Source organism: Actinoplanes sp. NBRC 103695, assembly GCF_030269485.1.
GTDB lineage: Bacteria > Actinomycetota > Actinomycetes > Mycobacteriales > Micromonosporaceae > Actinoplanes.
Window position 1 is genome coordinate 112,004 of record NZ_BSTL01000021.1, and the last position, 55,849, is coordinate 167,852.

A 55,849-nucleotide genomic window follows, 5' to 3' on the forward strand; every position below is an offset into this window, starting at 1 on the left:
CCGAATCGCAGGTAGACCCGGCCGGCCTGGCTGGCGGAGATCGGCCAGCCGATGGTGAGCGCGCCCAGGGCGAGACCGGCCACCAGCGGGCCGGTGCCTAGCGCTTCCTGGGCGTACACGGGAATGTAGGAACTGAGGCCGAGCAAGATCGCGCCGACGCCCACCGCCAGGAAGCCGCTGCTGACCAGGAGCCGGCGCCGGAAGATCCACAGCGGGAGCACCGGGTCGGGCGCGGAGCGCTCGACGAGGCCGAACGTCACCAGCAACGCCACGCCGACGCCGAGGACCGCGATGCTGATCGGCGAATCCCACGCCCACGCCTGGCCGCCCTCCAGCACGCCCAGGATGACCAGGGTGAGACCGGCCGTGAGCAGGGCGGCGCCGCGGTAGTCGACGGCCGGGCGCCGGCGTTCCACCCGCTCCTGGAAGCGGCGCAGGATCATCGTGCCGGCCAGCAGGCAGATCGGGATGTTGACGAAGAAGATCCACCGCCACGACACGTACTCGGAGAACACCCCGCCGAGCGTCGGGCCGACCACCGAGGCGACGCCCCACACGCTGGCCACGTACCCCTGGACCTTGGCCCGCTCGCGGACCGAGTAGAGGTCGCCGATGATCGTGATCGTGGTCGGCATGATCGCGCCGGCGCCGAGGCCCTGCAGCACCCGGAACACGATCAGCGGCACGATGCTCCAGGCCACCCCGCACAGGATCGAGCTGAGCAGGAACAAACCGATGCCCCAGAGGATCACCGGTTTGCGGCCGAACAGGTCGTTGAGCTTGCCGTAGATCGGCACCGACACGGCCTGGGCCAGCAGGTAGACGGAGAACAGCCAGGGGAACTCGGTGAAGCCACCGATGTCGGCGACGATCGACGGCACCGCGGTCGCGATGATCGTCGAGTCGATGGCGATGAGGCCGGTGGAGAGCATCACCGCGAGCAGGACCGGCCCGCGTTCGGAGCGCAGGCCGACATTGTTCTCCGTCACCATGAAGGCCTACCCCACCGGAGGGCCCGGCACGCGGCTCGCGGGGTGAGAAGAGTGCGAGATCACGTCGGTATTAGGGTCGGCGGGATGAGCAGCGCGTTGTCACATCTGGAGTGCGGGCGGTGTGGCACGCGGTACGACGCGGACGTACCACAGAATCTGTGCACGTGCGGGCGGCCGCTCCTGGCCCGCTACGACCTGGGGCGGGTGACCGTGACGCCGGCCGAGGTCGCCGCCCGGCCGCCGGATCTCTGGCGTTACCGGGAACTGCTTCCGGTGCGCGACCCGGGCAACGTCGTCACTCTCGGCGAGGGGATGACGCCGCTGGTGCCTGTGCCCCGGTTCGGCGTCCGGGCCGGCGTACTGGATCTGCTCGTGAAGGACGAAGCGCTCCTGCCCACCGGCAGCTTCAAGGCACGCGGCGCCGCGGTCGGGGTGTCCCGGGCGCATGAGCTCGGCATCACGCGGATCACCATGCCCACCAACGGCAACGCCGGCGCCGCCTGGGCGACCTACGCCGCCCGCGCCGGAATGGAGGCGCTCGTGGTGGCGCCCGCACTGGCACCGGCGTTCACCCGGGCCGAGGCGGTGCTCGCCGGCGCCCGCGTGCACGTGGTGGACGGGCTGATCGCCGACGCGGGACGGCTGGCCGCCCAGGCGGTCGAGCGGGGCTGGTTCAGCACGGCCACGCTGCGGGAGCCGTACCGGGTCGAGGGCAAGAAGACGATGGGCATCGAGATCGCCGAGCAGCTCGGCTGGCGGCTGCCCGACGTGATCGTCTACCCGACCGGCGGCGGGGTGGGCCTGATCGGCATCCGCAAGGCGCTGGACGAGCTACGCGAACTCGGCTGGATCAGCGGTCCGCTGCCCCGGCTGGTGGCGGTGCAGGCGACCGGGTGCGCGCCGATCGTGCGGGCCTTCGAGTCCGGGGCGGAGACCGCCGACCCGTGGCCGGCCGACCAGGCGCGAACCGCCGCGTTCGGCATCAACGTGGCCGGCACGCTCGGCGACTTCCTGGTGCTCGACGCGGTCCGCGACAGCGGCGGCACCGCGGTGGCCGTGCCGGACGACGAGATCATGGCCGCCCAGGCGGAGTGCGCGGCCAGCGACGGCATGCTGATGTGCCCCGAGGGCGCCGCGACCCTGGCCGCCGTCCGCCGCCTCCGGTCCGGCGGCTGGCTCTCCGGCGACGAGCGGGTGGTCGTGCTGAACACCGGCGCCGCCGCCAACTACGCCGACACGCTCCCGATGCCCCCGCCGGCGCTGCTCTCCCCGGACGCGGTGCTGCCCGGGTAGCCGCCGCTTCTCACGGCGACATCTCCGCACGTGGGGTTGGGCTATCCTGCCCGTCGTCAGTTCCGGCAACGAGCAGTAAGAAAAGGTCGAGCGTAGATAAGCGGCGCCGGCCCTGGGAAAGGTACGGTGCGCGTTCGTGAAGGCGGTCGTCGTCGCGGCAGTCGTGGCGTTTGTGCTCACCTTGTTCGGAACCCCGCTCATCATCAAGATGATGGTCCGCCTCAAGGTGGCTCAACCCATCAGGGACGAGCTTGGTCTGGCCTCCAACAAGACCAAGCGCGGAACCCCGACGATGGGCGGATTGGGATTCATCGTGGCCACGCCGGTCGCGTACGTGGCCGGGCACATAGCCTTGGTCACTCTGCCGGAGGCACAGATCGGGCAGGTCAGTCCCACCATTACGGCGCTTGTTCTGCTGGGCATCTTCTTCGCCTGCGGCGCAGTCGGTTTCATCGACGACTACCTCAAGGTGGTGGTCCGGAGCACCGCCGGGCTGAGCGCCAAGGGAAAGCTGTTCGGTCAGCTTCTGGGCGGCACCACCTTCGGGTTGATCGCGATGTACTTCCCCTCGACCAACGGGAAGACCGTCGGCTCCACCCACCTCTCGTTCGTCAAGGACATCTCTTGGCTGAATATCACCAAGGTCGGCGCCGTCGCCGTATTCGTGCTCATGGTGCTGTTCATGAGCAATGCGGTCAACATCACCGACGGCATGGACGGGCTGGCGACCGGAACGTCGGTTCTGGTGTTCGGCGCGTACGCGGTCATCGGCTATTGGCAGTACAAGCATTGGTGCGGTGACACCGCCGGCTATGCGGCCGATCCCAACGCCTACTGTTACGCCGTCCGCGATCCACTCGAAGTCGCGATCATAGCCGCCGGAGTGGCCGGGGCGTGCCTCGGCTTTCTCTGGTCGAACACCTCGCCGGCGCGAATCTTCATGGGCGATGCCGGGTCATTGGGACTCGGGGGTCTGCTGGTCGCCCTGGCAATGGCAACCCACACCATTCTGCTGCTGCCCATCATCGGATTCTTGTATGTGATGGACACCATGTCGGTCGTCATCCAGGTGATCTCGTATCGCACCACCGGAAAGCGAATCTTCCGATTGTCGCCGATCCATCACCACTTCGAGCTCGCCGGTTGGAGCGAGGTCACTGTCGTCACGCGGTTCTGGATCATCGCGCTGCTGTGCGCCGGAATCGGCCTGTGCTTCTTCTATGGCGACTTCCTCCAGAACACCACCTAGGCTGTTGCGCTTGACTGTGGGAGCCGGTCGTCGGCGCGGTCGAGGCGGGCCTGCTCGCGCTCGTCGGCCCGGATCCAGCGGCGGATCAGCAGGAGCAGGACGACCGCGCCGGGGAGTTCGCCGAAAGCCCAGGCCAGCCCGGCGCCCAGGTGCTGGTCGGCGAGCAGGTCGCCGGCCCAGGGCGGGTGCACGGCCGGGTACCAGTCGGCGCCGATCACCGTCGTGGACTGCAGCAACACGAAGCCGAAGAACGCGTGCGCCGCCATCGCCAGGAAGTGCACGCCCAGCAGCAGCGGCACCGGGACGCGGCGGCGGCCGGGGTCGACGCCGATCAGCACCCAGAACAGCAGGTAGCCGGAGAGCACGAAGTGCAGCAGCATCGCCAGGTGGCCGAGGTGGTAGCGCATCAGGGTGCCGAGCAGGTCACCGAAGTACAGGCCGTACAGGCTGACCACGTAGACGGCCAGGGCGACCAGCGGATTGCCGAGGAACCGCAGCACCCGGCTGTGCAGGACGACCAGCAGCCACTCGCGCGCGCCGCGGACCTCCGGGTCGGCGGGGCGGCGGAGAGCGCGCAGGGCCAGCGTGACCGGCGCGCCGCCGACCAGCAGGATCGGCACCACCATCGACAGCACCATGTGCTGCACCATGTGGACGCTGAACAGCACGTACGCGTACTTGGCCACGCCCAGGCAGGTGATCGCGGCGAGCAGCAGCATGCCGGCCACCCACGACACCGTCCGGCCGATCGGCCAGCCGTGGCCCACGCGGCGCACCCCGACCAGGTAGGCGGCGATCCCGGCCGCGGCCAGGGTCAGGAAGAACAGGTCCGGCAGCAGGTCGCCGATCATCCGGGCCGCGGTCGGCGGGCCGGGCGGCGTGAAGCCCAGCAGCTCCACCAGCGGATCCGGCCGGGTCAGCACCTCTTCCTCAGGCGTCGGGCTGCGCGACAACGCCACCGCCAGCCCGATGGTCGCGCCGAGCACGATCAGCTCGCCGGCCGCCAGGCGCACGAAGGCCCTCGGCGCACCGGCCTCCAGCGCGGGCAGCGTGCGACCGCGGTGCGCCGCCCCGATCACTCCGACGATCAAGAGCGCAAAGACCTTGATGAGTACGAGTACGCCGTACCGCGACGTCCACAGTGCCGGCCACTCCCCCAGCCGCACCGCCGCGTTGACCACCCCGCTGAACGCCGCCGCCACGAAACACGCCAGCGCGAGGCGGCTGTACCGGGCGGCCGTGGCGGCGAAACGCCGGTGCCGGCGTACCGTCAGCAGACCGGCGAGACCACCCACCCAGAGCGACGCCGCCAGCACATGCAGAGCCAGACTCGTGACCGCGACCTGGTGGTCGCCGGCCGAGGCCGCATGGCCGGTGAAGGCCGGCGGCAGCAGTCCCGCCATCGCCGCGACGGCGGCGGCCGCTGCCACAGCGCGCGACACCCCGGCACGGGACAACACGGCCACCAGCAGGGCGAGTCCCGCCCGCACCAGCAGCGACTGCCCCTGCCCGATGGACGCCGCGAAGCTCACCACCGACGCCGGGCCCAGGTCGGCGACCGGCACGCCGAGGACGTCCGACACCGTAAGCACGACCGACAGCAGCGCCGCCACCGCCCAGACCAGCGCCGCCCAGGTGGCCCGGCGCAGCAGCAGCCAGCCGTGCGCCGCCACGCTGCGACCGTCCCCGGGCAGCAGGAACGCCGCGGTCACGGTCGCGCCGACGGTCAGCACTCCGGCGGCGTTGCCCAGGAACGTGACCGCGGGCAGCGCCCACTCGGTCAGCGGTCCCGGGCTGGGTATGCCCGGGAGCACGGTGCCGTCGACCGCTCCCCCACCGATCAGGGCGGCGATCAGGGCGGCCACGGACACCGCGGCGGTCGTGCCCACCAGGGCGGGTGTTCTCAGTTCGGGGCGCACCGAGCATCAGTCGGTACCCGCCCCGCCCTGGTTCCCGGCGTGATGAAGGCGTGATGGATCGCCGGGGCGGCCGGTCCGGCAACGACCGGCCGGCCCGGCGGCACAGGTGTAGTCGTTCGAAGATGCCGTTCGGTTCCCGTCAGGCGACGGCCCGCGGCGACGGCAACGTCTTGGCGGCCGAGTCCGACTCGGTTCTGATCCGCTCGAACCAGGCGGCGAAATGCCGGACACGCTCGGCGCTCGCCTCGCCGGCCGTCGACGAGATCACCTCGACGCCGCTCTGCGGGGCGGAGAAGGACAGGTTCTGCGGCAGGCAGGGCGAGAAGTAGAGGCAGTCGTCGTCGAGCAGAAGCGCATGCCAGGTAGGGCGGTGGTCGTAGAGGTAGGCGCTCAGGCTCCGGCCGTGGCTCGCCATGCGCGGCGCCTGCGAGTCGAGGAAGCGGGCCATCCGCACCACCGTGGCCCTCAGCTGATCAGGCACCGGACCGTCCGGAACCCGGCACACGTCACCCTCGGGATCGAGCATCGCGAGCTCCACGCTCAGCGTCCCGCCCGCGCTGCCCTTCCCGTTCAGGCCGTCCAGGATCAGGTTCTGGGTGAACGGCCAGACTGCCTCCAGGGTCACGCCGATCCATCGCATCCGGACGGTCCGCCCTTCCCTCAGGCGTCGCTCGATGTCGGACCGGATGGCCGGCGACGCCTCGGAGAAGCTCGGATACCAGACGGAGGCCGAGGCCCCCGCCACCCGGGAGTCGATGGTGAACAGCACGTTCAGGATCAGAGCGAGCATGGCGACCGTCGCGGCGAGTTGGAGCTTCCGATTGTCCACACTGCCCGCCACGGTGATCAGTCCCAACAGCACGAATGCGACGTACTTCCGCTGAGCCAGATAGATCACGCGAAGTCTCTCCAGAACCGTTCCCATCGCGCCCCTCCGCCGCCGGAATACGCCAACCGTGAATATTCTGTCTCCACGGCTGACGTTCCGCCATGCCAGGAATTTCGGCGCGGATTCGATCTAGCGCGAGCCCTCCCTTTCGGCCACTTCGGCGAGCAGCCGCAAGTTCGGATCTTCGTACCAATGAGGCGGCAGCTCCAAGGAAAGGAGATCGGCCGCGCTCGCGTCCGGCCCGCGCATGCCGAACCGGCCGATCGCCACCCGCTCGTTAAGCGCCAGCATCGCCGCCACGCGGACACGTTCGGACTTCTCCGCCACCTCGACCCTCATGCCCGCCAGGGCTCGCTGGTAGCACAGGAGTCCCTCCCTGGCATGCCCGGCCGCGAAGGCGATCAGCCCGGCCGTGGCATCCCGGGCGTATCCGCTCGCACTCATCCTGGCAAGGACGGACGCGGCCTGCCGCGGGTTACCGTCCATCGCCAGCGCATAGGCGGTGTTATTGAGAATCATGTTGCTCATCGGAAGTCGTTTCAATGCGAGCCCGCCGCGTTTGGCGGCCTCGGAATAGTTTCCCTTGAAGATGCTCAGGAGATAGATCGAGAGGGCCGTCGCGGTTTCGTCCATCGGTTTCGCCGCGGCATAGTCGGAGACAATCCGGAACTCCTCGTCGAGGTCGTACCGCCAATGCGCGATCCGCGCCCTGACCGGCATCAGATCCTCCGGTTCGTGCCATTCCTGAGCCTGCTCCACGAAGCCGGCGAACGAGAGTGCGTCGGACGCCCGGTCGGCGAGTGCGAGGTAGGCCGCGATGACGTTCAGGTTCCGTCCGGCAGTGAGTTCCGCCTGGGTCCTGATCTCGCGCAGCGTCTCGGCACGGGAGAGTTTGCCCCGCCGGAACCGCAGCATCGCGATGTTGGTCCTGATCTCGGCGCCGATCGGACCGTCCTTGCGGCGATGAGGGTCGGCAAACGCCGCCCGAAGGAGTTTGAGCGCCTTGTCGAACCGGTCCGCCTTCACCAGGACGCCGGCTCGCTCGAGGACCAGGTCGACGTCCCGGCCTCGGACGTTGTCGAGCCGATGCAGTTCCTTGAGCGCCTCGTCGAACTCCCTCAGGTTCACCAGATAGGCAACCAGATTGAGGCTCGCCAGCTTATCCATCGGACTGAGGAGCACCGCCTGCCGAGCCGCCTTGACCGCGCGTTTCGGCGAACCGAGGTTCGCATAGGCGTAGGCCATGTTGACCAGGGTTTCGGTGCTGGGCTCGCCGTCCCGGTGGATGAGGCGGAGCTCGTGAAGCGCCATGTCGGGTGATCCACGACGAAGGTAGAGCCACGCGGCGAGCGAGCGGGCAGACACCCTCTCGTCGTCACGGACCAGGTCGAGCGCCCGGTCCAGATCGTTACGCCGCACCGCCAACGCCGCCAGCAACAGTCGATGGCCGGCGTTCGCGGGCAGACGCACCAGCCATCGCTCGGCTACGTCCGGTTTCCCGATGGCGGCGAGGACCGCCGCGGCGGAATAGATCGCCGGTGGGTCAGGTGACGTCGCGGCGCTCTGATCGAGGCAGATTTGCAGTGCCCGCTCGGCTGCGTCCGATGCCACCTCGAGACGGCCGTCGTTGTGCGCCGCTTGAGCCAGCCGGGACCAGGCCGCGCTGGAACCGTCGTGGCTCAGCGCCAGGCGCCTGGCGCCCTCGAACGCTGCCGTCCGGAGTCCCCGCAGGTGCTTGGTCACCCGCCCGGACTCCGGACCGTCGTCCGCCACCTGCTTCGCGGAGCGGTACCGGTTGATCTCGGAAATCAGTCCGACCGATTCGAGAATCGGGGACGTGACCCGGAGAGCGCCGGGTTCGGCACTTAACGTCAGCGTCGGTGAAGAGATCACGACGGCGCTAGAGTCGCCGGCAGGAATCATGTCCCTTCCCCTCTCTTTCTCCTGGTACGCCGTTACTGAGATGCATGCTTGTTCATTTTCGCAAGAATGTCGACGCGACGGATGAGCCAATCCAGCCCGTCCTGCACGCGCACCGGGCGACCCACGATCTTCGGGAGGCGCCGAGCCGGATCCGGATCACACAGTTGGCGGACGAGTTGCGTCGCGTAGTTCGCAATACCCTGCGGCAACTCCGCCCGGAATTTATCGAAGGCGTCTTCATAGCGAAGGCGCAGATCGCTCGTCTGACTCTCGTACCGCGCCTTCCGCGCACGAGGCGGCAGGTTCTTCACCTCGGCGATCCTGTCCAGACCGCTGCCGAGCGCGATCGCCGTGATGCCCTGGCCGGTGGCCAGCTCGTAAAGAATGGAACCGAGGCCGTAGAGATCCGCCAGCTGCCAGACCACGGCTTTGTCGACGCCCTGCATCCAGAGAAGTTCGGGCGGAGCGAAACGATAGTCACCCTGACCGGCCAGGTATTCGATAGCTGATTGTCGTGCGGGAATCAGCAGATCCCTGGACCGTCCGAGATCGGACACCTTCGCCGTCGGCTGACGATCCACTCTCAGCACGAGACAGTTGCTCGATTTCAGGTCGCGATGGACGATCTTGTTGAGATGCATCTGATGCACACCCAGGACGACACCGCGGAAGAGTCTGAGCCGGGCGTCCCAGCTCAGGCGCTCCCGGTGCACGACCAACTCCTCCAGGCACCCCTCCGCCAGCTCCATGACGATGTAGGGCGCGCGGATGTCCACGGTTCGCTCGTGCGGCTGGGACACCAACGGCACGGTGCCCTCGCCATGAGCGATCCAGTCGACCACATGCGACTTCCTGCGCAACTTGTAGAGCAGTTCGTTCTCGTTGTCGAACTCGGCGAGGATCACCCGGTCGTGATTCAACTTGAGGAACTTCATGGCGACCGATATGCCGGTCCGGAAGTCGACCGCTTGGAAGACCAGCCCGAAATAACCCTCATTGAGGAACTCTTTGACGTCGTAATTACCGAATCGGCGGCGTAAGTACAGTAGCGCGTCGTCGGGGGGAACATCTGGATTCATGATCCCTCCAGGTTGCCGTATTCCTCCCGGAGCCTGTGGATGACCTCGGGATTATCGCGGAGGATCTGCACTACATCCTCTGGCACAATTCCTTGCTCGAGGCCCAGCAGGTCCTCGTCGATCTCGTAATAGCGCGCCGCCTTGCCGACGACCTCCGGTGACGGCAACTTCTCGCCGCGCTCGAGGCGGGAAAGGTGGCCGGGGGTGATGCCTAATTTATCTGCTGCCGTAACCAACGTGGCACCTCTGCGCCGGCGAATCTCGCGCAGCAGGCGTACGGCATCGTCCCCCTTGGCCATGGGACCAATCTAGGACACTTTGTCCAGCCAGACAAAGTGATCTAGGAAATTCGGCGAAGTGTCATCCCGGAGGGTGTACGGAGCGGTTCGTCCGCCAAAATCTTGATGATCGGATGCGCCGCGTTCGACGACCTCAGGCCTCGACTGACCGGCGGCGCCGGCCGATGACGAACCCGCCGGGCGAGCGCCGGGGTGAGCACCTCAACCAGGCGCGCGTCCGCGAGCGCTCAGCCGCGCGGCGCGGGGGCGGGGGCGGGCTCGCTCGGCGGGCGGCGCAGCACTGCCTGCTCGAGGGCGGACCACGCCGCCGAGGTCACCAGGTAGAGGCCGGCCGCCAGGGGCAGGATGAGCATCGTGGGGACGCCGAGGTAGGGCAGCCACGTCATCCACCGCGGCGTCTCCGGGTTGAGCCGGCGCATTCGCCGCGACGACCACCAGGCCAGCGCGGCCGACAGCGCAATCAACGCGGCGAAGACGGGGACGGCCGCGGCCACGTGCGCGGTGAGCGGGAAGCCGAGGAGGGTTCCGGCGATCAGCCCGTCGTTGCTGACCCGGAACATCAGCATCAGGAACGGCGCCTGGGCGAGGGCGGGCAGCAGGGCGCCGAACGGGCTGATCCCGTGCTCGCGCTGCAGCTCGACGGTGGCGGTGGCCAGCGCCATCGGGTCGTTCTTGTGCCTGGTCCGCAGGGCGGCCATCTGCGGGGCGAGGGCGGCCTGGCGTTTCACGCCGCGGATCTGCCAGTAGGTGAGCGGGCTGATCAGCAGCCGGACGGCGACGGTGAACAGGACGATTGCCAGCGCGGGCGTGGAGACGGCGGCCAGGGCGTTGATGATCGAATGGGCGAAGTGCACGAAAAAGGACATGGGTGTACCCCTGCGTTCCAGAGACGAGACGTGGAAGCGGAGGCGGCGAGGATTACGCCGCCGGGCACACCGACGGGGCTCGGGAGCGCGGGCGACCGGCGGCGTCGGGGTCGCTGAGGCGCGGACGCACGGTGATGCGCGAGCGGGCTCGCGAGACCCCGGCCGGGGGCCGGGAGACAGGCAGCGCGATGGCGGCGGCCGCGACGACGATCAGCAGGGCGGCGGCCGCGACGGCCAGGCCGAGCACGAGCTCGGCGGCCGTGCCGCCTCCGCCCGGCAGCACAGGGCTCAGCAGCAGCCAGAGCGCCTGGAGCATCATGCCCAGCAATCTATCCCTCGCCCGCAAGACCACCACTGTGGTAGACCGTCATCAATGCAACACGTCTGAAACATGATCGACCCGGAGGTCTCCGCGTGGCCATGCCCATCAGTCGTCGCACCGTTCTGGCCGTGGGCGCCGGCGCCGCCGCGGGCCTGTCCCTGCCGGCCGCCGCCCAGGCCGGCGCCGCCCACACCGGCGAGCGGAAGGGCAGCACGAGAAGCGTCACGTTCCGGTTGGACGCGACCACTCTCGACGGTGGCGAGCAGGTCACCTCGCTCACCCTGGACACGTCCCGGTTCGGGCCGATCGACCGGTCGAGCCTGACGACCGGCACGTTCAGCGTGCACGCCAAGGCCACCAGTCCCCTCCCGATCGCCCCGGGCGACGCCATCTACAGCGAGTACGACCTGGACCGCCCGGTGACCGCGGCACGCGTCGACCGGCACGGCGACATCGTGCTCGAGCTCAGCCATGCGGAGGGGCAACTCGGCGGCGGCACGCTCGGCTACATCGCGAGCAAAGGCCGCAACGTGCGGCTCGTCCTCACGTACACGATCACCCAGAATGTGCCCTTGATCCTCCGCACCGGGCGCCAGGTGACGATCGGCGCCTTCGAGCAGGGCCGGCTGGCCAACCCGGAGGTGGACGCGTTCAGCTACCACGAGTCCCGCTCGGGCCTGAAGTACCGGCTCTACTCCCCCGCGCCCACCCCGGGGCGACGGCCGCTGATCGTCTGGCTGCACGGCGGCGGCGAGGGCGCGTCGCTGCCGGACAACTACTACGACAACGAGACGACGTTGCGGGCCAACCGGGGCGCGCTGGGCTTCGCCACACCGCAGGCCCAGCGGATCTTCGACGGCGCCTACGTGGTCGCGCCGCAGAGCACGTCGTTCTGGCTGGAGGACGGCCCCCGGTTCGCGCCGCTGATCCGCGAGATCGTCCGGGCGGTCTCGCGCCGGCACCCGATCGATCCGGGCCGGATCCACGTCGTCGGGTGCAGCAACGGCGGCTACATGAGCCTGAAGATGACGACGACCTACCCGGACCTGTTCGCCTCGTCCGTGCCGATCTGCGGCGTCGTCCAGTCGTTGCAGCCGGGCGGCCCGACGATGATCACCGACGCCGAGCTGCTGTCCATCGACACCCCGACCTGGCTGGTCGCCTCGAAGGACGACACGACGGTGCCGCCGACGCCGAACACGGTGCACGCCCACGACCTGATCCGGGGCTCCCGGATGAGCCTCTACGACACGGTCACCTGGAACGGCCACCGGTTCCCGGGTCACTGGTCATGGATCTATGTGGCGCGCAACGATCCGAGCGTCAACGGCACGCACGTCTGGCAGTGGATGTCCCGGCGCCGCCGCTGAACGGCCTACAGGAACTCGCGGCGGTACATGTCGATGAGCTCGCCGTAGTCCGGTCCCATGTTGGCGATGTACACCTCGTCGAACCCGGCCTTCTCGTACGCCCGCAGCTGCTCGGCGTGCCCGGCCGGGTCCGGCCCGCAGACCACCGCGTCCTTGGTCATGTCCTCGGTGACCAGCTGCGAGGCCTGCTCGAAGTGCCGCGGTGACGGCAGGACCTGGGACAGTTCGCCGGGCACACTGGCGTTGGCCCAGAGCCGGTGCGCCGTGCGTACGCCCGCCTGCTCCGAAGGAGCCCAGCAGCCCTTGAACCCGCCCTGCACGGGCTTGTCGCCCCCACCCAGATCGCGGAATCTCCGCACCAGGTCGCCGTCGGGCATCGTCGAGACGTAGCCGTCGCCGATCCGCGCGGCCACCTCGACCGCCTTGGGGCCGAACGCCGAGATGTAGACCTTCGGCGGTTCGGCCGGGAGGGTGTAGATGCGTGCCTGGTCGACCTGGTAGTGCCGGCCACGATGGGTGACGAACTCGCCCTTCCAAAGCTCGCGCATCACCTCGACCGCCTCCTCGAGCATCTCCAGCCGCTCGCGGGCGTTCGGCCACCGATCGCCGAGGATGTGCTCGTTGAGAGCCTCGCCGGTGCCGACGCCGAGCACGAAGCGGCCGTCGTGCAGCACCGCGCTGGTGGCCGCGGCCTGCGCCGTGACGGCCGGGTGGATCCGGATGATCGGGCAGGTCACCGCCGTGGTGATCGGGATCGTGACGACCTGGCTGAGAGCGCCGATGATCGACCATACGAACGGGCTGTGGCCCTGCTCGTCGTTCCACGGGTGGAAGTGGTCGGAGATCCACAGGCTCTGGAAGCCGGCGTCCTGGGCCAGCCGCGCCTGCTCGATCAGCTGGGCGGGCGTGTACTCCTCGCATGACAGAAAGTAACCAATGCGCATGGCCACCGGATACCCCGTCGCCGCCGAAGCATGCTCACCGGCCGCCACGGGTGACCAGGGTGGTGCGGTGCACCGAGCGTTTCGGCGGCCCGTCGGCGCCGGTCATCCGGGCGAAGAGCAGCTCGGCGGCGTGCGCGCCGAAGGCCGTGGCGTCGTAGGTGACCAGGGTGATCGGGTACGGCAGCAGGTCGGCGAACTCGACGTCGTCGAAGGCCGCGACGCCGACCTTCGTCTCCCGGACGGCGTGCAGCACCCCCACGCACATGCGGTTGTTGTCGGCGAAGAAGGCGTCCACCGCGGCCGTGCCGGCGAGCAGGTCGCAGGCGGCGACGCGGGCGTCGTCCACGGTGTGCGCGTTCAGCCGGACCAGCGCCGGGTCGTACGGCAGACCGGCCCGCCTGAGCGCCTGCTTGTACCCGGCCAGCCGGTGCTTGCCGGTGCTGACCGACGGGTCGCCGCCGACGTAGGCGATGCGCCGCCGGCCCTGCCCGAGCAGGCTCTCGACGGCCTTGCGGGCGCCGCCCTGGTTGTCCAGCACGATCGCGTCGGCGGGCACCCCGGCCGGGGTGCGGTCCAGGAAGACGATCGGCACCCAGCGGCCGAGTTCGGCGTGCAGGTCTCGCTGGGTGTGCGCGGTCGGTACGACCAGAACACCGTCGACGCGCCGCCGCAGCACGAGGTCGCGCAGCAGGTCGCGTTCCCGGTCGTAGCTCTGCCGGGTGCTGGCCACCACGAGCATGTGCTGGTGGCGGCGGGCCACCTCCTCCGCGCCGTCGGTGACCGCCGACCAGAACGGGTTGACCGCGTCCTCGATGACGAGCGCGACCGTGTCGGTGGTCTGCCCGGGGCGCAGGGACCGGGCCGCCTCGTTGCGCTCGAAGCCGAGCTCGGCGATGGCCCGCTCGACGGAGGCACGGGTCTCGTCCCGGATGTAGCGCTCGTTGTTGACCACCCGCGAGACGGTCGCGGGACTGACCCCTGCTGCCCTCGCGACGTCGTGCATCGTGGGCCGGCGCTGTGCCACGTCTGCTCCGAAGCTCGTCCGTCACAACTGTTGCGCTGCAAACGCTATCTGATTACGTTCTCAGAGAACGTTAACAGAGACGATACTCATTTGATCTTGCGCTGGTAAGCCACCCGATCGGGTCAATCGTGTGAGGAGTCCTGATGCGGCCGAAACTCGTCCTCGCCGCGCTGTCCGCTCTAGCCCTTACCGTGGCCGCGGCCGGCTGCGGTGGGTCGGACAGCGGCGCCGACGACAAGACCATCACCATCGCGTACCAGAAGTTCGGATCCTTCATCCAGCTGGACAAGCAACTCCAGGACGTGAAGAAGGAGTACGAGGCGGCGCACGCCGGCTACACCGTCAAGCTGCTGCCCATCGAGGCGTCCGAAAACGACTACTACACCAAGCTCTCGCTGATGAACCGGTCGCCGAAGACCGCCCCGGATGTCATGTACGAGGACACGTTCCTCATCAACACCGACATCCAGGCAGGCTTCCTCGCCCCGATCGACGAATACCTCAGCGGCTGGAAGGACTGGAGCCAGTTCACCGACGCCGCGAAGGCCGCCGGCAAGGCCCAGGACGGCAAGACGTACGGCGTGCCGATGGGCACCGACACCCGCGCCCTCTGGTACGACAAGGGCATCTTCCAGAAGGCCGGCCTCACCGTGCCGTGGGAGCCCAAGTCCTGGAACGACGTCCTCACCGCCGCACGCGCCATCAAGCAGAAGGTGCCCGGCGTGACGCCGCTCAACGTCTACTCCGGCAAGGGCGCCGGTGAGGGCGCGACCATGCAGGGCTTCGAGATGCTGCTGTACGGCACGAAGCACACGCTCTACGACGACGCCCAGAAGAAGTGGATCGTGCAGAGCCCCGGCTTCAACGACTCCCTGAACTTCATCAAGACGATCTTCGACGAGAAGCTCGCGCCCGCGCCGCAGGACGCCCTCGACCCCAACTGGGGCACCAAGGTCAACACCGAGCTGTTCCCCACCGGCAAGCTCGGCATCAGCCTCGACGGCTCCTGGGTCAGCAGCACCTGGCTGGAGAGCGGCAGCAAGCCGTGGCCCGAGTGGAACGACAAGCTCGGCTACACCGCGATGCCCACCCAGAACGGCGAGGCGCCCGGCAAGATCAGCATGTCCGGCGGCTGGCTGCTCTCGGTCGGCGCGAACGCCAAGGACAAGAAGGCCTCCTTCGACTTCGTGGCCACGATGCTGAACAAGGAGAACACCAAGAAGTACGACATCGCGGCCGGCCAGATCGCCGAACGCAAGGACGTCGCGGCCGACCCTGAATACCTGAAGTCGAACCCGTCGCTCAAGTTCTTCACCGACCTCGTCGAGGTCACCAAGTTCCGCCCGGCGTACCCGGACTATCCGAACGTCTCCAACGGCATCCAGGTCGCCATGGAGTCGGTGATGACCGGCCAGCAGTCGGTCGACCAGGCCGCGAAGACGTTCGCCGAGTCGACCACCGCGGCGGTCGGCGGACCCGACAAGGTGACCACCGCACAATGACGACCTCCACCGCCCCGCGGGCAGCCAGGATCGGGGCGTTCGCCCCGGCCCTGCTGCTGCTCGCGGTCTTCTTCGCCGGCCCGCTGATCTGGGCCGTCTACAGCGCCTTCACCGACGTCGCCCTCACCGGCTCGGCCGAGGTGAACTTCATCGGGGTGGACAACTTCACCACGATGTGGAACGACGCGCAGTTCTGGAACTCGCTCTGGCTGACGCTGATCTTCGTGGTCGGCTCGGCCGTGATCGGCCAGAACACGCTGGGCCTGCTCATCGCCCTGCTGCTGCGCGGCCGCAGCCAGTCCGCCCGCGGTCTGGTCAGCGGCCTGGTCATCGCCGCCTGGACGGTGCCCGAGGTGGTGGCCGGCTTCTGCTGGTACTCCTACCTGCACCGGGACGGGACGCTGAACGGCATCCTGGGCTGGGTCGGGCTCGACCAGAACTGGCTCTACACGACGCCGATGCTGGCGGTCATCCTGGCCAACGTGTGGCGCGGCACGGCGTTCTCGATGCTGGTCTACCAGGCCGCGCTCAACGACGTCCCGCCGGAGCTGCACGAGGCGGCGGCGGTGGACGGGGCGTCGGCCTGGCAGCGCCTCAGGAGGGTGACCCTGCCGCTGATCCGCCGGTCGATCGTCAGCAACCTGATGCTCATCACACTGCAGACCCTGGCCGCGTTCGGCCTCATCTACGTGATGACCAAGGGCGGGCCCGGCAACAAGAGCTCGACGACGCCGATCTACATGTACCAGGAGTCGTTCCAGTTCTACAAGCTCGGCTACGGCACGGCGATGGCGTTGGTGCTGCTGGTGATCGGGGCGATCTTCTCGCTCATCTACGTACGCCTGATCAAGGTGGACAACCTATGACCCAGACCCTCGCTCCTCCGCCGCCGGTCAAGGCGAAGTCCCGCCCGACGGCCGACCTCACGATGCCCGGCCGCGGCCCGATGCGGTTCGCCGTCTACCTGGTCCTGGTGATCGTCGCGATCGCCTTCTTCCTGCCGTTCCTGTGGCTGGTGGTGGCGTCGATCCAGCCCGGCGCGGCCCTCTCGGCGGACATCACCTGGCAGTTCTCGTTCAAGAACTTCGCCGACGTCCTCAACGTCGACACCATCTTCCGCCCGGTGCTCAACTCGCTGATCATCTCCGGCGGCACGGCACTGATCACGGTGTTCGCGGCGACGCTGGCGGCCTACCCGCTGTCGCGCTACCGCAGCCGCTTCGGAAGGCTGTTCCTGTACGGCATCCTGTTCTCCACGGGCCTGCCGATCACCGCGGTCATGGTGCCGGTCTACACCATGTACAGCCAGTTCGAACTCACCGACTCGGTGCCCGCCCTGATCCTGTTCATGGCCGCGTCATCCCTGCCGTTCGCCATCTGGATGATGAAGAATTTCATGGACTCGGTGCCGGTCGAGCTGGAGGAGGCGGCCTGGACGGACGGCGCCGGCTGGTTCCAGTCGCTGCGCCGGATCATCCTGCCGCTGATGATCCCCGGCCTGACGGTGGTCTTCGTCTTCACCTTCGTCACCCAGTGGGGCAACTTCTTCGTGCCGTTCATCCTGTTGCAGAGCCCCGAAAGCCAGCCCGCCTCGGTGACCATCTACACGTTCTTCTCGACCTACGGCCAGGTCGCCTACGGCCAGCTGGCCGCCTTCGCGATCCTCTACACCCTGCCGGTGGTCCTGCTCTACACGGCCATGTCCCGCGTCTTCGGCGGAGCCTTCAGCCTCACCGGCGCGGTCAAGGGCTAGATCAAAACCATTCGACGGTACGCGCGACGAAGTCCCCCAACCGCAACGGCCGAGTCCCGCCCTCTCCCGCGACGGAGGTGGTGGGCCGAGGCCGTTGGCGCGTTCCGGCGAAGGATTGTTTTCACGCTCGGTGCTGGACGGGCAGACGCCGCGCGACGGCGACAGTAGGTTCCCGGACATGAGATCCGAGAGTCCATATGAGACGGTGCTGCAGATGGTTTCGCCGGCACCGAGACGCTGGCCCTCCTGCACGGCGACAGCCCGGAGTCGTTGAAGGATTTCGCGATCGCCATGTCCGGCGGCGGGGTCTCGCCCGGCTCGCCCGGCATCCGGGCCTCGAGGGGATCGTGCTGGACCTGCCGCACGCCGGCCCGGGCGCCCGTGCCGCCGCCGCGGCCCGCGGTCTCGACGACCGGTTCACGGCGGAGCCCGGCGACTTCTTCTCCGAGATCCCGCGCGGCGACCTACTGCTGCTGAAGTACATCCTGCACGACTGGAAGGACGAGAACTGCCTGCGGATCCTGGCGAACTGCCGGGACGCCCTGCACCCGGGCGGCCGGGTGGTCATCACCGAGATCGTCATGGACGACCGGCCCACCGGCATCGGACCGCTGATGGATCTGGGGATGCTCACCGCCGCCGGCAGCCGGGAGCGCAGCCTGGCCCAGTTCGACACCTTGCTGAGCGGGGCCGGTCTGCGCCGGGTCGCCGCCACGCCGGTCCAGCCGCCGTACGTCGTGATCGAGGCCGTCCCGGTCTGAGGGCAGCGGCGCGTCCTGGCGGCGGACGATCAGGACCACGATCCACGCGTACGCCAGGAGGACGCCGAAGTCGACGACGGCGAGCTGCCACGGCATGTCCGCGGCGGTCTCGTCCATGCTGAGGTCGCCGTAGTAGGCGGCCAGGCCGGCGCCGATCACGTTGTTCATCACGTGCAGCGCGATCGCCGCCTCCAACCCGCCGGTGCGTACGGTCAGCCACCCGGCGACCAGGCCGAACACGACCAGGTCGGCAAAGCCCCACGGCGTTCCCCAGCCGTGCAGGGCGGCGAACACCACGGCCTGCACCCCGATCGGCACCCACGGCCGCCGGAACCACGTGCCGACGGCCTGCAGCAGCCAGCCGCGCGTCAGGTACTCCTCGGCGGCGGCCTGGAGTGGAACTACCAGCAGCAGGACGGCCATCGACGTCGCGATCGCGGCGAACGCGACCGGGGCGTCACCGAACCCGGCGTCCATTCCGGTGACCGCGCCCAGCGCGGTGCCGCCGGCCAGGACGACCACGACCGCGACGGCCGCGACAGGCAGGCAGCGCCGCAGCAGTCGCCACCGCAGCCGCCCGGTCACCGAGGAGAGGGTGCCGGCCGGGCGGCGCTGGATCCACCGCGCCGCCAGCAGGATCGGCGGCAGCAGCAGCGCGATCCCGAGGAACGCCAGGGCCAGGTCGGCGAGCGGGCCGAAGGTCGGCAACCCGTCGGCGTCCTCGGGGCTACCGAGGATCGAGGCGAGGATCGAGGCGCCCCCGTAGAGGCCGGTCATGCCGACGACGGCCGCGGCGAGGATGAAGGCGGTGCCGGCGACGGGTCGCCACCAGCGGTGCGCGCCGGTGCGGGCGAGGCGGTGATATTCGATGCTCGACATGCCGAGAATTCTGTCGATCCGGCGTGTCCGGCGAATCAGGCCGCAGCCGGATCCCGACCCCTGCCCCAGGGCATAGACGCCCCGCTACCCTGGGCGTCATCATGACTCCCCGGCGGATCTGGCTGCTGCCCGCGGCGCTGGCCGTGCTGCAGCTGGCGTTCTGGCCGGGCCTGCCGCTCGCCCGTGGTGAGGCGGTCGATCCGGCGACCGCGGCAGCGGTCGCGGCGATCACCGCCGGGCTGGCCGCCGCCCTGTCGTGGCGCCGCCGTGCGCCGGTCGCGGTCACCGCCGCCGCGGCCGTCGCGGTCAGCCTCGGCGCCTGGGTGGTGCCCGGCCAGGTGTTCCTCGCGCCGGGCGACGCGGTCACGATCAACACGCTCACCGACCTGGTGGCGCTGTTCAGCGTGGCCGTGCTGCGGTCGCTGCGGACGACCGCGCTGGTCGTCGCCGGCCTGCTGGTCTGGCAGGCGGGCCTGATCCCGGCCCTGAACGGCGTGACCGCCGACTACCCGGCCGATCTGGCGCTCGGCGCGATCGTCTACACGGTCGTCGCCTCGGCCGGCCGCGTCCGGCGCCGCTGGGTGGGTGACCGGGAGGCGGCGGCCCAGCGCCTCGCCGACGCCGAGCGGGCCCGGCACGAGGCGGCCGGCGCGGAACGACGCCGCCTCGCCCGCGAGCTGCACGACGTGACCGCGCACCACCTGACCTCGATCGTGGTGAACGCGTCGGCCGCCCAGTTCCTCGCCGACCAGCGCCCCGACCTGCGCGACGAGGCGCTGGCCTTCGCGTCCCGTACCGGCCGGCAGGCGATCGACGACCTGCACCGCCTGGTCGCCGTTCTGCCGACGGCCGAGGAGACCGCCGCCGCGCCCCCGGCCGTGGCCGATCTCGCCGACGACTTCCGCCGGCTCGGGCAGGTGGTCACGGTGGAGGCGGCCGACGACCCGCCACCGGCCGCGGCCGAGGTGCTGCACGCGATCGCCCGGGAGGCTTTGACCAACACCCTGCGTTATGCGCCGGGCGGTCACGTCACCCTGATCCAGAGGTACGGCCCGGACGGCGCTCACCTGGTGATCGAGGACGACGGCGCCGCCGGGACGTCCCCGGCGACCGGGCTGGGTGGCGGGCGTGGGCTGGCCGGGCTGCGCGAACGGGCCGCGGCGCTGGGCGGCACGGTCGAGGCCGGTCCGCGGGCCGAAGGCGGCTGGCGGGTAACCGCGACTCTCCCGCCCGTCCACGTTGCCCGTCCGCGCCGTGAACGTCCGGGCGGCGAAACGGTGCTGGACGCGGGCCTGATGCTGCTGACCCTGGCCGTGCCGCTGTCCTCGGTGGCCTTCCTCGCCGAGGAAGGCGCCGAGCCGGCCGCGGTGACCCTTCTGCTGCTGGCCGCGGTCGCGCACTCGGCCCCGCTGCTCTGGCGCCGCCGGCATCCCCGGGCGGTGTTCGCCGCGGTCGCGCTGACCACCTGGCTGTTGCCCATCCTGCAGCTCACCGGCGTGGTGCCGAACGCCGGCGAGCTCATCCTCTCCAGCCCCGGCGCCGACGTGGCCGCGATCTACACGGCGGCGGTCGCGGTCCGCCCCGCCCGCTCCTGGCTCGCCCCGGTCGTCTCGCTGGCGAGCACCGCACTCGCCGCCGCGCTCCTGCTGACCGTCGAGACCCCCGCCGAGGACCTCGGCGGCAGCCGTCTCGACGCCGCCCTGCTCTTCCTGCTCTCCACGGCGTTCGTGGCATTCCTGCTGGTCGTGCCGTACGGGGGTGCGTTGCTGGCCGGCTACCTGGTCCGGCGCCGCCGCGCTCAGCGGCACGACCGGGAGCACGGGCTGGTCGCCGTCGAGGGAATGCGGGCCGAGGCGCGCGCCCGAGCCGAACGCTCCCGCATCGCCGAGGGCCTGCGCGTGGCCGTCCTGGAACACGCCGCCCGGGTGCCGCGGGCCGCCGAGGAGGCCGATCTCCCCGCCGTGCTCGACGCCTCCAAACAGGCGCTTTCCGCGATGCGCGGCCTGCTCGACAATCTGGGACCGCGCCTCGACACCACCGACCGGGAGGTCTCGTCATCGCCGTCCGTGTGATCGTCGTCGACGACCAGGTGATGGTCCGTGCCGGGCTGTGCGCGATCATCGGCTCGCAGGACGACCTCGAGGTGGTCGGCGAGGCAGGTGACGGCGTGGCCGCGCTCGAGCTCGCCGCCCGGGCCGAGCCGGACGTCGTGGTGATGGACGTCCGGATGCCCGGCATGGACGGCCTGTCGGCGACCGCTCTGCTCACCGCGTCCGAGCGTCCGCCGCGGGTGCTGGTGCTGACCACGTTCCACGAGGACGCGTACGTCTTCGCCGCGCTGCGGGCGGGCGCGTCGGGTTTCATGCTCAAGGATTCCGATCCGGCCGACCTGGTGGCCGCGGTCCGTACCGTGGCGGCCGGCGAGGCGATGCTCAGCCCCGCGGTCACCCGCCGGCTGATCGACGCGTTCGCGACCGGGCAGGTGGCCTCCGCCCGTCCGGACGACCCCCGCCTGGCCATGCTCACCCCGCGCGAACGTGACGTGCTGGTCCACCTGGCCACCGGACTGTCCAATGCGGAGATCGGCGAGGTGCTGGGCATCGCCGCCGGCACGGTCAAGGCGCATGTCAACGCGCTGCTGCCCAAGCTGGGCGCGCGCGACCGGGTGCAGGCCACCATCGTCGCGTACGACCTGGGCCTGGCCCGCCCCGGTGGAGGTAACACCCCCACGCGATAGGCGTGCTGGCGTCACTGCGCTTCCCGGGCCGCTGCGACAGGCTCGAGCCGATCGGCTGCTCGGGGGCAGCCGCGGGGCCTGGGAGGAACCATGTCGGACTCGAGGGATCACATCGTCAGCCGGCGGGCCGTGCTCGGCGGCGCCGCCGCGGGCGTGGCGGGCGTGACCGGTGCCTGGCTGGCGCCGGGCGCACCGGCGCACGCCGACGGCGGTCTGCCGTCCGGGACGATCGACCGGGTGGTGTCCCGGTTGGACGGTGAGCTGATCGAGCTGCGCCGCGGCCTGCATCGGCACCCCGAGGTCGCCGGCCAGGAGGCGTGGACCGCCGCGACGGTGGCGCGGCGCCTGCGCGAGGCGGGACTCGACGTCACCACGGGCGTCGGCGGGCACGGGGTGGTGGGCCTGCTGACCGGCGCCCGTCGCGGCCGCACGGTCGCCTACCGCGCGGACATGGACGCGGTGCCGCCGGGTGAGCAGTCGGGCGGCGGCGCGGAGGTGGCGCACGTCTGCGGGCACGACATCCACACGACGGTGGGTGTCGGGGTGGCGCTGACGCTGGCACGGCTGCGCGAACGGCTCGCCGGCACGGTGATGTTCGTCTTCCAGCCCGCGGAGGAGACCCTCGCCGGTGCGGCCGCGATGCTCGCCGGCGGGGTGTTCGCCCGCGTACGCCCGGCCGAGATCCACGCCCTGCACTGCGGCCCGTTCCCGGTCGGCCAGATCCTCCCCGCGCCCGGGACCGGTCTCCCCGGCCTGGACGGCGGCCTCATCACGCTGGACAGCGCCGACGCCGCCCAGCATCTGGCCACCGAGATCACCGCGCTGAGCACCGTGTCCCGGCCCATGACGCCGGCCGACATCGAACGCCTGGTGGCCGACATCCAGACCCCGCACGGCCCGCTGTCCCGGTTCGTCTTCATGAACGCCCAGGCCATCGGCGCCCAGGTACGCGTGTCCTACCGCTGCTGGCCGGAGAACCGCTGGCCCGAGATCCGCCGCCGGATCCACCGCCTGGCCCGTTCCGCGGGCAACGCCACCGTCTCGTTCCCGAACGATCCGTTCCCCGCGATGATCACGCCCGAACGTGAGGGCCGGGCCCTGGACCGCTATCTGCGCCGCACGATCGGCGACGACCGGGCCCCGACGCAGTACGCCGCGATCCCGTTCAACGGCGAGGATTTCGCCCTCTTCCTCGACCGCCTGCCCGGCACCTACTCGTTCCTCGGTGTCCGTTCCCCCGACGCCCCGATCGAGAACAGCGCCCCGCACTTCAGCACGTTCGACCCGGACGAGCGCGCCATCGGCCACGGCGTACGCGCGATGGCGGGCTGGCTGTCCACCCGTACCCGGCCTTGACCCTCAGCGGGCGAAGGTCTCGTACTCGGCGACCCGGGGCGTGCCCCGGGAGCCCAGGATCACGAAGGTGATCTTCCGCAGCGTGACCGCCCGGAAGGTGATCACGCCCGCCCCGCTGCCGGAGGCCAGGACCGCGTCGTTGTCGTGATTGCGCACCTGCCAGTTCCCGATCCGGCGGTCACCGGACTCCCGGATGCGGATCCGGGAGACCGGCACCGGCACCGTCCACTTGACCGAGATCTCTCCCGTCGCCCCGACCGGCGACCAGAAGGTGCCGAGGTCGCCGTCGCGCACATCCTTGAAGCTCCGGCCCTGAGCCTTGGTCGACCCGTCCGCACCCCCGTCGTCGCGGAGGCTCTGGTTGGGCGCGGCCGGCGGCGTGGCCGGCCGGGTGGTCGGCGGCGCGGTCCTCGGCGGCTTTGTCGCAGGTGGGCGTTTCGCGGGCGAGCGCGTCGCTGCCGGGCTGGTCGTGATGGGCGCCGCCGCGGGAGCGCTGCTGACCGGAGCGGACTCCCAGGAGTACGGCGTGTCCACCACCGGTGGCGGCTCCCACGGCCCGGCCAGTTCCAGTGGCGGCGCTTCCGGCTCCGGACGCCCCACCAGAAGCACGGTGGCTCCCAGCAACAGAATGCTGCCCACCACGGCGCCGGCAAGTGTCCATCGCGCCACCGGAGAAGCGTCCTTGATCACGACGAGTCAGCGTATCGGTATCGAGGAACGCCGAACAATGGCGCTTCGATCATTAAGTTTTGTTCAATAAACGTGCATGAATGGTCGTCGCAGGTCAGAGTCGTTCGGGCTCTCCCCACCGATCGACAAGGATCATCATGCGTACGCGTCACCGCCGGTCCCGTCTCCTCGCGCTCTCCGCCTGCGTCCTGGGTGTTCTGGGCGCGGGCGCCGCCGGCATCGCCTCCGCTCAGACGACGCATCACCGCCCCGCAGCGGTGGCCGGGACCGCCCCGGCGCTGGGCCCCGCCACGAAGGCGACCACCGGAGCGACCGGTGAGGCGAGCCGGGCGCGGCGCCCGCACTGGCCCCGGCCGACGAAGCCGAGCTCCGCCCCGCCGAGCACGCCTCCCGTGGATCCGCCGACGACACCGCCGGCCGACCCGCCGTCGTCTCCGAGCGACCCCACCACTCCCCCGGCCGACGCGGTCATCGACCAGGTGCTGGCGCACATCAATGCCGCCCGCACCGCCGCCGGGGTCTCGACGCTCACGCTGAGCCCGGAGCTGACGAACGCCTCCGTGGCGCACAACGCCCTGATGGTCGGCGGCTGCGGCCTGTCGCACCAGTGCCCGGGCGAGGCTGGTCTGGGCGACCGCTTCACCGCCGCGGGCGTCGTCTGGCGTTCGGCGGGCGAGAACATCGGCCAGGGCAACGCCGCCAACAATCAGGCCGCGATCGTCGCCGCGGCGAACGGCCTGACCGACCTCATGCTCGCCGAGGTGCCGCCGAACGACGGCCATCGCCGCAACCTGCTCAACCCGGGCTTCAGCCGGGTCGGCCTGGCGGTGACCCGCGGCGGCGACGGCCGCGTCTGGTTCACCCAGGACTTCGTCAACTGAGCCCCGACCCGCACCCGCCTGTCATCCACGAGAGACGGGCGGCCGGTGGTGCCGGGCCGGCGGCGTGCGGGAAGCCGGTGCCGGTGTGCTACCGAGGAAGTCCTCCAAGATCTCGGTGAATCGCGCCGGCTGCTCCTCGGCCACGTAGTGGCCGCAATCGTCGAGGACCACCCCGGTCACATCGCCGGCCGCCGGCCGCATCGTCTCGGCGACCAGCGCGCCGGTGTACCGCGCGCCGCCGACGGCGAGCACGGGCAGCGTCAGCCGGGTCTTCCGGCGCTGCTCGTTCTGCGCGATCGTCTCGTCCAGCGCGCGGTAGTAGGCGAAGCTCGCCCGCAGCCCGCGAGGGTCCGCGACGATCGCGTCCACGTAGACGTCGACGGCGTACGCGGGGATCGCGTCCGGGGTGGCGCCCTTGGTGGCGAACTGGTGGCCGAGGAAGAGCCGCTCCCGCCCCCGGACCAGTTCCTCGTTGAGGCCGGTGAGCCGGTTGAAGCCGAAGTGCCACAGCCGCTGGTTGACCGCGGCCGGGCTGAAGACCGACGGGACCGGCGTGAGACCGGGGATGATGGCGTCGACGACGGCGAGCCGGCCCACCCGCTCGGGGTGATCGGCGGCGAGTGCGTATCCGGTCCACATGCCGATGTCGTGGCCGACCACGTCGAACCGGTCGTGCCCGAGCACGGCCATCAGCGCGACCAGATCCGCGGCCAGCGTGCCGGCGTCGTAACCGTCGTCGGGCTTGTCGGAGAGCCCGGCCCCGCGCGAGTCGACGGCGACGACGGTGTGCTTGCGGGCGAGCGCGGGCATGACCTCCCGCCAGGCGTACCAGGTCTGTGGCCACCCGCCGACCAGCAGCAGCGGCGGGCCGTCGCCGCCGGTGACCGCGTGCAGCCGCAGCCCGTTCAGCTGCACGAGCCGGCTGGTGAAGACGTCGGCGAATCCGTCGGGCAGCCGCAGCGAGCTCAAACCGTCGGGGTTGCTCATCACGGAACGATCGGTACAACTTGTCATGCCGGCGACCATACGCATCTTGAACCGATCGGTGCAAGATGTGTAGGCTGACGAACCATGGCGGGCCGTAAGCAATTCGACGTGGACGAGGCGCTCCGCCGGGCGATGCACGTCTTCTGGCGCTGGGGCTATTCGGAGGCCTCGATCGACCGCCTGACCGAGGGCACGGGCCTGGGCCGGAGCTCGCTCTACGCCACCTTCGGCGACAAGGGCACCCTGTTCCGGAAAAGCCTCCAGCGGTACGCACAGACCTACCACCCGCTGTACGACCAGGCGCTGACCGGCCCTCATCCGAGCCCGAGCGCCGTCGTGTCCGCCTACCTGCGGGTGACCCTGAACCGCATCGCCGACCCGGCGGTCCCGGACGGCTGCCTGCTCACGGTGTCGGCGACGCAGTTCCCGGCACTCGACGCGGAGGGCCAGGCGATGGTCCGCGCCATGATCGACGGTTTGCGGGCGATGCTGGAGCAGGCGTTGCTGGCAGCCGGCGCCGACGAGCCGGAGGCGGCGGAGCTGGCGTTGTGCACGCTGGCGACGAACAAATCCCTGGCGGTGCTGAGCCGCGCCGGCTTCTCGAGCGAAGACCTGGCAACGGTCGCCGCAGCCGCCGCCCGCATCCCCGAGAGACCACATCCACCGCGTTGAGCAGCGCGACGGCCGCCCCCTCCCCCGCCCCTGTGGGTGGGCGTCAAGGTAGCGCTCGAATGTGGCATCGATGTTGCCTGTCCACAGGCGTGTCGATCGGCGCGCAGCCGCCGGACATCGCGCCCGGCCCGGAAACAGACTCCGGGTGCCCGGCGGACTGCCGGACACCCGGAACGGTGGATCAGCGAGCGTGGAACGGTGGATCAGTGAGCGTGGAACGGTGGATCAGTGAGCGTGGAACGGTGGATCAGTGAGCGGCGCCGTAGACGCCGATCTCCACCGTGTCGACGTAGAAGCACCCGGCGAAGAAGTCCGGGCAGGTGATGCCTTCCTCGGCGACCTGGGTGCCGAGCATCGTGTAGCGCAGGTAGTTCACCTCGGCGGTGCTGCCCGCGGCGAGCGGCACCTCGTTCATCTTGTCGCGGTTCTCGACCCCGAAGTGGCCTGAAGCGGCGACGGTCCAGGTCTGACCGTCGGCCGACGTCTCGACGCGGTAGTCGCCGGTCGAGGCGCTGGCGTCGTCACCGCAGTTGCCGGTCGGGTTGACCGCGATCGCCGACACGTCGACCGCTGCCGGCAGTTTCACCACCAGGTAGCGCGGGTCGATCTTGCCGTCGGCGCCGTACGTGGCGTCGGTGCTCCACCCGGTGCGTTGCAGACCGTCCACCGCGGCGCCCGGACCGCAGCCGATGAAGCCGTAGTCGTCGCCGTTGAAGTCGGTCACCTCGCTGCCGCCGCTGGTCGCGGCCCAGTCCCGGCGCAGCGTCCAGTCCACCTTGTTGGCACCCTGATGCACCCGCACGTCACGGAAGACCGTCTCGTAGCCGGGAGCCGACGCGCTCACCTCCGGGTAGGTCCCACCCGGCAGAACGTTCTGGATCGTGTACCTGCCCTGCGCGTCGGCGGTCGCCTGGTAGGAGTCGGCGAACCCGGACGCGTGCCCGGCGAAGCTCACCGTGGCGCCCGCCAGCGGGGCGCCGCTGTCGACGTTGGTGATCGTGCCGGTGACCGAGGTACGCGACGCGTCCCGGGCCGGCGGCGTGGAGAAGTCCTCGATCGGGGTGGTGTCGTCGCCGCCGAGGTCGGCCGCGAACCAGCCCATGCCCCGGTTGGCGAAGACCTTCCAGATCTTCTTCTGGTCGCGGCCGTCGCGGCTGACCTTGTCGGCCATCAGGATCGAGTTACGCATGTCCAGGAACGACGGGTTCGCCGGCGACAGCTCCATCGCCCGGGTGACCAGCGACTCGGACAGCTTCGAACCCAGCGCGGTACGCAGATCCCACAGCGTCTCGCCCCAGATCTCACCGTCGGCGTGGACCTCGGGACCGCCGATGATCTTGCCCATGTCGCCGTAGGTGTATCCGCCCGAACCCGCGCCGGGGGTGCCGGGGCAGACGTCCGCGCTCGCACCGACCGTGCAGTCCAGCGGCTGCGTACGAACCAGATTCTGACCGTCGCTCACGTAGCGGCCGACCAGCACCTCACCCGGCGCGGCGGTGTCGGTCTGGAAACCCTGAGCCGCGAGCAGGTCGAAGGCGTACCAGTCGGACCACGCCTCACCCATCGAGCCGCCCTGGAAGCCGGTCAGCGTCGAGTTGCCGGAGGCGTCCACCACGAGGCGGTTGGACACGCCGTGGGTGTACTCGTGGTAGACGATGTCGCCCTCGTCACCGGAGTTGGCCGCCAGGAACGGGTCCTCCGGCCAGGTCGGATCCCGGAAGAGGTACATCTGCATCCGGCCGGGAACGCCGTCCGGGGTCGGCAGCATGTTCGCGTTGTCGGTGTGGAACGAGTCGGGGGTGCCGTCCGCGGTGTTGGCGCCGTCGATCGCGTTGACCTCGATCGGGTCGCCGTCGGCGGTCTCGTAGTTGCCGGCCGCCCGGTTGAATCCGATCGGCGCCGCCTCCAGGTGATCGTGGAAGCTGCTCACGTAGTAGAACAACTGGGCCGCGTTCTGCTTCGCGTTGTCCTTCCACGAGTTCGCGACCTTCGGGTTCCAGGAGCACTGCTTGTCCGCCGCGCAGGGCGGGCCGACCTCGGACGTGAAGTCCTTGAACGGGAAGCGCCAGTCACCCGGCTTGTCGGGCGCGACCTCCTCGCCCGGGTTGGCCTCGTCATCGTCGTTGACGTCGAGGAACACGTGCGTCGAGTCGCCCGACAGCGTGGTCGCGTCCGGCGCGATCCAGTTCTTCAGCGAACGCTGCTGCTGGGTGCCGCCGAGCGGCGCGCCCGGGTAGTTCTGCCACACCAGCGCCGACGGCGCGGACGGCGCGTTGTCGTGCAGCAGCAGGTCCTGCCGGTAGAGGACACGGCCGGTCGCCGCGTCGATCACGTGCAGGTAGCCCTCCTTGGTGGACAGCGTCTGCCAGGCCAGGCGAGCACCGCCCTTCGAGGCGAACGCGACCAGCTTGGTCGGGTCGTCCGCCCGTGTGGAGGCCGGCGAACCGGCGTCCTTCGCGGCGGCGTCACGTGCCTGAGCCGCCGACAGCTTGGCGCTGCCCAGCGACGCGGGCAGCGACGCGGCCGGGGAGCCGGTCACCTGGATGAGCTTGCCATCGGAGGTGATGTCCGCCTTGACCCCGTTGCCGAACACCGGCACATTGCCGACCACCTGTTCGAAGCTCAGGTGGTGGGTGCCGTCGATGTCGACGTAGTCCTTGCGCAGCCGCAGGGCGGCGACCTCGGTCCCGCTCAGGCCGAACGCGTCCGGGTTCGCGGCGAGATAGCCGGCGGCGATCTCCTTGGCGGGTTTGTCACTCGCGGCGGTCAGGAACCCGTCGATCCGGGCCACCCGGCGAGCCGTCCCGGTGGCCGGGTCGATGTCGACCAGGCCCTGCGCGCCGAGGCCCTTATCGAGCTTGGTGACGCCGGCGGAGCGCTGCTTCGTGCGGAGCGCGGTGAGCGTCCGCGCGTCCGGGGTGCGGCCGTCGAAGTTGGCCAGGCGGTCGTCCCGCTGATGTTTCCGGACGGCATCGGCCGGGCCGGGCGCGGGAGCGGCCGACGCCGAGGCCGGAACGATGCCGATGCCCAGGACCGACGCTGCGGCGATCGCGACGGATCGGCGCCGGAATGGAGGTACGGATGTCATGCCCGCGGAGCCTACAACCATCTATTGACGTTTTTAAATAGCAATTCTCTCCGTTACGGTGACGGTTATCTCCATTACCTGGTCTCTATATAGTGGACGGTGTGAAAACGTTCATCGTCGGTGGCACCGGGTTGATCGGTGCTCAGGTCGCCACGGTCCTGCGGGAGCGGGGCCACCAGGTGACCACGGTCGCCCGTTCCGCCCGCCCGGGTGTGGACCATCTGCTCGACCTCGAGACCACCACGGTCGAGGATCTGCGGCCGCTGCTGGCCGGGCACGACGCGGTGGTGTTCGCCGCCCGCACCGACGAGCAACGCCCGCTGCGCAAGCCGCTGCACCCCGCGTTTCGCCGGACGATGGTCGAGCCCGTCGTGCGCCTGTTCACCGCCGCCCGCGCCGAGGGCGTCAGCCGCGGCGTGATCATGGGCTCGTACTACACCTATCTCGACCGGGTCCACCCGCAGTGGAGGCTGGCCGACGAGCACACCTACATCCGCTGCCGCGTGGAGCAGGCCCGGGAGGCGCGCGAGGCGGCCGGGCCCGGCCTCCCGATCGCGGTGCTGGAGCTGCCGTTCGTCTTCGGCCCCGGCACGAACTGGGCCGGCCCCCTGGCGAACTGGGCGAAATCCCGGGCGCCCCTGGTCGCGCCGCCCGGCGGGACCGCGGCCGCCTCGGCGCGCAGCGTCGCCGAGAGCGCGGCCGGCGCCCTGGAGCGGGCGGACGGCGCCGACCTCCCGGTCGCCGACGAGAACATGACCTGGCAGGACATGTTCACGCGCATCGCCGCGGCGGCCGGTCGTCCCCGCCGGGTCGGCCGGCTCCCGGGCGGCGTCTTCCGCGCGGCCACCGGGCTGGGCGGGGCGCTGCAGGCCCTCGGCGGCAAGGAGACCGGCCTCAACACGTCGGGGCTGGCCGGTCTGATGCTGCGCGACCTCTACGTGGAGCCGGTCACCGGCCGGTCGCTGGAGCCGTCGTTCCGCGACACGTTCGCCCCGTCGAGCAGCGTCAGCCCGAGCGACTGACCAAGCCGCCCGATCAGATCCCCCTCGCGGACGCCCTGGCAATCCATCGACGCACTTGACTATATGGACGGGGCTGGCCAGAGTTGCAAACAAGGTTTACTGATTGAGCTGGGGGTCGTCGATGCGCAGGGTGCTGGTCTCTTTGGTGACGCTCGTGGCCGCCCTGGTCGTGGCGCCGGCCGCCGCGAACGCGCACCCTCCGCGTGAGTGCGCCGGCCCGTCGATCGACCGCCTCCAGCAGTGGCTGGCCAGCGGCGAGGGCACCACCGTCCCGGCCACCGGCAGCCTCCTGGTCCCGATCCACCACGGCCACGACTACGCGGCGAAGGTGACCTTCCTCAACGACGAATGGCACGTCGTGGTCGTCTGGCTGGGCAACGAGTTCGAGGCCCAGGCCGACCTCTCCCGGTCCGCCGGATTCTGGCTCACCTACAGCGCGACCGACGACCTGTGGGTGCAGCTGCGCCCCGCCTCCCACTGGAGCGGCGGCGCCCAATGGGCCACCGCCATCCCCTCGACCGGCGGCCGCGTGGTGACCCGCTTCTTCAGTCTCCGCCCGTCGGCGTGGGCCGGGGTGCCCGAGCTGGGCCAGCCGGCGCACACCTTCGCCTCGGCCGTCAGCGAGGCCCGCGGCCTGGTCTTCGTCGGCAAGACCGCCAACGAGATCGACTTCCGGGGGCTGCGTGTTCATCGGTACACCCCGCCCTGCCTGTGAAAAGACCGCAACCACGCGGGACGGCCCGGCGTTGGGCGCGCGGAGCGTGACCAACGACGGCGGCCGGGCCCGGAGGACGGGACTCCGGTGTGCGCGTACCTCAGAAAGGTGTTGAAATGAACTCCGCCGCGGAACGATCTAGGGTGGGTGGATGCCTGATACGCCCATGCCGGACAAGATCGTCGAGTTTCTCCGCCAGGCCAACCCCGCCGTGATGGCCACCGTCGCGGCCGACGGGCGGCCGGTCAGCGTCGCCACCTGGTACCTGCTCGAGGACGACGGGAAGGTCCTGCTCGGCCTGGACGCGAAGCGGGCCCGGCTCAAACACCTCGAGGCCGACCCACGCGTCGCGCTGACCGTCCTGGCGCCCAACTGGTACACCCACGTCAGCCTGCAGGGCCGCGTCGTGTCGATCACCGACGACGACGGGCTGCGCGACATCGACCGGCTGTCGATTCACTACGGCGGCCAGCCGTACGCCAACCGCGAACGGCCCCGGGTCAGCGTCCAGGTCGAGATCGACCACTGGCACGCCTGGGGCGAGCTACGCGAGGAGTGACGGCACCCGGGCCGAGATGCCGGTGCCCCCGCCCGGCTCCGATTCGATGTGGAGCGTGCCCGACAGGCCCTCCACCCGCTGGCGCATCCCGGTGAGGCCGAACCCGCCGCCGCGCCGGCCCAGATCGAAACCGGCGCCGTCGTCACGCACGTCGAGGGCCGCCTCCCGCTCGAAATACGTCAGGGTCACCCCCACCCGGGTCGCGCCCGCGTGCTTGGCCACATTGGTCAGGGCCTCCTGCGCGATCCGCAGCAGGGCGGCCTCCGCCTCGGGCGCGATCGGCCGGACAGTGCCGGTCGTGGTCACCTGGACCGGGATCTCGTGCAGCGCCGACCACCGCTCGGCGACGCCGGCCAGCGCCTCGCCCAGCCGGGCCGACCGCAGCGGCTCCGGGCTCAGCGCGTGCACCGAACGCCGGGCCTCGGTGAGGTTCTCCCGGGCCAGCTTGGTCGCGGCGCCGAGGTGCCGGCGCCACGTCACCTGATCGTCGTGACCGTTCTCGGCCGCGCTGAGCTGGCTGATGATGCCGATGAAGCCCTGCGCCAGCGTGTCGTGGATCTCCCGGGCCATCCGTTGCCGCTCGTCCTGGACGCCGGCGTCACGGGCCCGGACCAGCAGCTGCTCGTGCAGGGCCGCGTTCTCCGCCAGCGACTCCGCCAGCCTCGCGTTCGCCTCCCGTTCGGCGGCCAGAGCCCGCTCCCGCTCGGCGTTCTGCCGCGCGGCCCGTCGTTCGAACCAGGCGTACGCGCACATCGGGAAGACGTTCGCGGCGACGACCGCGACCCACGTGACCAGGCCGACCGCGGTGGTCTTGTCCACGGCGTACGTCTGCGAGGTGCCCGCCACCACCGCGACCGCGCCCACCCCGACCGGCTGCCACGGCCAGCGCAGCAGCCGGAAGGCGTGCACGTACAGCACCGGGGTGAAGAACCCGAACCACGGCGACCGTACGACCAGGACCGCGGTGAGCAGGATCAGCACGGCCACGAACACCGCCGGTCGCAGCACCCGCCGGGCCGCCAGCCAGATCGCCAGCACCGCGCACAGCACCAGGTCGGCGGGCGACGAGGCCCAGACCGAGACCCCGGCGAGGAGCACCAGCAAGACGTACGGCCCGACGGTCAGCACCACGAGTGGAATGTACGTGCCCGGCGTCCTCCCCCGCTCCACCGATCGGTTGACCCATACTGCGGGCCATGATGCTTCTGCTGCCGTCCGACGTGCTGCATCCACGCCGCGCCGACGAGCATTTCGCGGACGAGTCGGCCGCCGCCCGGGACGCCGGGTGGCAGGTCGGCCTGGTCGATCACGACGCGCTCGTCGCGGGAGATGCGGCACACGGAGTCGCGCGGCTCCCGGCGGGCGAGGCGACCGCGGTCTATCGCGGGTGGATGATGACCTCGTACGCGTACGACGGTTTCGCCGAGGCGGCCGCCGGACGTGGCATCGCCCTACGGACCAGCGCCGACCAGTACCGCCGCGGCCATGAGCTGCCCGGCTGGTACGCCGCGCTCGCCTCGTTCACGCCTGAGTCGGCGTGGACCGACGGGGACGGGCGGGACTCCTTCGACGAGGCACGGGCGAGGCTCGGCCCGGGGGCGGCGGTGCTGCGCGACTACACCAAGTCGATGAAGCACTACTGGCACGAAGCCGCGTACATCCCGGACCTGACCGACGCCGAGGCGGCCTGGTCGGTCGCCGCGCGGATGCGGGAGCTGCGCGGCGACGACTTCAGCGGCGGCTTCGTGCTGCGGCGTTTCGAGGAATTCACCGGGGCGGAAGCGCGGACGTGGTGGGTGGACGGGACCTGTCGCCTGGTCACCGCCCACCCGGACACACCGGACCGGCCGCCGCCCGCCGAACTGCCCACGTCCGAGCCGGCGGTAGCGGTGGCCGGGCTCGGCCTGCCCTTCGTGACCGTCGACCTGGCCCGGCGGGCCGACGGCCGGTGGCGGGTCGTCGAGCTCGGCGACGGCCAGGTCAGCGACCGCCCGTCCAGCACACCGCCCGAGGCGTTCCTCGCCGCCTTGTCGTGACCGTCATCGGGCGAGTGCCTCGGTCGGGGCCAGGCGCGCGGCCCGGACCGCCGGGTAGAGGCCGGCCACCACTCCGACCAGGACGGTCGCGGCCAGGCCGCCGGCTGGTGCCCACGGCGGGATCGCCACCGGCCAGGACTGCCACCACGACCAGCCGGCCGTGACCAGCGCGCCGGCCGCGGCGCCGGCCAGGCCGCCGAGTGTGGACAGCAGCAGCGACTCGGTCAGGAACTGCTGGCAGATGTGGACGCCGGTGGCGCCGAGCGCACGCCGCAGACCGATCTCGCCGCGCCGTTCCAGCACCGAGATGACCATCGTGTTGGCCACGCCGACGCCGCCGACCAGCAGGGCGACCGCGCCGAGGCCGAGGAGCAGGCCGTTCAGGGCGGTGTCGGTCGCCCGGGCGGCGGCCAGCGCGTCGGACGGGCGGGACACCTTCACCTCGTTGGGCGCCGCCGGGTTGACCGTCGCGCCGAGCAGCCGGCGCACCGCCTCCACCGCACCGGACCGCGTGTACACCATGGTCGGGTGGCCGTCGAAGTCCAGCAGCCGGGCGGCGGTGGACCAGTCGACCAGCGCGGACGAGTCGAGTTCCGGCGCGAGCGGCGCGGGCTCGAGGATGCCGACCACCGAGAACCACTGGCCGCCCAGCCACAGCCGCGGGCCGGGCGCGTGGATGCCGAGACGCTGGGCCGCCGCGGCGCCGAGCACCACCGCGGGTGTGCCCGGCACGATCGCCGTCAGCCAGCGTCCCCGGGCGGTACGCCCCTCGAGTGTGTCCAGCAGGTCGGCGCGGGCGGCGAGCACCGCCACGCTGCTGTTCTCGGCGACCGGGATGTGCTCGTTGCGGTAGACCTTCGCCTTCAGCCGGGCGGTGGCGCTGACCGAGCGGACCGTCGCGATCCGGCCGGCCATCACCAGCGACTCGGGCGGCAGTTTCGCCTCGCCGCCGCTCAGGGTCTCGCCGGGCGCGACGGTGAGCAGGTCGGTACCGAGAGCCGCCAGTGCCTGGTCCAGGTCGGCGCGGCTGGACGCGGAGATCCCGACCACGGCGAGCATGGCCGCGATGCCGATCGCGATGCCCGCCGCGGACAGCACCATGCGCAGCGGCCGGGAGCGCAACCCGGACGCCCCGAGCCGCAGCACGTCCGAGCCGGCCAGGCGGGCCGGTCGTAGTGGACTCGTCATGCGTCCACCAGCTGTCCGTCACGCAGCGCCACCCGCCGGGGCAGGGCGGCCGCGATGTCCCGGTCGTGCGTGATGACCACGGTCGTCGTGCCGGCCCGGTGCAGGTCGTGCAGCAGATCCATGACGACCGTGCCGGAGGCCGAGTCCAGGTTGCCGGTCGGCTCGTCGGCGAGCAGCAGCGCCGGGTCGGCGACCACCGCGCGGGCGATCGCGACCCGCTGGCGTTCGCCGCCGGACATCTCGTGCGGCCGGTGGTGGGCGCGATGCCCGAGGCCGACCCGGTCCAGCGCCCGCGCGGCCCGGGACCGGCGCTCGCGGCGGCGCACCCCGGTGTAGAGCAGGCCGTCGGCGACGTTGTCCAGGGCGGACACCCCGCCGCTGAGGTGGAACTGCTGGAAGACGAACCCGATCGTCCGGGCGCGCAGGGCGGACAACGACCGGTCGGGCAAGGCGGCGACGTCGTGACCGTCGATGCGTACGGTGCCGGTGGACGGCCGGTCGAGCGCCCCGAGCAGGTGCAGCATCGTGGACTTGCCCGACCCGGACGGACCGACCACGGCGAGCATCTCCCCGTCCTCGACCGAGAGGGAGACGTCGTCCAGGGCGGTCACGCCACCCGGATAGACCTTGCCGACGCGGGTCATGGCGATCACGACGGCATCCCCACCGTCAGGCCCTCGGCCAGGCCCGCACCGCGTACCTCTGCCTTGCCGTCGGCGAACAACCCCACCTGGACCGGCAGGAATCGGGTGCCGCCGCCCTCGGTCACCTCCAGGCCGTAACCGCCCTCGGCGAGGGCGACCAACGCCGCGACCGGCACGGTGAGCACGTTCTTGCGCTGTTCGCTGACGTACGTGGCGGTGACCGGCCCTTCGCGCAGTTTGCCGAGCTTCGCGCCGAGCGTGACCATCACCGGAACCTTGGGCGTCTCGCCCGGCTCCTTGGGTTCCGCCTTCGCGCCGATCGACGCGACCGTGCCCGGGGTCTCCTTGCCGTCGGGCAGCGTGACCGTCACCTTGACGCCGGGCTGCGCCCAGCCGGCCTGATCCGCGTCCACCTTGACCGTGACCACCGACTCGGCGCCGGTGTAGCCGAGCACCTCACCCGTGGCCGGCGCACCGGGACGCACGCGCAGCTCGGCGATCCGGATCGCGCCGTCGGCGACGACCAGCCAGGACGGGTCGACCACCCCGGTCTCCTTCCGGCCCAGGTTCTCCTGCCAGCGGCGCACCGCCTTGGCTGTGAGGTCGGTGTACTCGTCGTCCACCGTGAAGCCGCCGAAGCCGAGGTCGCGCAGGTTGCGTTCGAGCAGGGCCACGTCCGGCCCTTCGACGCCGGGCCGCAGCTCGCGGTACATCGGGAGCACGCCGTAGAGCAGCACGACCGGGAGGTTGTCGGCGCGGAGCACCGGGTCGCCGCGTTCGACGGTGGCGCCCACCTTGGGCAGCCACGTCACGGTGCCGGTCGCCTTGGCCAGGATCGGCACCGTCTCGCCGTACCCCAGATCTCCATCGACCGTGACCGAACCCGACAGCGTCTCCCGCGCCACCTTGGTCGTGGCCGGCGGTGGCGCCGCGGCCGGCGCGTCGGTGGAACGGTGCGTGACCACCACGGCCACCGCGCCGGCCACGACGATCGCGGCCGCCCCGCCGATGATCCACCGCCTCATTTGGTGAGCAGGGTCGAGCCCGGCCCCAGGCCCTTGCACTTCTCCGAGGCCTTCTTCATCGCCTCGAAGTCGATTTTCGTCTCGGAGAGGGCGATGGTCCCGGTCTCCGGGTCGGGGTCGGGGTAGTCGGGCAGGCCGTTCTCGCGCATGCACTTCGACTGCGCCCGCGCCTTCTCGATGTCCTCCGGTGACATCTTCGGCGGCTCGCCACCGGCGCCGGCCGGCAGCAGCGTGCGGCACTTCTCCGAGGCGGCCTCCATCTTCTCCGCCTCCGGCGAGCCGATCTTCACGGCCGGCGCGCCGAGCACGCCGTCGCCGTTCGGGTCCGGCATGTCGACGCCGTTCTGGCGCATGCATTTCGCGTACGCCCGCAGCTGGCCCTTCTCGTCGGCCGAGGCGGACGGGGCCGGCGCGGCGGCGTCGTCGGTCTTGCCACACCCGCCCAGCGCGACGGTCACGAGCAGGATCGGTAGGAGGAGTCTTCTCATGCCGGAGAGCACACCGTGCCGGCCATAAGGTCATCATCAGCGCGAACGCTTACAGCTTTCTTATATCCGGTTCGGTAACCATGTCCCGATGCGCGTATTGATCGCCGAGGACGAGGTCGTGATGGCCGAGGCCATCGCCGAGGGGCTGCGGCTCCAGGCGCTGGCCGTCGACACCGTGCACGACGGCGACGCGGCGCTGCAGCGGCTGGCGGTCAACGAGTACGACGTCCTCGTGCTCGACCGCGACATGCCCCGGGTGCACGGCGACGACGTGTGCCGGGCCGTTGTCGAAAGCAAGGCCGACGTGCGGATTCTGATGCTCACCGCGGCCGGCGAACTCAGCGACCGGGTGCGCGGCCTGGACCTGGGCGCCGACGACTACCTGGCCAAGCCGTTCGCCTTCGCGGAACTGGTCGCCCGGGTCCGTGCGCTGGGCCGCCGCGCCCGCCCGGCCGCGCCGCCGGTGCTGTCCCGGGCCGGCGTCAGCCTGGACACCGCCCACCGCGAGGTGTTCCGTGACGGCCGCGTCGTCGGGCTGTCCCGCAAGGAGTTCGCGGTGCTCGAGGAACTGCTGCGTGCCGACGGCGCCGTGGTCACCACCGAGCAGCTGCTGGAACGGGCCTGGGACGAGAACACCGACCCGTTCACCAACGTCGTCCGGGTCACGATGATGACCCTGCGCCGCAAACTAGGGCCGCCGCAGGTGGTCGAGACGATCACCGGAGTGGGGTACCAGCTCAGATGAGACATCGGATGACGGTTCGGCTGCGGCTCACCGCGCTGTACGGCGGCCTGTTCGTGCTGGCCGGGGCCGTGCTGCTGACGATCACCTACCTGCTGCTGGCACAGGCGCTGGCCGGGCAGCAGGTCGACGCGCTGATGCTGTCGAGAACCGTCCACGGCGTCGCGGTCCAGGCCACTCCCGCCCGGCCCGCCAGCGGGCCGACCTCGCCGGAGATGTTCCAGCTGGCGACCAAGCTGCAGACCGACTTCCGGTCCGCGACGCTGCGCTCGCTGCTCCAGCAGGGCGGGGTCGCGCTGGGTGCGGTCGCGATCGCCGGGGTGTGGGCGGCCTGGTTCGCCGCCGGGCGTACGCTGCGCCCGCTCGCCGAGATCACCGCGACCGCGCGCCGGATCGCCGACCGCAACCTGCACGAACGCATCGCGATGACCGGGCCACGCGACGAGCTGCGCCGGCTCGCGGACACCGTCGACGACATGCTCGCCCGCCTGGACGCGGCGTTCGCGGCGCAGCGCCGGTTCGCCGCCAACGCCTCACACGAGCTGCGCACCCCGCTGGCCATCAACCGCACGCTGATCGAGGTCGCGCTGAGCCACCCCGACCCCTCCCCCGACGTACGCCGGCTCGGCGAAACCCTGCTGGTGATCAACGCCCGGCACGAGCGGCTGATCGACGGCCTGCTGCTGCTCGCCCGCGGCGATCAGGATCTGGTCGATCCGGTACCCGTCGACCTCGCCGAGATCACCCGGCACGTGGCGTCGCTCCATGAGGTCGCCGAGGTGACGGTGTCGCCCTCGCCGATGGCCGGCGACCCCGTGCTGCTGGAGAGAATGGTGCAGAACCTGGTCGAGAACGCGGTCATCCACGGCCGATCGGTTGCGGTGACCTGCGAGCCGGGCCGGCTGACGGTCACCAACTCCGGCCCGGTGATCGCCGCGTACGAGATCCCGCGCCTCTTCGAGCCCTTCCAGCGCCTCACCGACCGGGTGGGCTCGGCCACCGGCACCGGGCTGGGCCTGTCGATCGTCCGCGCGGTCGCCCGGGCGCACGGTGGCACCGCCGTCGGCGAGCCAGGTCCGGACGGCGGCCTCACCGTGACCGTGGAGTTCTTGACCTCAAGCGCTTGAGGTTTGTTCTCCTGGACGCATGTCAACCATGACCATCCAGGACGCGTCCCGGCACAGCGGGCTGAGCGAGCCCACGCTGCGCTACTACGAGGACGTGGGGCTGATCGGCCCGATCGGCCGTGACGAGAGAAGCGGGCACCGCCGCTACGGCCCCGACGACGTGAACGCGATCGAGGTGCTGGCCTGCCTGCGCGCGGTCGGCGTGGGCATCGAGGAGATGCGCACCTACCTGGCCAACCGCGGGCGGGGCCGGGAGGCGTACGCCGAGCAGCGGGACCTGCTGCTGCGGCACGCGGACCGGGTCGAGGCGGAGATCGAGGCGCAGCGGGCCCGGCTCGGCTACCTGCGCGAGAAGGCGGCGGTGTGGGACGCCCGGCACCGAGGCGATCCCGGTGCGGAGGCCGCCGCGTGGGAGCGCCTGCACGAGGTCATCCCCTACCTCGGGGTGGGTACGCGATGAGCCCGGTCCTGGTCACCGGTGGTTCCGGGTACGTGGGCACGCACCTGATCGCCGCGCTGCTGCGCGCCGGGCGCCCGGTCCGCACCACGGTGCGCTCGGTGTCCCGCTCGGATTCCGCCCTGCGCGCGGCGGTCCGCCGGGGTGGCGCCGACGACGCGGGCCTGACCGTCGTCGAGGCGGATCTGTCGTCGGACGACGGCTGGGCTGCCGCGGTGGCCGGCTGCGCCGAGATCCACCACGTCGCGTCGCCGATCCCGGTCGCCCAGCCCTCGGATCCGGACGACCTGATCGTGCCCGCCCGCGACGGCACCCTGCGGGTGCTCCGGGCGGCCCGCGACGCCGGTGCCCGGCGGGTGGTGTTGACCTCGTCGTTCGCGGCCGTCGGCTACACCCCCAAGCCGGTGCCCGACTTCACCGAGGACGACTGGACCGACCCGGACGTGCCGGGCCTGCCGCCGTATCCCCGTTCCAAGACGATCGCCGAACGCGCTGCCTGGAACTTCGACCGCGGAGCGACCGAGCTGGTCGTGGTCAACCCGACCTTCATCCTCGGCCCCACCCTCACCACCGGCCTCGGTTCGTCGATGCAGCTGCTGAAGATGATGCTCGAGGGAACGATGACCGCGGTGCCCCGCCAGCGCTTCGGCATCGCCGACGTCCGGGACGTAGCCGACCTGCACCTCCGGGCGATGGCCGCACCCGAGGCGGCGGGCCGCCGCTTCCTGGCCGTCTCCGACACCGGCACGATGAGCTTCCTGGAACTGGCCGACACCCTGCGCAGGCATTTCGGCGACCGAGCCGCGAGGGTGCCGGCCGAGGAGGCGCCGGGCCCCGATCCGGCCCGCCCGGTCATCCACAACGACCGCGCCAAGTCCCTCGGCTGGCGTCCCCGCCCGGCCGAGACCACGATCACCGACAGCGTCGACAGCCTGGTCGACCTCGACCTGGTGGATCTCTGAGCCGTCAGGCTCCGCTCTTCCACCGCACCGTGGTGAGGAGCGGAGTCTTCTCGATGGGCGGCAAGCCGTCATCGAGGTTGCGTAACCGTTGATAGATCTCGCGCATCTGGGCTGTGTCCGCGACATGCGCGGTACCTGCCGCCTTCTCCAGGACTGTCAACGTGCTCGCCAATCTGATCGATCCGATCGCGCTGCCGGTGGTTCGGCGCCGGTCCAGGCGACGGATCTCGCCTGTGGCTGTCTGTGCCCCGAGCCCGTCGTCGATCAGCACGATGACGTCGGCGCCTGCGTCCGCGGCCACGACCGCGTGGGCGATCACCATCGTCTCGCCCAGGTCCTTGGACTGCCTGAGGCGCTCGGCCATCGGTTGTCGCGTGATTCGGCCGACGACTCGGGCGAGCTCCGGCGTCAGTTCGTCGGGGAGGATCTGGATCCAGGTAGGTACCAGCTTCTTCCAGACCGCGGCCGCGGGGCCCGGCGATCGGCGGTGACACCAGGAATCGTTGGACGACGGCCGAGAGGATGGCCGGCCCGACCTCTCGCACATCTGCGAGAAATGCCGTCAACCCGTCCAGCGGGAGCAACAGGTGCCGGGCGAAGGCATCGGCACGGCTCTCGACCGGCGACCGGGTGCTCCAGTCGCAGGCGGTGTTGACCGTCCAGTCCTGGAACACGACGTGACCGAGCTCGTGGGCCAGCGTGCTTCGTTGCCGCATCGGGTTCCGGCTGCGTGCGACACCGATGAACACGGCACCGCGCTGCGGATCCCTCATCGTCAGACCGTGTTCGTCCGGGCCCACGTCGAGGACGGCGACGTCGACGTGGGCCGACTGCTCGATCAGAGCGACGAGGTCGCCCAGTGGCTGAAGACCCAGACGGTGCTCCTGCCGGAACCGCTCGGCTGCGGAGCGCCCCTCACCTTCGGCCTTCATGCCGGAATGGCCTGCTCGTCCAGGTAGTCGTCCAGCTCGAGGAAGCGCAACAGGGCGTCGCGCATCTGATCCATGCCGGAGCCGTTGGTGGCCCGGGCCGCGCATTGGACCCGGTCAGCCACCGTGCTGGCCCCGGTGAGCTGGGCGACGGTGCAGCCGGTCGCCCAGGAGATCGCCACGATTTCGGGTAGCTTGGCCACCCTGTCGCCCGCGATGATCCGCGACAAGGTGGGTTGCGAGATGCCTGCCGCGTCGGCGAGCGCGCGCTGGCTGAGACCAGCCGCGACTCGAGCCTTCTCAATCAGCGCGCCAACGTTGCTGCTGCTCATGACCCCTGCCCCATGACTGAATCATGATTCCTTCCGGTGATTCAGTCTCCGCGATCCGGTACGACAGCGCCACGCCCCCGCACCGCGCCGGCCAGGTCGTGTCTCGTGGGTCAGCCAAGTGCGAGGCGAGGTCCAGAGTCAGGCGCGCTCCGGGCCGCGCCGCGGCCCTGGCTGATCCACGGGACACGACCTAGGCGTCCAGGGCCTCGGTCACGATCGCGCAGGCCTCGACGGTGTGCACCGGGCCGGCGCCGGCCGCCTTGGTGAGCAGGGTGCGGAAGGCTGCTCGCTCCTGGGGGTCGAGGTTGGCCAGGGCCGCCTCCTCCGCCTCGGCGACCTGGCCGCAGAGGGCCGCGACGGCGGCCGTGCCGGCGGCGGTGGCGACGATGCGGCGCTGGCGGCGGTCGTCCGGGTTGGGGCGGCGCTCGACCAGGCCGGCCTCGACCAGGTCGTCGATCAGGTAGGTCATCATCGTGCGGTCGATGCCGAGCCTGGCGGCGAGGGCGGCCTGGCTGGGCGGCTGACCCTGGAGGACCTCGCAGAGCGTCTGGTAGCCGCGGGCGCCGTGCGGGAAGTCCACGAGCTTCGGGCCGACCATCCCCGAGTACGACCGCAGCAGAACCCCGAGGGCGGCCCCGAAGTCGTCTGTCGCGTTGCTCACCGGACCATCCTATCTGTTGGACAGATCGTCTTCTCGCAATACTATCTAGGGAGACGACGATCGAACACCCACCGGAGGATCGGATGGCCGACGAAGAGGGCATCGCGCTGGACCTGGCCCTGGCCCGGTCCGACCCCGAGGGGTTCGCCGCCCTCGCCCGCCACGCCGAGTCCCGTGACCTGGATTACGTCGTCCTGAGCGAGGACGTGCTGAGCGGGGACGACGAAGGGCTCGACCCCTGGACGACGGCCGCGTGGCTGGCCGGGCGGACCGAGAAGATCGGCCTGGCGGCTGACATCGACGCGGACATCCCCGCCATGGCCGACAAGGCCCGGGAGACATTCGACCTCCTGGCCGGCGCCCGGCTGATCCGGCACGTCGGGCGGCAGGTTCAGCCCGTGACGACCGCCGGCGAGATCGACCGGCTGGCCGACGCGGTCGCCGACCGGCCGAAACCAGCCCGGTCGGCGGCCGCGCGGGCACAGCGGCGCGACGGCGTCGACTACGACGGCATCCCGGCCTCACTGGCGGACGTGGCGATCGAGCCGGGCGACCAGGGCTACCGCGCCCGCCGGGCGACCTACATGCGCGGCGGCTCACCGGGGCTCGTGCTGCGGCCGCGCACCCCGGCCGAGATCGCCGACGCGCTCGCGTTCGCGCGCCGGCACCGGCATCTGCCGCTCGGTGTGCGCAGCGCCGGGCACGGCGTCAGCGGCCGCTCCACCAACGACGGCGGCCTGGTCATCGACGTCGGCGCCCTGAACGGCGTCGAGGTCCTCGACGAGGCCACCCGGCGGGTGCGGGTCGGCCCGGGTGCCACCTGGAAGCAGGTCGCGGCGGTCCTGGACGAGCACGACTGGGCGATCAGCTCCGGCGACTACGGCGGCGTCGGGGTGGGCGGACTGGCCACCGCGGGCGGCATCGGGCTGCTCTCCCGCGAGCACGGCCTGACCATCGACCGCCTCCGCGCCGTCGAGCTCGTCCTCGCCGACGGCACACCCGTCCGTGCGTCTCTCGAGGAAAACCAAGATCTTTTCTGGGGTGTACGCGGCGCCGGCGCGAACCTCGGCATCGCCACCGCGTTCGAGTTCGAGGCGAGCGAGGTGCACGAGGTCGGCTGGGCCCAGCTCGCCCTGCTCACCCCGGACATCGAGGACGCCCTGCGGCGCTTCGGCAAGGTCGCCGCCGAGGCGCCCCGGGACACCACGGTCTTCTTCCTCACCGGCTCGCCCCGCCAGGGACAGTCGGTCGTGCAGCTCTACGGCATGGTCGACTCGGCCGACCCGGAGGTGGTCGTCGAGCGGCTCACCCCGTTCGCCTCGGTCGGCATGCTCGCCCAGCAGGAGGTCGTGCTCACCCGGTACGCCGCGGTGATGGGCTCGGCGTCCGACGTGGGCCCGACCGGGCACCACGGTTCCGGCGAGCCGGTGTTCCGGTCGGCGTTCCTGCCGGAGCTCACCGACGACTTCGCGCGCGACGCCGCCGCTCTGCTGCGTACCGGTCAGATCTATTTCTTCCAGCTCCGGCACATGGGCGGGGCGATCGCCGACGTCGCACCGGAGGCGACCGCGTTCGCGCACCGTACGCCCGCTTTCTCGGTCGCGGCGATGGGCGGTGACCGCGACGGGCTGAACGCGGCGTGGGACCGCCTGGCCCGGCATTTCGACGGGCTCTATCTCAGCTTCGAGACCGACCAGCGGCCGGAACGCCTGCGCGACGCGTTCCCGCCCGCGACACTCGCCCGGCTGCGGGAGCTCAAGCGCCGGTACGACCCCACGCTGCTGTTCCGCGACAACTTCCCGATCACCTTGGAGGATCCGTCATGACCGATTACGGGCACGACCTGCTGTTCGGCACGTTCGTGACGCCCACCGCGCAGAACCCGCGACAGGCCGTCGACCTGGCGGTCACCGCCGACCGGGCCGGCATCGACCTGGTCACCTTCCAGGACCACCCCTACCAGCCGTCCTTTCTGGACACCTGGACGCTGATGTCGTACGCCGCCGCGCGGACCGAACGCGTCCGGTTCACCGGCAACGTGCTCAACCTGCCGCTGCGGCCACCGGCGCAGCTGGCCCGGGCGGCCGCGTCGCTGGACATCCTCAGCGGCGGCCGGTTCGAGCTGGGCATCGGCGCGGGCGGATTCTACGAGCCGATCGCCGCGATGGGTGGGCCCCAGCTCACCGCGGGCAAGGCGATCGAGGCGCTGACCGAGGCGATCCCGATCATCCGCGACCTGTGGGACACCGACGCCCGCGGCCGGGTGCAGCACGAGGGCACGCACTACACGGTCGTCGGCGCGAAGCGGGGCCCGAAGCCGGCCCACGACATCGGCATCTGGATCGGCGCGTACAAGCCGAAGATGCTCGCCCTGACCGGCGCGCAGGGCGACGGCTGGCTGCCGTCGATGGACTACCTGCCGGACGGCCCCGCGTCGCTGCCCGACATGAACGCCCGCATCGACGACGGCGCGGAGTCGGCGGGCCGCTCCCCCGCCGCCGTCCGCCGCCTGATGAACTTCATGCGCGCCGACAAGTCGCCGGAGTATCTCGCCGACCTGGCCCTCACGCACGGGATCAGCGGCTTCATCTTCGGCGGCGACGACCACGCCATGACCGAGCGGCTGGCCGCCGAGGTGGCTCCCGAGGTCCGCGACCTGGTCAAGCGGGAGCGCGGGGCCGGCCGGGATTGACGGCAGCGCGGGGCCGGCCGGGATTGACGGCAGCGCGGGGCCGGCCGGGATTGACGGCAGCGCGGGGCCGGGGTCCGCTGGGGAACCAGCCGTGCCCGTCGCGTACGCCCACCTGACCGGCTTCGCCTCACGGCCGTGTGCGGACCTGCTCGGCGATCGCGTGGCCGAGCTCGGCCGTCGTGCCCTTGCCGTGCAGGTCGGGCGTCAGCGGCGCGTCCGACGGCCCGTACGCCAGGACGTCCTCGATCGCGCCGAGCAGATGCGCCGCCGCGTCGGGATGGCCGAGGTGCTCGAGCATCATCGAGCCGCACCAGATCTGGCCGACCGGGTTGGCGATGCCCCGCCCGGCGATGTCCGGGGCGGAACCGTGCACCGGCTCGAAGAGGCTGGGGTGGTCGCGTTGCGGGTTGATGTTCGCGCTCGGGGCGATGCCCAGCGTGCCGGTGCAGGCCGGGCCGAGGTCGGAGAGGATGTCGCCGAACAGGTTGCTGGCCACGACCACATCGAACTGCTCGGGGTGCAGCACGAACTGTGCGACCAGCGCGTCGATGTGGAACTTGTCCTGGCGTACGTCCGGGTACGCGGAAGACATCGCCGCCACGCGCTCGTCCCAGTAGGGCATGGTGATGCTGATGCCGTTGCTCTTCGTGGCCGACGTCAGGTGCCGCGCCGGGCGCCGGGAAGCCTGCTCGAACGCGAACCGCAACACCCGGTCGACGCCGATCCGGGTCATCACCGTCTCCTGCAGCACGGTCTCGCGCTCGGTGCCCTCGAAGATGCGACCGCCCACACTGGAGTACTCGCCCTCGGTGTTCTCGCGCACGACGACGAAGTCGATGTCACCGGGTTCGCGGCCGGCCAGCGGGCTCCGCACGCCCGGCATGAGGCGGCAGGGGCGCAGGTTCACGTACTGGTCGAAGGTCCGCCGGAACTGCAGCAGACTTCCCCACAAGGACACATGATCGGGTACGACCTCCGGCCGGCCGACCGCCCCGAAGAAGATCGCGTCGTATCGCCGCAGCGTCTCCTCCCAGTCGGCGGGCAGCATCGTGCCGTGCCGCTGCCAGTAGTCCGCGCTGGCGAAGTCGAAGCTGTCGAACTCCAGCCGCAGATCGAAGCGGCTCGCGGTGGCCTCCAGTGCCTCCAGCCCGGCCGGGACGACCTCGGTGCCGATGCCGTCGCCGGGGATGACCGCGATCCGATGTGTGGTCACAGGGTCTCCTTCACCGAAGGCCGCGATGCGCGCAGGGCGTCCAGCCCGCCCCGCACATCCTCCAGCGCGATCCGCTCGGCCGCCACCGAGTCGCGCGCCCGCAGCGCCCGCACCAGCGCCCGGTGGCTGGTGTAGCGCTCCAGGCCGAAGGTCTCGTCCTCGGCCACCCGGCGCATCAGCAACTCGCGCCGGGCCGGGCGGGAGAACACCCGGCTCTGGTCGAGCATCCGGACCAGCATCGGGTTGTGCGCGCAGGCATCCACGGTGTCGTTGAACTCCTGCATCGTGTCGAGGAGCGCGACGAGGTGCCGGTCCTGCTTCTTCTCCTTGAGCAGGATCAGCAGGTCGTCGGCGCGGTCCAGGATGTCGTCGAGGGCGTCGAGCTGCGCGGCGGTGGCGTGCCGGGCGGCGAACCGGGCGACCAGGCCACGCAGGCCGACCTCCACCTCGGCGAGGTCGTCGATGGCGGCGTCGCGGATCGCGGCGACCAGCACGGTCCGCGGGCCGATCCGCTCGATCAGTCCGTCGAGCTCCAGCCGGCGCAGTGCCTCGCGGACCGGGGTCTGGCTGATCGCGAGCCGCTCGGCCATGCCGCGCTCGGTCACCTTGTCCCCGCCGGCGAGTTCGCCGGTGGCGATCGAGCTGCGGATCTGCCGGTACGCCTGATCGGCGAGCGTCTCAGAAGCAGGCATGACAGCCATGCTATCGCATCTCAAAGGATGCAACTGTTGACCTTTTTGCTACAGCAAATTAACGTGACGCGGGACACAGCGAGGAGGCCGGATGTCCCACCGGAAGATCGTGTTCTTCATCGCCCTGGCGCTCTTCGCCCAGGAGTCGACCTGGAACTTCTACGACAACCAGGTCCCCGTCCTGCTGCGCGAGCACATCGGCAGCGCGGCGCTCGTCGGTGCCCTGATGGGCATGGACAACCTGCTCGGGATCTTCATCCAGCCCTGGATCGGCAACCGCTCGGACAACACCCGGACCCGCTGGGGCCGGCGCATCCCCTACCTCGCCGTCGGCATGCCGCTGGCCGCGGTGATCTTCGCGTTCCTGCCCTGGACCACGTCGCTGGCGATGCTGATCGGGGTGATGTTCTGCTACGCGATCACCGCCAACACCATGCGGCCGCTGGCCGAGTCGCTGGTGCCGGACTTCGTCTCCCCCGAGCGGCGCAGCCGGGCCAACGCCGCGGTGAAGATCGCGACCGCGCTGACCATCATCGTCGCGTCGCTGATCAGCCTGCTCGTGGTCGACGACCACCCGCGGGCCGCGTTCCTGATCCCGTCGGTGATCATGCTGGCCGCCACGGCCGTGCTGCTCGCCAACGTGCGCGACAGCTCCTCGCGCGGCTACCAGGCGGCGGTGGCCGAGGAAGCCGCCGCCGCTCCCGGCGAGGAGCGGATGGGATTCCGGCGCGTCGTCGCCGAGTTGATCACCGACCAGGACCGCCGCCGGGTTCTTCTGCTCCTGACCGTCCTGCTTTTCGGCGGGGCCTGGTTCGCCTCGCGCTCCTTGGTCACTCCCTACGGCATGGAGGCGCTGGGCCTCACGCGCGGCGAGGCGGGCGGGTTGACCCTGCCCAGCGGCATCGCCTACGTGCTGGCCGCGTGGCCGGCCGCCCTGCTGGCCGAACGCTTCGGACGGCTGCGCACGATCGCCGCCGGCATGACCGTGTTCGCCGCGGCGCTGGCCGTGGGCTCGATGGTGCAGACCGCTACCGCGACGGTCGTCGTATTCTGCGTCGCGTCGGTCGGTGCGGCCGCCTTCACCATCAACGCCGCCGTGGCGCTGTGGAACCTGGCGCCGTCGAGCCGGGTGCTCGGCACCTACACCGGCCTGTTCGCGGTCACCTGGTACCTCGGCGGCTTCGGCGGTCCGGCACTGATCGGCGCGGTGGTCGACCTGACCGGCTGGGACTGGATGCTGCTGGAGATCGCGGTCCTCGCCCTGCTCGCGGTCGGGGTCATCCTCCAGCTCGACCGCCTGCACCGCGCCCGCAAGACGGAACAGGCCCTGACCCTCTGACACGGACGAGAGCGATGCCGACGATTCTCATAACCACCGACTACCTCGTCCCCGGCGACGAGGTGGACCACTACCTGACCGGCCTGGGGTTCACCACCCGGCACGACCCGATGCGTGGTCCTCGCGATCCTTCGCAACTCATCGCCGCGCTCAAGGACGTCGAGGGCGCGCTCATTGCCAACGAGCCGATGACCGAGCACGTCCTGCGGAACGCGCCGACCCTGAAGGCGATCGTGCGCACCGGCGTCGGCTACGACTCGGTCGACGTGGACGCCGCCACCGAGCTGGGCATCAGCGTCAGCAACCTGCCCGGTATCAACGCGAACGCGGTCGCCGAGTTCACCATTGCCATAGTGCTGGCCGCGATGCGGCGGCTCGTGCCGATGGCCGCCGGGGTCGCCGGCGGCGGCTGGCCCCGCCAGGACGGCTTTGAGCTGCGCGGCAAGACCGTCGGCCTGATCGGCCGCGGCGCCGTGGCCCAGCGGGTGGCGGTTCTCGCCGGCGCCTTCGGAACGAACGTTCTTTCCACCAAGGACGTCGCGCTCGACGAGGTACTGCGGGAGTCGGACGTGGTGTCGGTCCACACGGCGCTCACCGACCGTACGCGGAATCTGATCGACGCCGCGGCCATCGCCAAGATGAAGCCGGGCGCCTACCTCGTCAACACCGCCCGCGGCCCGATCGTCGATGAGGCCGCCCTGGCCGACGCCGTCCGCCGGGGCCACCTCGCCGGCGCGGCCCTGGACGTCGTCAGCAAGGAGCCGCTGCCCGCCGACAGCGTGCTGCGTGGCGTCGACGGCATCACCGTCTACTCGCACATGGCCGGCCAGACCGCCGAGGCCCGCCGCGACGCGGGCATCGAGGGCGCCAAGGAACTGGTCGCGGCGCTGGCCGGCCACCCGGCGCACCAGATCGGACACGCCGCACTCGCCGGCAACCCGGCGCACCGGATCGGGGAGAGCGCATGACCAGGGAGACAGCGGACGTGATCGTCGTCGGCGCCGGCCTGGCCGGGCTGGTCGCCACCGCGGAGCTCGTCGCCGCCGGCAAGCGGGTCATCGTCGTCGAGCAGGAGCCCGAGCAGAGCCTCGGCGGGCAGGCGTTCTGGTCGTTCGGCGGGCTGTTCCTGGTGGACTCGCCGGAGCAGCGCCGGATGGGCATCCGCGACTCGCACGACCTGGCCTGGCAGGACTGGCTGGGCACGGCCGGCTTCGACCGCCCCGAGGACGCGTGGCCGCGGCGCTGGGCGCAGGCATACGTCGACTTCGCGGCCGGCGAGAAGCGTTCGTGGCTGCGTACCCTCGGCATCAAGATTTTTCCGATCGTCGGCTGGGCCGAGCGGGGCGGCTACGACGCCACGGGGCCCGGCAACTCGGTGCCGCGGTTCCACATCACCTGGGGCACGGGGCCCGGTGTGCTCGAGCCGTTCATCGCGACCGTGCGTGAGGCGGCGTCGCGCGGCCTGGTGCGGCTCGCCTTCCGGCATCGGGTCGACGCGCTGACTCTCGTCTCCGGCAGGGTCACCGGTGTCTCGGGGCACGTCCTCGAGCCCAGCGACGCGGTGCGTGGCGCCGCCAGCTCCCGCGAGGAGATCGGTGCTTTCGAGTACGCCGCCCAGGCCGTCGTGGTGACCTCCGGCGGCATCGGGGGCAACCACGAGCTGGTGCGCCAGGCCTGGCCGGCGCGGCTCGGCACCCCACCGGCCCACATGATCAGCGGCGTGCCGGCGCATGTGGACGGTCGCATGATCGGCATCACCGAGAAGGCCGGCGGCGCCGTGATCAACCCCGACCGGATGTGGCACTACGTCGAGGGCATCCAGAACTGGGATCCGATCTGGGACAAGCACGGCATCCGCATCCTGCCCGGCCCGTCGTCGCTGTGGCTGGACGCGCACGGCCGCCGCCTGCCGGTGCCGCTCTACCCCGGCTTCGACACCCTCGGCACCCTCGCCCACCTGCGCACCACCGGTCACGACCACAGCTGGTTCGTGCTCACCCAGAAGATCATCGAGAAGGAGTTCGCGCTCTCCGGCTCGGAGCAGAACCCGGACCTGACCGGCCGCGACATCCGCAAGGTCCTGGGTCGCGTCCGATCCGGGGCGCCGGCGCCGGTGGAGGCGTTCAAGCGGCGCGGCGCCGACTTCGTGGTCGCCGACGACCTGGACGAGCTGGTCGAGGGCATGAACGCGCTCACCGGCGAGCCGCTGCTCGATCCGGCGGACATCCGGCGCACGGTCGAAGCGCGCGACCGGGAACTGACCAACACCTTCACCAAGGACATGCAGATCGCGGCCATCCGCAACTTCCGCACCTATCGGGGCGACAAGCTGTTGCGTACGGCCACCCCGCACCGGATCCTCGACCGTTCCGCCGGGCCGCTGATCGCCGTACGCCTGCACGTGCTCACCCGCAAGTCGCTCGGTGGCCTGCACACCGACCTCGCCGGCGGGGTCCTGGACCCCGCCGGCGAGCCGGTCCCCGGGCTGTACGCCGCCGGTGAGGCCAGCGGCTTCGGCGGTGGCGGCATGCACGGCTACCGCGCCCTGGAAGGCACCTTCCTCGGCGGCTGCCTCTTCTCCGGACGCCAGGCCGGCCGCTCCCTGAAAGGAACCCTGTGAAGGACTCCGTACGCATCCTCGTGCCCACCGGCATGCTCGGCGCGGGCTTCCCGGCCGAGATCGTCGAGCGCGGGCTGGCGCTCGGCGCGGACGTGATCGCCGTGGACGGCGGCTCCACCGACTCCGGCCCGCACTACCTGGGCACCGGCACCGCCAAGACGACCGCCGCGGCCGTCAAACGCGACCTGCGCATCCTGCTGGCCGCAGCCGCCAAGGCGAGGATCCCGCTGATCGTCGGCTCGTGCGGCACCAGCGGCACCGATTCGGGCGTGGACTGGATCTACTCGATCGTCTCCGAAATCGGCACCGACCTGCGGGTCGCCCGGATCTACAGCGAACAGCAACCCGCCGACCTCAAAGAGCGCCTGGACCGGATCCACCCGCTCGCGCCGCACGGCGACCTCGACCCGTCGACCCTGGAGAGCTGCGAGCACATCGTGGCGATGATGGGCCACGAGCCGATCGCCCTTGCTTTGGAAAAGGGCGCCGACGTGATCCTGGCCGGGCGGGCCACCGATACCGCGGTCGCCGCGGCGTTCCCGCTCATGCACGGGATGCCGGCCGGACCGACCTGGCACGCCGCCAAGATCGTCGAGTGTGGCGCGCAGTGCACCACGAACCCGCGCTCCAGCGGCGTCTTCGCCACCATCGACGCGACCGGCTTCACCGTCGAGCCGCTCGACCCGGACGTCGCCTGCACGCCGCACACGGTCGCCGCGCACATGCTCTACGAGACCGTGAACCCGTTCGAGATGCGGGAACCCGCCGGGACGCTGCAGGTCGGCGACGCCGTCTACACCGCGCTGGACGACCGGCGGGTCCGGGTCGAGGGCTCCCGGTTCGAGATCGCCGGGCAGTACACCAACAAGCTCGAGGGCGCCCGGATCACCGGCTACGAGACGATGTCCTTCACGGCCATCCGCGACCCGCACATCCTCGGCCGGATCACCACCTGGGCGGACCTGCTGCGCCGCGTGCTGGTCGACCGGGTCACCCAGACCCTCGGGCTGGGCGCGGACGACTACGCGTTCGACATCCGGCTGTACGGCTTCGACGCGATCCTGGCCGACATCGACCCGGACACCCGGCCACCCCGCGAGGTCGGCGTGATGCTGCTGGTCAACGCGGCCGACCAGCAGACGGCGACGGCGATCGCGAAGATCGCCAACCCGCTCATGCTGCACCTGCCCACGCCGGACATGCCGTACCTGCCCAGCCTGGCCTTCCCGTTCTCCCCGGCCGAGACCGAGCGCGGCGCCGCGTACGAGTTCGTCCTCAACCACGTCGTGGACGTGGACTCCCCCGCCGCACTGTTCCGCACCGTCCTGGAGGTCACGGCATGACAGGCACCATCGCCGACCTGGCCACGGAGGTCCGCTCCAAGAACGCCGGCCCGTTCTGGACGACCATGGAACTGTTCCTGCGCGACGCCGCCGGATTCGAGGCGGTTTCCTTCGTCGACGCCGCCCTCGTCGCGCGCCTTTACGGCGTACCCGAAGGAAGTGTCCAGATCTTCCGGATCCCGTCGCTGAACGTCGTCAAGATCTCGTTCCCGCGGCCGGTGGTGCAGGGGAGCCTGCGGGATCGGGATATGCACGCCGGCCAGCATCACGTGCCTCTGGCCCTGCTCCCGCTGCCATCGCCCGCGCCGTCGCCGTCGTGCGCGGCTCCTCCTTCGAGCGCGGCTTCCCCTCCGAGCCCGGCTTCCCCTCCGAGCCCGGCTTTCCCTCCGAGCGGTGGCGAAGCGCTGCCGCGCACCTGGCGATGAAGAGCCGCTGAACGACCGGGACCACCGGACCGGCGATCCGGGCGATCAGCAGCACCGGCCGCGAGCGGACGGCGACCTCGAACCACACGGTCCCGTCCGCTCGCTGCACGACCGTGAACCGCTCGTCCCCCTCGAAGGTGTGCCCCTCCGACGCGACGTAGTGCATGACGGTCAGGTCGGGCTCCCGCACCACCTCGGTCACCTCGCACGGCTCCGGCACCCGGAAGCGCCCGAACCCCAGCCGTGACAGCATCCGCAGTCCCACCTCGGCCGGCGGCGTGTCCCGCTCGACCCAGGCGCCCGCCCGGCGGTGCATCTCCCACGTCAGCAGCGCCGCCGACGCGGCCTCGAAGTCATCGACCCGGTGCGCCCAGCGATGCTCCGACCAGGGCTGCTCCCGGCGCACCCAGGCCACGACGAGCGCGGTGAGGACGGCGGCCGCGTTGAGCACCCCGTGGGTGAGCACCATCCAGGTCAGGTTCAGGTGCGGGATGTGAAAGACCTGCCCGGCCGCGTAGAGCACGGCCAGTGTCATGGTCACCAGGCTCAGGGCGAGCAGCCATTTCGACCTCGGTGCGATCGCCAGCCAGAGTCCCGCGGTGAGCAGGCCGGCGCCGACCAGCTCGACCATGTCACCAGGGCGCTCCCCGATCAGGAACCCGAGCCCGACCACCGCCACCCCGGCCGGTGCGAACAGCCGCGGCACCCGGGCTCTGGTCAGCGAGAGCAGCAGGAGCGCCCCGAAGCCGGCCACGTGGAAGTGCGCCGCGGTCAGGCCCAGCACACCCGGCGGGAAGCCGAGCAATGCGTATCCGGCCCTTTCGGCGACGAGCCCGGCCGCCGCCACCGGGAGGCAGGCCGCCGCGAAGGCCGCGAGCCGATCCCGCCGCAGCACCACCGGCACCACCAGGGTGGCCAGCAGGTAGGGAACGCACAGCAGGCCGGCGAGCGGACCGCGCGACAGGAGCAGGGCGATCACCGCGGGGACCGCTGCGACCGGCCACCAGCGCACCAGGCGACGGCCCCGGCCGAGCGCTCCCAGCCCGAGCGGCACGAACGTCAGCACACAGAGCGCCACCACCGCGTAGAGCCCCGCCCACCCGGACCCGTTCAGCCTGTCCATGGCCGCCCCCTCGTTTCTTGAACACGTTCAACTTACCACGAAAAACGGCCGCCCCGGGAGTCCCCGAGGCGGCCGGTGGTGAGGTCAGCGCCGGTAGGCGGGCGCCGGAGCCGGAGCGGCCTTGGTGGCCGCGCCCGGCGCCGGAGCAGCCGTCACCGTCCAGTCCGGGTGGCCCGGCATCGGCGGGGTCTTGGTGCCGAAGAGCCAGTCGGTCAGGAACGGACGCAGGTTCTTGCCGGAGACCGCGGACGCCAGCGCGATGAAGTCCTGGGCCGAGGCCGACTCACCCTTGTTGACGCTCACCCAGGCCCGCTCGAGCCGGTCGAAGTCACGGGCGCCGATCTTCTGCTTCAGCGCGTAGAGGACGAGCGCTCCACCGTCGTACACGTTGGGGTTGAAGACGTCCCAGATCGAGTCCGCCTTCAGCGGGTGCGCGACCGGGCCGTAGCGCTGACGGTAGGTGTCGCCGCGGGCGTACACCGCCTTGAAGTAGGTCTCCCGGTCCTTGACCCCGGTGTAGTCGGAGAAGACACCGGTCTCCTCGGCATACTCGAGCTCGTACCAGGTGGCGTGACCCTCGCTCTGCCAGACGTCGCTCCACTCGTGCGGCGCGACGCTGTCGCCGAACCACATGTGGGCGAGCTCGTGCAGCATGATCGGGTCGAGGACGAACTTCGGGGCGCCGAACAGGCTGGTGTCGTAGAGCGACAGGGTCTGCGTCTCGAGCGCGAAGCCCAGGTCGGTGTCGACGACCAGGGAGCCGTAGTTCTCGAACGGGTAGCGGCCGACCTTGGCGGTCATCCAGCTCAGCTGCGAGCTCTCGACCGCCGCCTTGGGCAGCAGGTCGTCGGCGAGCCGGCGCGGGACGACGTCCCGGACCGGCACCCCGTTCACCGGCGCGCGGTCGTGGACGATGAAGTCACCGGCGACGGCCTGGATCAGCTCGCTGGCCAGCGGCTTGTTCTCGCGGTAGGTCGAGGTGACGTACCCGGCCCGGGTACGGTCGCCGACGTGCCTGCCGTTGGCGACGGCCGTCCAGCCCTCGGGGACGGTCAGGGCGATGGTGTACGTCGCCATGTCACGCGGGTGGTCGTTGCTCGGGAAGTACTGGTGCGACTGGTTCGGCTGGCCGGCCATGAACGTGCCGTCCGCGGTGGTCACGAAGCCTGCCGGGGAGCTGGCGTTGGCCTCGATCGGCGTCGCGGTGAACCCGCTCACCGTCACCGAGAACTCCTTGCCCTTCCGCAGGGCACGGCGGGGTGTGATCACCAACTCATCACCGTCGCGGGTGAATGTCGCGGAGCGTCCGTTCACGGTCACGCCGCCGACCGCGTCACCACCGAAGTCGAGGTCGAACCGCGACAGGTTCTGCGTCGCGACGGCCGTGATCGTCACGTCGCCGGTGACGGTCTGCTTCGGATCCTTCTGCGGGTAACGAACCTTCAGATCATAGTTCTGTACGTCGTACCCGCCGTTGCCGAGCAGCGGGTATAAACGGTCACCGATGCCGGGGGCACCGGGCGAGGGAGCGGCGCCACCCGCGTACGCCGGCGCCGCGGCGCCGACCGTAGTCATGAGAAGCGCGGTGGCTGTCGCCAGAAGGACAGGTCTCATGGCGCGTGACGTTACGCTCCCGGGCGATCACCGCAATCGATTTGTGGACCATTCCCCGGAACGGTTCCCAGATTCACCACAGGACGATCCCGTATGCTTCGCGAGCGATCTGGGGCATTGACCCCGCATATCGTTGAGGACCGATTTCGGCGATTCGAAATCTCCCGTCCTGGGTAGTGGCCAGAGGCGTCGCGATGATTTCCATACTGAAAGGTGGTCAGCAGGCCTGTGTCCAGCGGTAACCGGCCCACTGCCCGATCGTTCGCCACCAAGGCCGGCCTGTTGGCCATCTGCGGCCTGTTGACCGGCGTGGTGGTGTCCGCCGCGTCGTTCCCGGCCGCCGCCCTCTCCGGGCTCGCGGCCAAGGAGGGCGCCCAGAAGTTCGCGGCGCTGCCGAGCACGATCACGCAGCAGTCCGCCCCTCAG

General features: G+C 70.8%; 53 protein-coding genes and 3 pseudogenes (2 of these 56 cut by a window edge). 29 read left to right on the plus strand and 27 right to left on the minus strand.

Annotated elements, in window-relative coordinates; genetic code table 11:
• Positions 1-992 carry the 5' portion of an MFS transporter gene (locus tag QSK31_RS33330; RefSeq protein WP_285688562.1) on the minus strand. 547 nt of this gene lie to the left of the window's left edge, so only the first 992 of its 1,539 coding nucleotides appear in the window; the start codon lies at positions 990-992; its stop codon lies beyond the left edge, outside the window.
• Between the two features lie 84 nt (positions 993-1,076).
• Here QSK31_RS33330 and QSK31_RS33335 point away from each other — a divergent pair, with 84 nt between their 5' ends.
• Positions 1,077-2,285: a threonine synthase gene (locus QSK31_RS33335; protein WP_285688563.1), complete on the plus strand. Its 1,209-nt coding sequence runs from the start codon at positions 1,077-1,079 to the stop codon at positions 2,283-2,285.
• 136 nt (positions 2,286-2,421) lie between these two features.
• The gene (gene mraY / locus QSK31_RS33340) at positions 2,422-3,534 is read left to right on the plus strand and encodes a phospho-N-acetylmuramoyl-pentapeptide-transferase (RefSeq protein WP_285688564.1); all 1,113 of its coding nucleotides are present in this window, start codon (positions 2,422-2,424) and stop codon (positions 3,532-3,534) included.
• Here mraY and QSK31_RS33345 read toward each other — a convergent pair.
• The 7 genes from QSK31_RS33345 to QSK31_RS33375 form a co-directional block, all read right to left on the minus strand.
• Positions 3,531-5,453 carry a bifunctional copper resistance protein CopD/cytochrome c oxidase assembly protein gene (locus QSK31_RS33345; protein WP_285688565.1) on the minus strand — a complete coding sequence of 641 codons (1,923 nt, stop codon included), beginning with the start codon at positions 5,451-5,453 and terminating at the stop codon, positions 3,531-3,533. The genes mraY and QSK31_RS33345 overlap by 4 nt on opposite strands.
• 139 nt (positions 5,454-5,592) lie before the next feature.
• On the minus strand, positions 5,593-6,378 hold the full coding sequence (locus QSK31_RS33350) for a hypothetical protein (protein WP_285688566.1): 786 nt from the start codon (positions 6,376-6,378) through the stop codon (positions 5,593-5,595).
• Positions 6,379-6,471: 93 nt separating this feature from the next.
• On the minus strand, positions 6,472-8,265 hold the full coding sequence (locus QSK31_RS33355) for a tetratricopeptide repeat protein (RefSeq protein ID WP_285688567.1): 1,794 nt from the start codon (positions 8,263-8,265) through the stop codon (positions 6,472-6,474).
• 32 nt (positions 8,266-8,297) lie between these two features.
• Positions 8,298-9,344, minus strand: a complete 1,047-nt coding sequence (locus QSK31_RS33360) for a serine/threonine protein kinase (RefSeq protein WP_285688568.1) — start codon at positions 9,342-9,344, stop codon at positions 8,298-8,300.
• Positions 9,341-9,643, minus strand: a complete 303-nt coding sequence (locus QSK31_RS33365) for a helix-turn-helix domain-containing protein (RefSeq protein ID WP_285688570.1) — start codon at positions 9,641-9,643, stop codon at positions 9,341-9,343. Before QSK31_RS33365 ends, QSK31_RS33360 begins: the two co-directional genes overlap by 4 nt.
• Positions 9,644-9,870: 227 nt before the next feature.
• Complete coding sequence (locus QSK31_RS33370; protein ID WP_285688571.1) at positions 9,871-10,509, minus strand: YidC/Oxa1 family membrane protein insertase; 639 nt, start codon at positions 10,507-10,509, stop codon at positions 9,871-9,873.
• Between the two features lie 52 nt (positions 10,510-10,561).
• Positions 10,562-10,828: a DUF6412 domain-containing protein gene (locus QSK31_RS33375; protein ID WP_285688572.1), complete on the minus strand. Its 267-nt coding sequence runs from the start codon at positions 10,826-10,828 to the stop codon at positions 10,562-10,564.
• Between the two features lie 101 nt (positions 10,829-10,929).
• Between QSK31_RS33375 and QSK31_RS33380 the strand changes: the two genes are divergently transcribed.
• Complete coding sequence (locus QSK31_RS33380) at positions 10,930-12,201, plus strand: prolyl oligopeptidase family serine peptidase (protein ID WP_285688573.1); 1,272 nt, start codon at positions 10,930-10,932, stop codon at positions 12,199-12,201.
• Between the two features lie 5 nt (positions 12,202-12,206).
• Here QSK31_RS33380 and QSK31_RS33385 read toward each other — a convergent pair whose 3' ends face one another.
• Both QSK31_RS33385 and QSK31_RS33390 read right to left on the minus strand, forming a co-directional pair.
• Entirely contained in the window at positions 12,207-13,145 is a 939-nt protein-coding gene (locus QSK31_RS33385) for a TIGR03557 family F420-dependent LLM class oxidoreductase (protein WP_285688574.1), read from the minus strand.
• Between the two features lie 34 nt (positions 13,146-13,179).
• Positions 13,180-14,169, minus strand: a complete 990-nt coding sequence (locus QSK31_RS33390) for a LacI family DNA-binding transcriptional regulator (protein WP_285688575.1) — start codon at positions 14,167-14,169, stop codon at positions 13,180-13,182.
• Between the two features lie 143 nt (positions 14,170-14,312).
• On the opposite strand from QSK31_RS33390, the gene QSK31_RS33395 reads away from it, so the two are divergent.
• The 4 genes from QSK31_RS33395 to QSK31_RS48910 all read left to right on the plus strand — a co-directional run bounded on the left by QSK31_RS33395 (position 14,313) and on the right by QSK31_RS48910 (position 18,185).
• Positions 14,313-15,671: an extracellular solute-binding protein gene (locus tag QSK31_RS33395; RefSeq protein WP_285688576.1), complete on the plus strand. Its 1,359-nt coding sequence runs from the start codon at positions 14,313-14,315 to the stop codon at positions 15,669-15,671.
• Positions 15,668-16,537, plus strand: a complete 870-nt coding sequence (locus tag QSK31_RS33400; RefSeq protein WP_285688577.1) for a carbohydrate ABC transporter permease — start codon at positions 15,668-15,670, stop codon at positions 16,535-16,537. The genes QSK31_RS33395 and QSK31_RS33400 overlap by 4 nt, the downstream gene beginning before the upstream one ends.
• Positions 16,534-17,424 (plus strand): carbohydrate ABC transporter permease, encoded by an 891-nt coding sequence (locus QSK31_RS33405; RefSeq protein ID WP_285688578.1) that lies wholly within the window; start codon positions 16,534-16,536, stop codon positions 17,422-17,424. Before QSK31_RS33400 ends, QSK31_RS33405 begins: the two co-directional genes overlap by 4 nt.
• Positions 17,425-17,621: 197 nt before the next feature.
• Positions 17,622-18,185, plus strand: coding sequence for a methyltransferase (locus QSK31_RS48910; RefSeq protein WP_352244524.1), 564 nt, complete (start codon positions 17,622-17,624; stop codon positions 18,183-18,185).
• Positions 18,186-18,350: 165 nt separating this feature from the next.
• On the opposite strand, the pseudogene QSK31_RS48915 reads toward QSK31_RS48910, so the two are convergent.
• A pseudogene (locus QSK31_RS48915) lies at positions 18,351-19,064 on the minus strand (CPBP family intramembrane glutamic endopeptidase); the annotation flags it as partial.
• A gap of 101 nt (positions 19,065-19,165) precedes the next feature.
• On the opposite strand from QSK31_RS48915, the gene QSK31_RS33415 reads away from it, so the two are divergent.
• The 3 genes from QSK31_RS33415 (at position 19,166) to QSK31_RS33425 (ending at position 23,157) form a co-directional block, all read left to right on the plus strand.
• A complete protein-coding gene (locus QSK31_RS33415) occupies positions 19,166-21,136 on the plus strand; it encodes a sensor histidine kinase (protein WP_285688580.1) in 1,971 nt (656 codons plus the stop codon).
• Positions 21,121-21,801 carry a response regulator gene (locus tag QSK31_RS33420; RefSeq protein ID WP_285688624.1) on the plus strand — a complete coding sequence of 227 codons (681 nt, stop codon included), beginning with the start codon at positions 21,121-21,123 and terminating at the stop codon, positions 21,799-21,801. The genes QSK31_RS33415 and QSK31_RS33420 overlap by 16 nt, the downstream gene beginning before the upstream one ends.
• Before the next feature lie 90 nt (positions 21,802-21,891).
• Positions 21,892-23,157 carry a M20 metallopeptidase family protein gene (locus QSK31_RS33425; RefSeq protein ID WP_285688581.1) on the plus strand — a complete coding sequence of 422 codons (1,266 nt, stop codon included), beginning with the start codon at positions 21,892-21,894 and terminating at the stop codon, positions 23,155-23,157.
• A gap of 3 nt (positions 23,158-23,160) precedes the next feature.
• Here QSK31_RS33425 and QSK31_RS33430 read toward each other — a convergent pair whose 3' ends face one another.
• Entirely contained in the window at positions 23,161-23,826 is a 666-nt protein-coding gene (locus QSK31_RS33430; RefSeq protein ID WP_285688582.1) for a hypothetical protein, read from the minus strand.
• A 158-nt stretch (positions 23,827-23,984) separates the two neighbouring features.
• On the opposite strand from QSK31_RS33430, the gene QSK31_RS33435 reads away from it, so the two are divergent.
• Complete coding sequence (locus QSK31_RS33435) at positions 23,985-24,728, plus strand: CAP domain-containing protein (protein ID WP_285688583.1); 744 nt, start codon at positions 23,985-23,987, stop codon at positions 24,726-24,728.
• 21 nt (positions 24,729-24,749) lie between these two features.
• Here the strand turns inward: QSK31_RS33435 and QSK31_RS33440 are convergent, their stop codons facing one another.
• Complete coding sequence (locus QSK31_RS33440; RefSeq protein WP_285688584.1) at positions 24,750-25,715, minus strand: alpha/beta fold hydrolase; 966 nt, start codon at positions 25,713-25,715, stop codon at positions 24,750-24,752.
• A gap of 84 nt (positions 25,716-25,799) precedes the next feature.
• Here QSK31_RS33440 and QSK31_RS33445 point away from each other — a divergent pair, with 84 nt between their 5' ends.
• Entirely contained in the window at positions 25,800-26,387 is a 588-nt protein-coding gene (locus QSK31_RS33445) for a TetR/AcrR family transcriptional regulator (protein ID WP_285688585.1), read from the plus strand.
• Between the two features lie 247 nt (positions 26,388-26,634).
• Here QSK31_RS33445 and QSK31_RS33450 read toward each other — a convergent pair whose 3' ends face one another.
• Positions 26,635-29,475, minus strand: a complete 2,841-nt coding sequence (locus QSK31_RS33450; RefSeq protein ID WP_285688586.1) for a M36 family metallopeptidase — start codon at positions 29,473-29,475, stop codon at positions 26,635-26,637.
• A gap of 101 nt (positions 29,476-29,576) precedes the next feature.
• Here QSK31_RS33450 and QSK31_RS33455 point away from each other — a divergent pair, with 101 nt between their 5' ends.
• The 3 genes from QSK31_RS33455 (at position 29,577) to QSK31_RS33465 (ending at position 31,771) form a co-directional block, all read left to right on the plus strand.
• On the plus strand, positions 29,577-30,497 hold the full coding sequence (locus QSK31_RS33455) for an NAD-dependent epimerase/dehydratase family protein (RefSeq protein ID WP_285688587.1): 921 nt from the start codon (positions 29,577-29,579) through the stop codon (positions 30,495-30,497).
• Positions 30,498-30,618: 121 nt separating this feature from the next.
• Positions 30,619-31,212: a hypothetical protein gene (locus QSK31_RS33460; protein WP_285688588.1), complete on the plus strand. Its 594-nt coding sequence runs from the start codon at positions 30,619-30,621 to the stop codon at positions 31,210-31,212.
• Positions 31,213-31,363: 151 nt separating this feature from the next.
• Positions 31,364-31,771 carry a PPOX class F420-dependent oxidoreductase gene (locus QSK31_RS33465; RefSeq protein WP_285688589.1) on the plus strand — a complete coding sequence of 136 codons (408 nt, stop codon included), beginning with the start codon at positions 31,364-31,366 and terminating at the stop codon, positions 31,769-31,771.
• Here the strand turns inward: QSK31_RS33465 and QSK31_RS33470 are convergent.
• A complete protein-coding gene (locus tag QSK31_RS33470) occupies positions 31,757-32,902 on the minus strand; it encodes a sensor histidine kinase (RefSeq protein ID WP_285688590.1) in 1,146 nt (381 codons plus the stop codon). The genes QSK31_RS33465 and QSK31_RS33470 overlap by 15 nt on opposite strands.
• Positions 32,903-32,967: 65 nt before the next feature.
• On the opposite strand from QSK31_RS33470, the gene QSK31_RS33475 reads away from it, so the two are divergent.
• Complete coding sequence (locus tag QSK31_RS33475) at positions 32,968-33,807, plus strand: ATP-grasp domain-containing protein (RefSeq protein WP_285688591.1); 840 nt, start codon at positions 32,968-32,970, stop codon at positions 33,805-33,807.
• Between the two features lie 3 nt (positions 33,808-33,810).
• On the opposite strand, the gene QSK31_RS33480 is transcribed toward QSK31_RS33475, so the two are convergent.
• From QSK31_RS33480 to QSK31_RS33495, 4 genes are read right to left on the minus strand one after another with little or no spacing between them, the layout of a single operon-like run.
• Positions 33,811-34,995, minus strand: coding sequence for an ABC transporter permease (locus QSK31_RS33480; RefSeq protein WP_285688592.1), 1,185 nt, complete (start codon positions 34,993-34,995; stop codon positions 33,811-33,813).
• Positions 34,992-35,648, minus strand: a complete 657-nt coding sequence (locus tag QSK31_RS33485) for an ABC transporter ATP-binding protein (RefSeq protein WP_285688593.1) — start codon at positions 35,646-35,648, stop codon at positions 34,992-34,994. Before QSK31_RS33485 ends, QSK31_RS33480 begins: the two co-directional genes overlap by 4 nt.
• Positions 35,645-36,664, minus strand: coding sequence for a peptidoglycan-binding protein (locus QSK31_RS33490; protein WP_285688594.1), 1,020 nt, complete (start codon positions 36,662-36,664; stop codon positions 35,645-35,647). The genes QSK31_RS33485 and QSK31_RS33490 overlap by 4 nt, the downstream gene beginning before the upstream one ends.
• Entirely contained in the window at positions 36,661-37,152 is a 492-nt protein-coding gene (locus QSK31_RS33495; protein WP_285688595.1) for a hypothetical protein, read from the minus strand. The genes QSK31_RS33490 and QSK31_RS33495 overlap by 4 nt, the downstream gene beginning before the upstream one ends.
• Positions 37,153-37,240: 88 nt before the next feature.
• On the opposite strand from QSK31_RS33495, the gene QSK31_RS33500 reads away from it, so the two are divergent.
• From QSK31_RS33500 to QSK31_RS33515, 4 genes are read left to right on the plus strand one after another with little or no spacing between them, the layout of a single operon-like run.
• Positions 37,241-37,897, plus strand: a complete 657-nt coding sequence (locus tag QSK31_RS33500; protein ID WP_285688596.1) for a response regulator transcription factor — start codon at positions 37,241-37,243, stop codon at positions 37,895-37,897.
• A gap of 8 nt (positions 37,898-37,905) precedes the next feature.
• A complete protein-coding gene (locus QSK31_RS33505) occupies positions 37,906-39,021 on the plus strand; it encodes a sensor histidine kinase (RefSeq protein ID WP_285688597.1) in 1,116 nt (371 codons plus the stop codon).
• A gap of 19 nt (positions 39,022-39,040) precedes the next feature.
• Complete coding sequence (locus QSK31_RS33510; protein WP_285688598.1) at positions 39,041-39,481, plus strand: MerR family transcriptional regulator; 441 nt, start codon at positions 39,041-39,043, stop codon at positions 39,479-39,481.
• Positions 39,478-40,440 carry an NAD-dependent epimerase/dehydratase family protein gene (locus tag QSK31_RS33515; RefSeq protein WP_285688599.1) on the plus strand — a complete coding sequence of 321 codons (963 nt, stop codon included), beginning with the start codon at positions 39,478-39,480 and terminating at the stop codon, positions 40,438-40,440. The genes QSK31_RS33510 and QSK31_RS33515 overlap by 4 nt, the downstream gene beginning before the upstream one ends.
• Before the next feature lie 4 nt (positions 40,441-40,444).
• On the opposite strand, the gene QSK31_RS33520 is transcribed toward QSK31_RS33515, so the two are convergent.
• Positions 40,445-40,804, minus strand: coding sequence for a PIN domain-containing protein (locus QSK31_RS33520; protein ID WP_285688625.1), 360 nt, complete (start codon positions 40,802-40,804; stop codon positions 40,445-40,447).
• A gap of 241 nt (positions 40,805-41,045) precedes the next feature.
• Positions 41,046-41,156: pseudogene (locus tag QSK31_RS33525) on the minus strand (ImmA/IrrE family metallo-endopeptidase); the annotation flags it as partial.
• Between QSK31_RS33525 and QSK31_RS33530 the strand changes: the two are divergent.
• Entirely contained in the window at positions 41,118-41,399 is a 282-nt protein-coding gene (locus QSK31_RS33530) for a hypothetical protein (protein ID WP_285688626.1), read from the plus strand. The pseudogene QSK31_RS33525 and the gene QSK31_RS33530 sit on opposite strands and share 39 nt — an antisense overlap.
• Here QSK31_RS33530 and QSK31_RS33535 read toward each other — a convergent pair.
• Together QSK31_RS33535 and QSK31_RS33540 are read right to left on the minus strand one after the other, a co-directional pair.
• Positions 41,369-41,701 carry a helix-turn-helix domain-containing protein gene (locus tag QSK31_RS33535; RefSeq protein WP_285688600.1) on the minus strand — a complete coding sequence of 111 codons (333 nt, stop codon included), beginning with the start codon at positions 41,699-41,701 and terminating at the stop codon, positions 41,369-41,371. The two genes, QSK31_RS33530 and QSK31_RS33535, sit on opposite strands and share 31 nt — an antisense overlap.
• A 190-nt stretch (positions 41,702-41,891) precedes the next feature.
• Entirely contained in the window at positions 41,892-42,362 is a 471-nt protein-coding gene (locus QSK31_RS33540) for a MarR family winged helix-turn-helix transcriptional regulator (protein WP_285688601.1), read from the minus strand.
• An 83-nt stretch (positions 42,363-42,445) separates the two neighbouring features.
• On the opposite strand from QSK31_RS33540, the gene QSK31_RS33545 reads away from it, so the two are divergent.
• Both QSK31_RS33545 and QSK31_RS33550 read left to right on the plus strand, forming a co-directional pair.
• On the plus strand, positions 42,446-44,188 hold the full coding sequence (locus QSK31_RS33545; RefSeq protein ID WP_285688602.1) for an FAD-binding protein: 1,743 nt from the start codon (positions 42,446-42,448) through the stop codon (positions 44,186-44,188).
• The gene (locus QSK31_RS33550) at positions 44,185-45,054 is read left to right on the plus strand and encodes an LLM class flavin-dependent oxidoreductase (protein WP_285688603.1); all 870 of its coding nucleotides are present in this window, start codon (positions 44,185-44,187) and stop codon (positions 45,052-45,054) included. Before QSK31_RS33545 ends, QSK31_RS33550 begins: the two co-directional genes overlap by 4 nt.
• Positions 45,055-45,181: 127 nt before the next feature.
• Here the strand turns inward: QSK31_RS33550 and QSK31_RS33555 are convergent, their stop codons facing one another.
• On the minus strand, positions 45,182-46,267 hold the full coding sequence (locus QSK31_RS33555; RefSeq protein ID WP_285688604.1) for a tartrate dehydrogenase: 1,086 nt from the start codon (positions 46,265-46,267) through the stop codon (positions 45,182-45,184).
• On the minus strand, positions 46,264-46,959 hold the full coding sequence (locus QSK31_RS33560) for a GntR family transcriptional regulator (RefSeq protein WP_285688605.1): 696 nt from the start codon (positions 46,957-46,959) through the stop codon (positions 46,264-46,266). The genes QSK31_RS33555 and QSK31_RS33560 overlap by 4 nt, the downstream gene beginning before the upstream one ends.
• Positions 46,960-47,050: 91 nt before the next feature.
• Here QSK31_RS33560 and QSK31_RS33565 point away from each other — a divergent pair, with 91 nt between their 5' ends.
• From QSK31_RS33565 to QSK31_RS48920, 5 genes are all read left to right on the plus strand, one after another.
• Positions 47,051-48,298 (plus strand): MFS transporter, encoded by a 1,248-nt coding sequence (locus tag QSK31_RS33565; protein WP_285688606.1) that lies wholly within the window; start codon positions 47,051-47,053, stop codon positions 48,296-48,298.
• 14 nt (positions 48,299-48,312) lie between these two features.
• Positions 48,313-49,266, plus strand: coding sequence for an NAD(P)-dependent oxidoreductase (locus QSK31_RS33570; protein WP_285688607.1), 954 nt, complete (start codon positions 48,313-48,315; stop codon positions 49,264-49,266).
• A complete protein-coding gene (locus QSK31_RS33575; RefSeq protein WP_285688608.1) occupies positions 49,263-50,918 on the plus strand; it encodes an FAD-binding dehydrogenase in 1,656 nt (551 codons plus the stop codon). The genes QSK31_RS33570 and QSK31_RS33575 overlap by 4 nt, the downstream gene beginning before the upstream one ends.
• A complete protein-coding gene (locus tag QSK31_RS33580) occupies positions 50,915-52,261 on the plus strand; it encodes an acyclic terpene utilization AtuA family protein (protein ID WP_285688609.1) in 1,347 nt (448 codons plus the stop codon). The genes QSK31_RS33575 and QSK31_RS33580 overlap by 4 nt, the downstream gene beginning before the upstream one ends.
• Positions 52,262-52,326: 65 nt before the next feature.
• Complete coding sequence (locus tag QSK31_RS48920) at positions 52,327-52,686, plus strand: DUF4387 family protein (protein ID WP_352244525.1); 360 nt, start codon at positions 52,327-52,329, stop codon at positions 52,684-52,686.
• Here QSK31_RS48920 and QSK31_RS33585 read toward each other — a convergent pair.
• Together QSK31_RS33585 and QSK31_RS33590 are read right to left on the minus strand one after the other, a co-directional pair.
• Positions 52,679-53,809 (minus strand): annotated as a pseudogene (locus tag QSK31_RS33585) (YndJ family transporter); the annotation flags it as partial. The gene QSK31_RS48920 and the pseudogene QSK31_RS33585 overlap by 8 nt on opposite strands.
• An 84-nt stretch (positions 53,810-53,893) precedes the next feature.
• Positions 53,894-55,423 (minus strand): M1 family metallopeptidase, encoded by a 1,530-nt coding sequence (locus QSK31_RS33590; protein WP_285688611.1) that lies wholly within the window; start codon positions 55,421-55,423, stop codon positions 53,894-53,896.
• 228 nt (positions 55,424-55,651) lie between these two features.
• Here QSK31_RS33590 and QSK31_RS33595 point away from each other — a divergent pair, with 228 nt between their 5' ends.
• Positions 55,652-55,849, plus strand: the 5' end (the start) of a protein-coding gene (locus tag QSK31_RS33595) for a transglycosylase domain-containing protein (protein WP_285688612.1). Its footprint extends 1,938 nt past the window's final position; 198 of the gene's 2,136 nt are visible here — the first part of the coding sequence; its start codon is at positions 55,652-55,654; its stop codon lies beyond the right edge, outside the window.

Excerpts from the sequence above, each read along its gene's own strand:
- QSK31_RS33335 (WP_285688563.1), top strand. The coding sequence starts at position 1,077 with ATGAGCAGCGCGTTGTCACATCTGGAGTGCGGGCGGTGTGGCACGCGG.
- QSK31_RS33350 (WP_285688566.1), bottom strand. The coding sequence starts at position 6,378 with ATGGGAACGGTTCTGGAGAGACTTCGCGTGATCTATCTGGCTCAGCGG.
- QSK31_RS33355 (WP_285688567.1), bottom strand. The coding sequence starts at position 8,265 with ATGATTCCTGCCGGCGACTCTAGCGCCGTCGTGATCTCTTCACCGACG.
- QSK31_RS33360 (WP_285688568.1), bottom strand. The coding sequence starts at position 9,344 with ATGAATCCAGATGTTCCCCCCGACGACGCGCTACTGTACTTACGCCGC.
- QSK31_RS33365 (WP_285688570.1), bottom strand. The coding sequence starts at position 9,643 with ATGGCCAAGGGGGACGATGCCGTACGCCTGCTGCGCGAGATTCGCCGG.
- QSK31_RS33370 (WP_285688571.1), bottom strand. The coding sequence starts at position 10,509 with ATGTCCTTTTTCGTGCACTTCGCCCATTCGATCATCAACGCCCTGGCC.
- QSK31_RS33375 (WP_285688572.1), bottom strand. The coding sequence starts at position 10,828 with ATGATGCTCCAGGCGCTCTGGCTGCTGCTGAGCCCTGTGCTGCCGGGC.
- QSK31_RS33380 (WP_285688573.1), top strand. The coding sequence starts at position 10,930 with ATGCCCATCAGTCGTCGCACCGTTCTGGCCGTGGGCGCCGGCGCCGCC.
- QSK31_RS33385 (WP_285688574.1), bottom strand. The coding sequence starts at position 13,145 with ATGCGCATTGGTTACTTTCTGTCATGCGAGGAGTACACGCCCGCCCAG.
- QSK31_RS33395 (WP_285688576.1), top strand. The coding sequence starts at position 14,313 with ATGCGGCCGAAACTCGTCCTCGCCGCGCTGTCCGCTCTAGCCCTTACC.
- QSK31_RS33400 (WP_285688577.1), top strand. The coding sequence starts at position 15,668 with ATGACGACCTCCACCGCCCCGCGGGCAGCCAGGATCGGGGCGTTCGCC.
- QSK31_RS33405 (WP_285688578.1), top strand. The coding sequence starts at position 16,534 with ATGACCCAGACCCTCGCTCCTCCGCCGCCGGTCAAGGCGAAGTCCCGC.
- QSK31_RS48910 (WP_352244524.1), top strand. The coding sequence starts at position 17,622 with ATGAGACGGTGCTGCAGATGGTTTCGCCGGCACCGAGACGCTGGCCCT.
- QSK31_RS33415 (WP_285688580.1), top strand. The coding sequence starts at position 19,166 with ATGACTCCCCGGCGGATCTGGCTGCTGCCCGCGGCGCTGGCCGTGCTG.
- QSK31_RS33425 (WP_285688581.1), top strand. The coding sequence starts at position 21,892 with ATGTCGGACTCGAGGGATCACATCGTCAGCCGGCGGGCCGTGCTCGGC.
- QSK31_RS33435 (WP_285688583.1), top strand. The coding sequence starts at position 23,985 with ATGCGTACGCGTCACCGCCGGTCCCGTCTCCTCGCGCTCTCCGCCTGC.
- QSK31_RS33440 (WP_285688584.1), bottom strand. The coding sequence starts at position 25,715 with ATGAGCAACCCCGACGGTTTGAGCTCGCTGCGGCTGCCCGACGGATTC.
- QSK31_RS33445 (WP_285688585.1), top strand. The coding sequence starts at position 25,800 with ATGGCGGGCCGTAAGCAATTCGACGTGGACGAGGCGCTCCGCCGGGCG.
- QSK31_RS33450 (WP_285688586.1), bottom strand. The coding sequence starts at position 29,475 with ATGACATCCGTACCTCCATTCCGGCGCCGATCCGTCGCGATCGCCGCA.
- QSK31_RS33460 (WP_285688588.1), top strand. The coding sequence starts at position 30,619 with ATGCGCAGGGTGCTGGTCTCTTTGGTGACGCTCGTGGCCGCCCTGGTC.
- QSK31_RS33465 (WP_285688589.1), top strand. The coding sequence starts at position 31,364 with ATGCCTGATACGCCCATGCCGGACAAGATCGTCGAGTTTCTCCGCCAG.
- QSK31_RS33475 (WP_285688591.1), top strand. The coding sequence starts at position 32,968 with ATGATGCTTCTGCTGCCGTCCGACGTGCTGCATCCACGCCGCGCCGAC.
- QSK31_RS33480 (WP_285688592.1), bottom strand. The coding sequence starts at position 34,995 with ATGACGAGTCCACTACGACCGGCCCGCCTGGCCGGCTCGGACGTGCTG.
- QSK31_RS33490 (WP_285688594.1), bottom strand. The coding sequence starts at position 36,664 with ATGAGGCGGTGGATCATCGGCGGGGCGGCCGCGATCGTCGTGGCCGGC.
- QSK31_RS33495 (WP_285688595.1), bottom strand. The coding sequence starts at position 37,152 with ATGAGAAGACTCCTCCTACCGATCCTGCTCGTGACCGTCGCGCTGGGC.
- QSK31_RS33500 (WP_285688596.1), top strand. The coding sequence starts at position 37,241 with ATGCGCGTATTGATCGCCGAGGACGAGGTCGTGATGGCCGAGGCCATC.
- QSK31_RS33505 (WP_285688597.1), top strand. The coding sequence starts at position 37,906 with ATGACGGTTCGGCTGCGGCTCACCGCGCTGTACGGCGGCCTGTTCGTG.
- QSK31_RS33510 (WP_285688598.1), top strand. The coding sequence starts at position 39,041 with ATGTCAACCATGACCATCCAGGACGCGTCCCGGCACAGCGGGCTGAGC.
- QSK31_RS33515 (WP_285688599.1), top strand. The coding sequence starts at position 39,478 with ATGAGCCCGGTCCTGGTCACCGGTGGTTCCGGGTACGTGGGCACGCAC.
- QSK31_RS33520 (WP_285688625.1), bottom strand. The coding sequence starts at position 40,804 with ATGGCCGAGCGCCTCAGGCAGTCCAAGGACCTGGGCGAGACGATGGTG.
- QSK31_RS33535 (WP_285688600.1), bottom strand. The coding sequence starts at position 41,701 with ATGAGCAGCAGCAACGTTGGCGCGCTGATTGAGAAGGCTCGAGTCGCG.
- QSK31_RS33545 (WP_285688602.1), top strand. The coding sequence starts at position 42,446 with ATGGCCGACGAAGAGGGCATCGCGCTGGACCTGGCCCTGGCCCGGTCC.
- QSK31_RS33550 (WP_285688603.1), top strand. The coding sequence starts at position 44,185 with ATGACCGATTACGGGCACGACCTGCTGTTCGGCACGTTCGTGACGCCC.
- QSK31_RS33560 (WP_285688605.1), bottom strand. The coding sequence starts at position 46,959 with ATGCCTGCTTCTGAGACGCTCGCCGATCAGGCGTACCGGCAGATCCGC.
- QSK31_RS33565 (WP_285688606.1), top strand. The coding sequence starts at position 47,051 with ATGTCCCACCGGAAGATCGTGTTCTTCATCGCCCTGGCGCTCTTCGCC.
- QSK31_RS33570 (WP_285688607.1), top strand. The coding sequence starts at position 48,313 with ATGCCGACGATTCTCATAACCACCGACTACCTCGTCCCCGGCGACGAG.
- QSK31_RS33575 (WP_285688608.1), top strand. The coding sequence starts at position 49,263 with ATGACCAGGGAGACAGCGGACGTGATCGTCGTCGGCGCCGGCCTGGCC.
- QSK31_RS48920 (WP_352244525.1), top strand. The coding sequence starts at position 52,327 with ATGGAACTGTTCCTGCGCGACGCCGCCGGATTCGAGGCGGTTTCCTTC.
- QSK31_RS33590 (WP_285688611.1), bottom strand. The coding sequence starts at position 55,423 with ATGAGACCTGTCCTTCTGGCGACAGCCACCGCGCTTCTCATGACTACG.